Raw genomic sequence first — 46,240 nt, 5'->3', positions numbered from 1 at the left:
GTTGATCGAGCTGATGGGATAAATCCCGCTCCTCGCTTTCGATTACCCAGAAACGCCAACGCCCCGAACCAGTCGGGGCGTTTGCTTGGCCTGCACTCAGGGAGTTTTCACACAGCCTGTTCGGCCTCCCTTTCTCGTTTCCGACGTCGTTACTTGACCGTCACCGTGATCGTTTCCGAAATCACTGGCGGGTCCAGCGGTACGTGGTTCCTGTCGCCTACCAGCAGCCGCAGGCTGTGCTTGCCGGGCGGCAGGGTCAGTTGGGTTTCCGTCTGGCCCTTGCCGAAATGGCGGAGGTTGTCAGTCATGGGCAACGGCATGTCCATCGCCGGCGCGGCGTCCTGATCGATCAGCAGGTGATGGTGGCCGGTGGCGGGCGCATCCACGCCGGCGGGCGCGACGCCCATGCCCTTGAGGCCGAACTTGACGGTAAAGGTCTGGCCGACAGTGGCGCCATTTGCCGGTTCGATGAAGTACACCTGCGCGCCTTCGGGCGAGGGGGTACGTGGAACGGCAGCCTGGGTGGCGGTAGCGGCGCCAAGCAGAAGGGCGCCAACGCTCAGGAAAGACGAAGTCCTCATTACACATCTCCATGTTTTTGTGAACCAGACACCAGACCCTATGCAACCAGATAGGTTCACTTGCTGTCCGAGCATGCGCTGCACCCCGCGCCAGCCGAAGAAATCATAACGAAACGAGGAAGTTCCCCATGCGCCTGCTGCACTGCCTGCCCGCCCTGTTCGCCCTGCTGAGCCCCCTCGCCCAGGCCGAACTGCTCGACGATATCTGGGAACGCGGCAGCCTGCGCATCGCCCTGGAAGACAACAATCCGCCCTACAGCTACCGCGAGGGCGGCAAGCTGGTCGGCTTCGACGTCGAACTGGGTCGCGCCCTGGCAACGGAGCTGAACGTGGAGGCGGACTTCGTGGTGGACGACGGCGGCAAGATGCCGGACGGCCTGCAGAGCGGCCGCTACGACATTGCCCTGGACCAGTTCGAGCCGTCGGAAGAAGGCCAGGACACCCTGGAATTCAGCGAGCCCTACCTCTTCCCCCAGGCCGAAGCTGTAGGCGAAAGCGGCGCCGCGGCCCCCATGACGATTCCCTTCCAGAAGGGCAACCCGGCCTTCCGCGACAGCCTGAACCGCGCCCTGACCAAGCTCCGCAGCGAGCGCAGGCTCGGCGCGCTGTCCGAGCAATGGCTGGGCAAGGACCTCAGCCAGGCACCGGCCGCTGCCTCGCGCTGAGCCTCAGGCGTCGTCCAACTCGGCCAGGCGCGCTGCCGCCTCGGCCAGTTCCTCTTCGCTGAACACCTCGACACCGACGCGGCGCAAGGCCGCAGCGGTGACGCCCTCGCCAGCGACACGAACGCCGCTGAAGCTGCCGTCATAGTTCTCGCGATTGCCGCAGGAGGGGCTGCGCGCCTTGAGCAGCGCGATGCGAATACCGTAGGTGGCCACCAGTTCAAGGGCGATGCGCGCCCCGGCAACGAATTCGGTCGTCACATCCTGGCCGTCGTCGGTAAGCACCGGCAGCTCGCCGTCCAACACCGCAGCACCACGGCCGCCGGCAATCTCTGCCGGTGCCCGCGGTGTCGGCAGTCCACCGGCCACCTCCGGGCAGAGCGGCACGATGCGGCCCTCCACCTGCCAGCGCTCCAGCACACCGAACGGCCCGTGTGTGCCGCCGTCATAACGCACCCGCTGCCCCAACAGGCAACGGCTGACCAGAATCTTCTGCATCCTCTTCTCCAAAGGGGCGACACTTGAGGTCACCCCGGGTAACACCCATTCCGCTGGCGCGAACCGGGCACTGATCGAAGGTAGGGCCTTGAGCGGACAACTGCCAAGCCACTTCTTGGGGAAGCCGACGAGCTTCCCCATCCTTAGACGGGAAGCGCCCTGCGTCACTGGCTGTGGCTCACGCGGCGCTCCAGACTCTGCGCGCAACCTGCACAGGAGCGTGCCATGCGCAGAACAACACACAACCTCCGCCTTGCCCTGGCTTGCGGCACCGCCCTGCTCAGCGGTACCGGCCAGGCCGCCCTGGAATCCCTGGACAACCAGGCCCTCAGCGCGATCAGTGGCCAGGCCGGGATCAACCTGCGCCTGGACGTGATGGCCCGCATCGACAGCATCAGCTGGAACGACGATGGCGGCAGTCTGTCGCTGCGCAACGTGCGCATCGACAACGGCTGCCTGAAACCCGGCGATTGCCCCAACGGAGCTGGTGGCAACTTCCCCCTGGGTCCGGCGCAACTGGGCCTGACCGTCCCTGCGCTGGGCGCCGACCAGCCGACGCTCAAGCTGGACGTGGTCAAGTCCGCTTCAGGTACCCAGCAGATCCGTCTGGAGCTGCCCGACCTGACCACCATCAACGAACAACTGCAGGCCAGCTTCATCCCAGCCCAACGCATCCGCGTGCGGGTCGCCGCCGACATGCACATTGGCGAGAGCCGGCTTGGCAGCCTGGAAATCCGCGACATCACCGACCTGCGCGGCAACTTCCGGGTCTGGGGCCACTAGCCCCCGGCGCTCAGAGCGCTCCGCCGCGCCGCCGGAACCAACCTGCCAGGGACAGCCGCTCACGGTTCGCCGGCAAGACTTCGTGGGGTAACTCGGCGGACAGGAACACCACCAGACTGCCGCCCTCGGGCTGCACGTCATGTTCGCCGTCGGCCAGGTACAGGCGCAGAGCGCCGCCCTGATCCGGCTGCCAATCGGCATTCAGGTACGCCACCACCGACACCGCACGACGGTCGTCGTCGCGGAAGCGGTCCAGGTGCTTCTGGTAGAAGGCGCCGGGAGGATAGAGGGCGAAATGGCACTCGAAATCCTCCAGCCCCAGGTAGAGCTCACGGTTGAGCCGCTGGCGCAGCTCGTCCATCAGCGCCAGGTAAGCGTCGCTGGCGGCCGACTGGCCGGGCTCCAGCCAGTGGATACGGTCGCCACGCACCCCCTCGCGAATCTGCTGTCCCTCGCCACGGCCGACCGAAGCCGGCGCAAGACTCCCGGCAGCGGAGCGGGCGCGGCATTCTTCGGCCAAGGCGGTAGTGAGGTCAGCAGGCAACACGAGGTGCTGGTGGGACCAGCCCTGATTGGCCAGGTCGTCGACGATAAGGGCGGTCAGCGGGGATTCGGCAGGTGCAGTCATGATGGCGGCATTCTACCAGCGCATAGGACATCGCCTACATGACTTGCGGCAGTTTCCGACACCTCGACAATAAAGCCCAAGTCCGCTGAGAATAGCCGCACGCTCAACCCCGCCTCACCTGCCCACCGCCAACGCCTTCCCCCGCCGAACCGATGCCGTACGAGTGGGTCCGATACGAACAGCGGACTGCGTCATCAAGGAGTTTTCATGCGCCTGCTCTTCGCCGTTACCCTCCTCCTCTTCGGCCTGCCTGCCCTGGCCGACGATCACGCCAACCTTTACCAGGCGGCCGGCTGGCCAGAACAGCGTGCGCACTTCAACGACGCCCTTGCAGCGGCTCAGCAGCGCTATCAGAAGACCCTGCCGCCGGCGGTCTACCAGGCCCTTGTGGACAACAGCAACCGCCGCTTCCAGCCCGAGGCCATCGACCAGCGCGCCCAGGCTGCCCTCCGCGGCCAGTTGCACGACCCGCGCCCGGCCCTGGCCTTCTTCCAGTCGCCTCTGGGACGCAAGGTCATCGCCGCCGAAACCCTGGCCACCCGACGCGACCAGTTGGCCCTGCATGTCAACGGCCTGCCGCGCATAGAGGCCGACGCCACGCGACGCCTGCTGATCCGCCACCTGGCCCAGGCACTGCCGGCCCGCGAAGCCGGCGCCGAAGTCAGCCTTGCCCTGGCCGGCGTCGCCGCTGACAGCTTGAGCCAGATGCTCCCCGGCCTGCTGGGGAGCGGCCAGGCCCAGGGCATGATCGACGGCCAGCGCCAGCGGCTGATGGAGCAGATTGGCAATGACCTGGATAACACCCTGCTCTATGTCTACCGCGAACTGTCCGATCCGGAACTGGAAGAGTTCGTCACCTTCGCCGAATCCGCCGATGGCAAGGCCTACTATCAGGCCGCCCTGGCTGCCGTGCGCGCTGGCCTTGCCGTCGGCCAGGACGCCTCCGCACAGCAGGGCCTCTGAGCCGTCGGACAACGACTCCGGGCTAGCCCAGCCGCTCCCGCAAGAACCCGAAGTACCGCTCCCGATAGGCTGCCGCCTCGTTCACCAGATGGTGGCCGGCCCCTTCCAGCATCAGCACCTCCGGCCGATCGAACTTATCCGCCAGCACCCTCAGGTTGTGCCGCCAATCCACTGTCATGTCACCGCTCCCCTGGATCACCAGGGGCCGGCGCGTGCTGCGTTGCGCGTTCTCGATGCACGGCACCCAGCGCGCCAGAGCTCCCACCCAGGCGGTGGGCAGGGTCTGCGGCTGCAGCGGGTCCTTGTGGTGGACGAACTCGATGAACTCGGCGTCGCTGGAGTTGACGCTGAAGCGCCGTGGAATGCCTTCGACGAAATGTCGCATCAGCTGGTAGCTGAACTTCGACCAGCCCCAGGCGCACGGCCGCACCAGCGGGGCGAACAGCAGGGTCTCGCCCAGCTCCGGACGCGGCGCACCGGTCAGCAGGTAGTCCAGCAGGATGGCACCGCCAGTGCTCTGCCCAGCCAGGTGCCAGGGTTGCGGCAGGTTCAGGGCGGCAGCCTCTCCCAGCAGCGCCTGGAGCGTGGCCTGATACTCGGCGAAATCGCCGATGCTGGCTCGCGCGCCGCTGGATAGCCCATGGCCCGGCAGGTCGCAGGCGATCACCGCGAAGCCCATGCCCAGTGCCCAGTCCACCAGATGCCCATAGAGCCCCATGTGGTCGTAGTAGCCGTGCAGCATCACCAGACTGGCGCGGGGCTCGGGCGGCAGCCAGAGCTGGGTGACCAGGGAGTACCCGGCCACCTCGACACAGCCCAGACGGCTCTGTACGCCGGGATGGCGCGTGGCGAAATCCAGCCGGTAGAACGCGCGATAGCTCTGCGCCTGGCGCAAGTCGGCAGCGCCTGCGGCCAAGGGTCGCAACAGAGGACGCAGGAGATCGGGCTGGAACGGGTCTGGCATCGGGTTTTCCCTGAGTGAAGCAACGCTATCCACAGGACCACCTGGGTCCCTGGCCGGCTGCCGATATTCTGCTGCCCGGCGCAACGTGGCAAGCTACGCGCCCCCGCACAGGCCTTTCACCATGCGTGCACCCAAGCCCAAGACACTGATCACCAGCCTCGTCCTCCTCACCTGCGTCTGCGCCATCCTGCTGGCCCTGCGCTGGTACGAGTCGCGCTATGTCCGCCCCTTCAATACCCAGGCCACGGTCTTTTCCGGCGAGCAACTGCGCCTGCCGGCCGAGCTCGCCGGACCGGGACCGATCCGCCTGGTGCATTTCTGGGACCCGGCCTGCCCCTGCAATGCCGGCAACCAGCAACACCTGGCCGAGCTGATCCAGCGCTTCGCCCCCCAGGGCGTGACCTTCCATGCGCTGCAAAAGCCCGGCAGCAAGGGCCAACTGCCGCCTGGCCTGGAAGCCCTGCAACCCCTGGTCGAGGTGCCCGGCGCCGGGCAACTGCCGGCGGTGCCCGCTGTCGGCATCTGGGACCGCGACGGCCGTCTGGCCTACTTCGGCCCCTACAGCGAAGGCGCCGTGTGCAATTCGGCCAACAGCTTCATCGAGCCGATTCTCGAGGCCCTGCTCGACAACCGCCCGGTGAGCGCCAGCAGCACCCTGGCGGCAGGTTGCTTCTGTGCCTGGCGGAGCCCGTCCTAACCCGCTCGCAAACGCTCCCGATAGGCCTCCGGTGGCATCCCGTACCAGCGACGGAAGGCCCGGTAGAACGGCGACAGCTCGGAAAAACCGCAGGCCCGGGCCACCTCACGCATCGCCTTGCCGTCCTGCAGCAGTTCCACCGCGCGGACCTGCTGTACCGACTCCCGCACCCGCCGCAGGTTGCTGCCCTGCTCCGCCAAGGCCCGCTGCAGGGCACCGCCGCTGAAGCCCAGTTCGGCGGCGCAGGCTTCGAGTGAGCAATCCGCCTGGCCGAGGCGTACACCCAGCAGGTAGCGCAGACGGTTGAGCAGGTCGTTGCCCACCAGCGCATCCAGCTGCGTCTCCGCATGTTGCCAGAGCACCTGATGCAGTTCCGGATTGGCGGTGCGCGAGGGGCGTTTCAGCAACGCCGCCGGGAACAGCAACGCATCATGCTCACAACCGAATGCCGGCAGCAGGCCAAACAGTCGCTGGTGCTCGCTCACCCGCGCCGGTCGCCCATGACGGAACTGCACGCCCTCCAGGCGAAATTCGCCGTCGGTGATGAAGCCCAACAGCTTGGTGAACAACAGCGCCAGGCATTCCATCTGCTGGCGCAGGGAAGAGAATCCCAGGTAGTTGAGGTCGATCACCAGGCGCGCCTGCGCCCCCGCTACTTGCAACTGGGCGACGAAGCCACCGGAAAGGATGTGCTGGAAGCGCAGGAAGCTCGCCAGCGCCTCGCCCAGGTCGCGGCTGGCCAGCAGCAGGTAGCCCACCACGTCGAGCAGGCGCGGCTTCATTACCTCGCCCAGGTGCAGGCCGATATCGGGGTCGCCGATCAGCGTGTCCGCGGCCAGCCAGAACTGCGGCGCATCGTCGTGGCGCAGGCGGCCGTCCACCGGCGGCGGCCCGAGGCGACGGTGCTGGTTGACGCCGAGATAGATCTTCCCCGGGTCCAGGCCGAGCTCCGCCAGCGCCTCGTAGAGCAGACGGCGCAAGGTGGCGGAATGGGTCAGCGGAACGAAGCTGGCAACATCGGGCTCAGCGTTGGACATGGCGGCTCCTCGGAATTGACCGAAGACTTTCAGCTTGCAGGTCGCCGGTCAATGCCCGCGAAGGTCGGCTTGGGGAGAATGCCGCGACCATAACAACAAGGAGATTCGTGCATGAAACGCACCCTGACTGCCCTGGCCGTCATCATCGCCGCGACCGCCGCCGGCGCCACCTGGTACAGCGAGAGCAAGAAGCCCGTGCGCGACGGCGAACTTTCCCTGGCCCATCTCCAGGCTCCGGTGACCGTCCACTACGACGAGCGCGGCGTGCCGCACATTCAGGCCGCCAACGAAGCCGACATGTACCGCGCCCTGGGCTTCGTCCATGCCCAGGACCGCCTGTTCCAGATGGAAATGCTGCGCCGCCTGGCCCGTGGCGAACTGGCGGAAATCCTTGGCGCCCGCCTGGTGGACACCGACCGCCTGTTCCGCACCCTGGGCATTCGCGCCCACGCTGACGAGTACGCCCTCAAGATGGACAAGGACAGCCCGGCGACCAAGGCACTGCAGGCCTACCTCGACGGCATCAACCAGTATCAGGACAACCGCCCGGCGCCGCTGGAGTTCGACCTGTTGGGCATCGAGAAGCGCCCCTTCACCGTCGCCGACACCCTCTCCGTGGCCGGCTACATGGCCTACAGCTTCGCCGCCGCCTTCCGCACCGAACCGGTGATGACCTATGTGCGCGACGAGCTGGGTGCCGACTACCTGACCGCCTTCGATGTCGACTGGCACCCCGAAGGCGTGATCAGCCAGCCCCTGGCCAGCGCCGACTGGCAGGACCTCAACCGCCTCGCCCAGCTCAGCCAGCAGGCGCTGGTGGAAGCCAGCCTGCCGCAGTTCGAGGGCAGCAACGCCTGGGCCGTGTCCGGCAGCCACACCGCCAGCGGCAAGCCACTGCTGGCCGGCGACCCGCACATCCGCTTCGCCGTGCCGGCCGTGTGGTACGAGGCGCAACTGGCCTATCCGGGCTTCGAGCTCTACGGCCACCACCAGGCCCTCAATCCGGTCGCCTCTCTCGGCCACAACCGGCAGTTCGCCTGGAGCCTGACCATGTTCCAGAACGACGACCTCGACCTGATCGCCGAGAAGAGCAACCCGGACAACCCCAACCAGGTCTGGTACCAGGGCCAGTGGGTGAACCTGGAAAGTCGCGAGGAAACCATCACGGTCAAGGATGGCGAACCCGTAAAGCTGACCCTGCGTCGCTCGCCCCACGGCCCGATCATCAACGATGCTCTTGGCGCCGCTGCCGGCAAGACGCCAATCGCGATGTGGTGGGCCTTCCTCGAAACCGAGAACCCCATCCTCGACGCCTTCTACGACCTCAACCGCGCCAGCAGCCTGGACCAGGCCCGCGCCGCCTCCGAGAAAATCCACTCGCCCGGCCTCAACATCATCTGGGCCAACGCCAGCGGCGACATCGGCTGGTGGGCCTCGGCCAAGCTGCCCCAGCGGCCGGAGGGCGTGAACCCCACCTTCATCCTCGACGGCAGCACCCACGAGGCGGACAAGCCCGGTTATCTGCCGTTCAGCGCCAACCCGCACGAGGAAAACCCGGAGCGTGGCTACATTGTCTCGGCCAACTACCAGCCTCTGTCGCCCACGGGCGTGGCGATTCCCGGCTACTACAACCTGCCGGACCGCGGTCAGCGCCTGAACGAGCGCCTCGCCAAGCCCGGGGTCAAATGGGATGTGCAGAACAGCCAGGCACTGCAACTGGAAACCGGCACCGGCTACGGCCCGCGCCTGCTGGCGCCATTGCTCGACGAGCTGCGCGCGGCGGCGGCCGACGACCGGGAGAAAGCGCTGGTGGAACAACTGGCAGGCTGGGACGGCGACCACGCGCTGGACTCGGTGGCCGCCACCCTGTTCAACCAGCTCACCTTTGAACTGGCCAATGCGGCCATGCGCGACGAACTGGGTGACGCCTTCTTCGACAGCCTGCTGCAGACCCGCGTGCTCGACACCGCCCTGCCGCGCCTGGCGGCCGACGCCGGCTCGCCCTGGTGGGACAAGCGCGATACGCCGCAGAAGGAAAGCCGCGCGGAGGTGGTCAAGGCCGCTTGGCAGGCCAGCCTCGCGCACCTGAAAAAGACCCTCGGCGAAGACAGCTCGAAATGGCTCTGGGGCACCGGCCACACCCTGACCCACGCGCATCCGCTGGGCCAGCAGAAGCCGCTGAACCTGCTGTTCAATGTCGGCCCCTTCGCCGCACCGGGCGGCCACGAGGTACCCAACAACCTGTCCCACCGCGTCGGCCCGGCGCCCTGGGAGGTGTTCTATGGCCCCTCGACGCGACGCCTGGTGGACCTGGCCGACGCCGAACATGCCCTGGGCATCAACCCGGTGGGCCAGAGCGGCGTGCCCTTCGACCGTCACTACAAAGACCAGGCCGAGGCGTACCTGCGCGGTGAGTACGTGCCGATGCACTTCGCCGAGGATGAGGTGAAGGCCAATAGCCAAGAGACGCTGAAGTTGGTGCCTGGGAACTAAAGCCCTGCCCCTCTCCCTGAACGGGAGGGGGGTGACCCGCACCTGGCTAACAACGCGCACCGCTCTTGCCCCCTCTCCCTGAGGGAGAGGGTTGGGGTGAGGGGGAAAGCCAAAAGCCAGCGCGGGGTCGATCCTGAATGGCAGCCTTCAAACCCTCCCCAACGCCTGCGCCAGGTCCGCGCGCAGGTCATCCACATCCTCCACTCCGACCGACAGCCGCACCAGCGAATCGCCGATGCCCAGCTCGGCGCGGATCTCCGCCGGGATGCTGGCGTGGGTCATGATCGCCGGGTGTTCGATCAGGCTTTCCACGCCGCCCAGGCTCTCTGCCAGGGTGAAGATGCGCACCGCTTCGAGGAAGCGCCGGGTGCCCGCCAGGTCGGCCCGCAGATCGAGTGAAATCATGCCGCCGTAGCCATGCATCTGCCGCCGCGCCAAGGCGTGCTGCGGATGGGACTGCAGGCCGGGGTAGTAGACCCGCGCCACCTGCGGCTGCTGCTCCAGCCAGTAGGCCAGTTCCAGGGCGTTGCTGCAGTGGCGCTCCATGCGCAGCGCCAGGGTCTTCACCCCGCGCAGGGTGAGGAAGGCGTCAAAGGGACCGGCGATGGCGCCTACCGCGTTCTGCAGGAAGCCCAGGCGCTCGCGCAACAGGTCGCAGCGACTGCCGCCGGAGACGATGGCGATGCCACCGATCACGTCGGAGTGGCCATTGAGGTACTTGGTGGTGGAGTGCACGACCACATCGAAGCCCAGTTCCAGCGGGCGCTGCACCCAGGGACTGGCGAATGTGTTGTCCGCCACCAGGATGATGCCCCGCTCCTGGCAAAGCGCCACGATGGCCTCGAGATCGGCCAGCCGCAGCAGGGGGTTGCTCGGGGTTTCCACCCAAAGCATGCGCGTATCGTCGGTCAGCGCCGCACCGATTGCGCCGATGTCACTGAAGTCGACGAAGCTGAAGCGGTGTCCGGCGCTGATCCGGCGTACCCGTTCGAACAGGCGAAAGGTTCCACCGTAGAGGTCATTGCTGGCGACGATGTGGGAGCCACTGTCCAGCAGTTCCAGCACCGTGGCGATGGCAGCCAGCCCGGAGGCGAACGCGAAGGCCTGGGCACCGCCCTCCAGATCCGCGACACAACGTTCAAGGGCCCAGCGCGTGGGATTGTGGGAACGGCCGTAGTCCAGGCCCTTGTGCACGCCGGGGCTTTCCTGGGCGTAGGTGGAGTTGGCATAGATCGGCGGCATGATGGCCCCGGTGGAAGGGTCGGGGGCCTGGCCAGCATGGATCACGCGGGTGGCGAAGGCACGCCGGAGGGTATCGTCCTGCTGGCTCATGCGAGGGTCCTCCGCAGGTGGTTGAGCAGATCGGAACGGGTAATCAGGCCATGGAAACCGGAAGCATCGGCGATGATGGCCACCAGGCCACGGTCCAACTCGGCCTGCAGTTCAGCCAGGCTGGCGTCCGGCGCCAGCGTCTCCAGGCGCGTGGTCATGACGCTCGCCACCGGTTGGCGGAAGTGCGTCGCGTCAGCATGCACACCGAGCAGGATGTCGGACTCGTCGACCACCCCCACCAGGTCGTCGCCCTGGAGCACCGGTAGCTGAGATACATCTGCCAGGCGCATGCGCTGGAACGCCGTGAGCAGGGTGTCGTCCGGCCCCACGCTGATCACCCGTCCGTCCTCGAAGCGCCGCGCGATGATGTCACGCAGGTTCCCGTAGCGCTTGCGCGCCAGCAGGCCCTGGTCAGTCATCCATTGGTCGTTGTAGACCTTCGACAGGTAGCGGGTGCCGGTATCGCAGACGAAGCTGACCACGCGCTTCGGGGTCTGCTGTTCACGGCAGTAGCGCAGCGCCGCCGCCAGCAGGGTGCCAGTGGAGGAACCGCCAGGAATACCCTCGGCACGCAACAGTTCGCGGGCGTGGGCGAAGCTCTCTTCGTCGCTGATGGAATAGGCGTGACGAACACTGGACAGGTCGGCGATGGATGGCACGAAGTCTTCGCCGATTCCCTCCACCGCCCATGAACCGACCGCGCCCAAGGTCCCGCTTCGCACGTACTCGGCCATCACCGAACCTACCGGGTCGGCAAGGATCATTTCCAGGGCGGGCTGCACCCGACGGAAGTAGCGGGTCAGTCCTGTGAGGGTGCCAGCCGAGCCGACGCCGACCACGATGGCATCCACATCCTGTCCGGTCTGTTGCCAGATTTCCGGCCCGGTGGTGCTCTCATGGGCCAGCGGGTTGGCCGGGTTGTTGAACTGGTCGGCGAAGAACGCGTCGGGTATCTCCGCGGCCAGGCGCCCCGCCAGGTCCTGGTAATACTCGGGGTGGCCCTTGCCGACATCGGAGCGGGTGATGTGCACCTCGGCACCCATGGCTTTGAGGTGCAGCACTTTCTCGGTGGACATCTTGTCCGGCACCACCAGCACCACCCGGTAGCCCTTGGCGCGGCCCACCAGGGCCAGTCCCAGGCCGGTGTTGCCGGCGGTCGCCTCGACAATGGTGCCGCCGGGTTTGAGCCGGCCATCGCGCTCGGCGCTGTTGATCATGGCGACACCGATACGGTCCTTGATCGAGCCGCCGGGATTCTGGGATTCGAGCTTGAGGAAGAGCGTACAGAGCCCGGTATCGAAGCGGCTGACCCGCACCAGCGGGGTGTTGCCGATCAGGTCGAGGACTGCGGGACGAACATCTTTGACACTGTTCATGGCGTCACCTCCTTGCGCGACCAGGCAGGGGGGCGAAGCAGGCGCCCCACGCTGGAACATAGGTCGCACGGCGGAGTGCCGCCATGGGTTCCGACGAAGGGGGCGGACCTCCTGACTGGGGCGGATGGGGGAACAAACACCACACCCTTTTCCTTTGCAAGTAAAGGAGCTTTCACACGCGGAGCGTAGCCAGCGCCCCTTTCAACTCTCCATAGACTCATGGGCCCAATGCCCTGAGTACTGAACAAATGGCCGTTTCGGGTGCTCAGGCAGCCAAGGAGAGCTGCCGATGATCAATTTCCTCCCCCACCACCTTGCCGTCTTGCTCCTCGTTGCGAGCAACGCGGCCTCCCAGGCCCGCGCGGCCGACGAGAGTTTCAATGAAGCTGCTGTGGGGTCCTACCAGGAGCCGGGGTATGCGGCCAATCGCGATTACTCGGAAGCTCGGCAGGTCGACAGCGTCGATCCCTTCACAGGTGCGCTAAAGATCAACATCAGGGACCTGCACATACCGGGCAACGGCGGTTTGGATATCGAGGTCGTACGCAACTACCAAAGCGTCACCAATGAGCAGGGCCCCTACAGCAATGGCTATCGCGAACGCACGCCGTTCGGCACCGGTTGGGACCTGCACTTCGGCCGGCTCTGGGTCTCCAAGACCTACGGTTACCTGAACCAGGCGGACAACAACCGCGGCTGTCAGATCAGCAACCAGGTGGCCTCCAACCTCAACCCTATCCTTGAATTGCCGGACGGCTCGCGCCAGGTTCTGGCCAACGGCGATGGCCAGGACCACGCGTTCATTACCAAGGAGCGCTGGATCGGACGCTGCCTTCCACGGTCGATGAACAAGGGCGACGGCGGACTCGTTGTCATCTCCCCGGGTGGGTTGAAGTACATCTTCGACAAGAAGGGCACGGTATCGCCAGACCAGCAGCTGCGTGCCTACTTCGTGACCCGCATCGAAGACCCGGACGGTAACTTCCTCGACTTCACCTACAACGTCGGCCCGCACAATCTCTATGGTCGGCATCATCTGCTCAAGTCAATACAGGCTTCCGACGGACGCTCTGTGCACTTGGCCTACCGGGACGAAACCGGACAGCGGCCTGTGCTGGACAGCATCATCGCCAATGGCGTGACCATCCGATATGCCTACATCGATGCCAATTGGGGCATAGGTGCTAAGCCGCACTACCTGGAGAGCGTGAACTATCCGGACGGCACGCGCTGGTCCTACACCTACAACAACGCCAGCAATCTGACTGGAACCGTACCCGGCCGCTTCGCCATGACAAGCATGACCAGCCCCATGGGCCTGCGCACCAGCTATGCCTACGAGTACCGGCAAATGGGTCCCAACCCGGCAGAAAAGCTCAATGTCATAAGCCGACGGACGCTGTCCGGCATCCAGGGGGCACCCACCGAGCAAGTCTGGGAGTACCAATACGCCAAGGGCCGTGCCCCAAGCAACGACCAGACCCTGGTCAAAGGACCCTTGCAGTGCATCGGCTACGAGCATGTGGGCACCGACACCATAGCCAACGGAGCAACGGGCGTGAACCGTGGACTGTGGAAGGTCGGTGCGCTGGTCCGCAAGTACACGGCAGCGCGTGCTGACTCAGGTTGCGGGCCGGCATTGCGCACCGAAACCTATACGTGGACCAGTCAGGGCATCTCCAGCCAGCACGAGATGCGCCGTTACAACCTGCTGGTGGAGGACCGCACCCGTGCCGCCCTGCTGGCCAGCAAGGTGATAGCGCAGGACGGCGCCAGCTACAGCACGCGATATACCTACGACGCCTACGGGCAGCCCTTGACGGTGGCCGAGCAAGGCCAGTTGGCACGCACCACTACCTACAGCTATGTCAGGCCCGGTGGACACTGGATGCTGGGCAAGATCGCCAGCCAGACAGTTTCGGGAATCCCCAGCTCGATCAGTTACAGCTATACCAGCACCGGACGCCTGATCCAGCAGGCGAAGTATGGGGTCGTCACGCGCTTCGGCCATACCTCGACCGGTGATCTAGCGAGCGTGGTCGATGCCAACGGCCGAGTCACGCTGCATGTGGGCCATGTCCGAGGCATCCCGCTCCAGACCACCCAACCCGATGGTGGCGTGATCCGTCGCACCGTCAACCCCACTGGCACCCTGGCGTCAGTCACCGATCCTCTTGGCCGGGTGACGAGTTACACCTATGACGCGATGAACCGCGTCACCGTCATCCGTCTGCCCAAGAGCGCTCTCACCCGTTACAACATCAGCTACGCCTTCGACGCCGCAGGTGTCACAGAAACCCTCAATCGCACCTCCTACAGCCGGACTCGTCGTTACAACCAGTTGGGCCAATTGACTCGTCAAACCGAAGCTGGCGGCAGCGCACCGATAGTGGTCAGTGCCGCTTACCGCGCGGACGGGCAGAAAAGCACCATGTCCCTACCCGGCTACGGCCAAGCCGGAGCACTTCAATCCTTCGAGTACGACGGCCTGGGCCGCAGAACCCAGGGGCGCCACGCCGACGGCAACATCACTGGCATCCGCTATACCGGCAACTCGGAAATCCACCGCGACGAACGAGGTTACGAGACGACTTACAGCTACGCCTCATTCGGCAACCCCGAGGAGCGCCTGCTCGTGCAGATCGTCCAGCCCGGTAACCTGGCCACCAAGCTGAGCCGTGACAGTCTTGGGCGGCTCATCGCCATCGAACAGGATGGGCTGACCCGTCGCTACGACTACGACTCCCGGGGATTCCTCGTCAGCGAGTACAACCCAGAAACCCTTACTACCGCCTATGGCTACGACGCCGTGGGCAATCGCATCAGCCGCAAGGTCAGCGCGGCAGACACAGACCTCTACAGCTACGACGCGATGGACCGGTTGGTGCGGATCACCTATCCCGCCAACCAGGTCTTCACCTTTGGCTACGACCTGGGGGGGCGCCTGCTGCGGCAAACCTCTTACCAGGGCACCAGTTGGGACTACACCTACAACGCCCATGACCAGGTGATCACCGAGACCCTGACCTTGAGCGCTCCCCAGCGGAGCTTCACCATCCGCTACGGCTACGATCCCCGCGACAACCTTCACGCGATCACCTATCCCAGCGGCCTCGCGATCGACTACGCGCCAGACGCCTATGGCCGCCCTACCAAGGCGGGCCCTTTTGCCCATGACATCCGTCACTACCCCAATGGCGATCTGCAATCTCTGACCTATGCCAATGGCACCAGGCTGTCCGTGGCGCAGGACCCGCTTCGCCTCTGGCCCACTAGCCGCACCGTGGACGGGCTGCCACAGCGATCGTTGGCCTTGCGCTTGCTGTACGACCATGATCCCAGTGGCAACAAAATCAATATCTGGGACCTCTGGGACACCCTGTTCGACCAGCGCCTCGGCTACGACGGAGCCAATCGCCTGATACAGGCCTCCGGGTACTGGGGCAGGGCGAGCTACAGCTACAACTCTCGAGGCGATATCGCCAGCCAGACCATTGCCGGAAACACCCTCAGCTACGGCTATGACAACCAGGGACGACTGGCAACGCTAAGCGGCTCACTGAATACGACGTACCGCTACAACAATCGTGGCAACACCATTCTGGGCCGTGCCCGGTACACCTACGACAACGCTAGCCAGATGCTGCAGTATTGCCGCGAGCCGCAGTTGGTCTGCCCCAGGCCCAACGAGAGTTACATCTACGATCCCCGCGGCTATCGCGCCATCACTACGTTCGCCAACGGCCCCCATGAACTGTCGCTCTATGGCCAGAACGGCCAATTGATTCGTGAGGACTTCCCTGCCGACGGTGGATTTGTCGAGCATATCTACGTAGGCAAAGAGCGGGTCGCCTCCCGCATGCAATGTGAGTTCGTCGACAGCAATGGCGACGGCATCTCCAACTGCCAAGATCGGCGCTACGCGCCATCCCGCTGAGACAGGAACTTATTCCATGCGAAACTGGATCACTGCCTTGTGCGCCTGTCTGCTGCTCCTGAGCGGGCTCGGTCAGGCCACCGAAACCTACGTCACCTACTACCACAACGACCATCTCGGCTCCCCTGCGGCGGCAACCGATGAGTTCGGCAAACTGCTCTGGCGTGCCCAATACCGACCCTTTGGCGGACGCGAGGCTCTCCACGCCAACGCGGCTTTCGGCACGCTCGGCTACACGGGCCATGCACAGAATGACCGCAACGGCCTGGTATACGCGGGTACACGCTACTACGACCCACTGGTGGGTCGCTTCCTCTCCATGGATCCGGCGGGACCGCAGGGAGAGGTGCCTGGTAGCTTCAACCGGTATGCCTATGCACTGAACAACCCGTATCGCTATGTGGACCCGGATGGGCGTAATCCGTTGCTCGTCATATTTGGAGGGGTGACAGTAGGCGCAGGGATGATGACCCACTCCGATTTTGCCAATGCTCCAGCAGAGGGCGAAGCTACCCAGAACCTGGATACTCTGGACCATCTCGGAGCACTACCAGGTTTGCAGGGCTCCAAGGGGGGCAGTTTTCTTCGTATATCCAAGGGCTCTCCCACAGTCGGAAAAGCTAGTTCAAAAGCTGTTAACGAACCGAGCGTGACACAGGTTGACCCGAGAAACTTGATCCCGACACAAACAAAGAGTGAGATGTCTGGCTCACAGATAAAACGCCTGGAAAAAAGCATGATGAAGGACGGATTTGATCAGAGCAAACCGGTAGATGCCTGGAAAAGACCGGACGGACGACTCGAAATACAAGATGGACACCATAGAACCGAGGCAGCAAAGAAAGCTGAGCTAAAAAGCATACCAGTTAGAGTTTGGGAGTAACGGAAACCATGAAGCCGGCCTATAAAGCAGCCTTCCTAATACCATGCAACTCCAAAAAAACACTAGGCGAAGATGGCTGGGTAATTGAATCCCCAAACAGGTTAAGCAAATCTATAGCCGACACCGTCTGCAACAATCTCAAATTAACATTCAAAGAATCTTATGAAAACTGCACCGTCTATGAAGGACACAAAATAAAGGCAACTGTAATTCATGATGAAAAAGGTGAGATCGAGCAAATCTACCTACAGCTTTTCAGAAAAAACACAAAAGAACTAAAAGAGGCACTCTCAAATACAACACGTCAGGAAATAGAGATCTTTATACCCTAACAAAACTGCCGCTTTCATACGGGAAATTGGATAAATTTATTCTTCTGAAACGGGAGCCTTATGGTGCTATACCTCTGGCGAAGCGACTGGAGAGTATTGTGCAACTTGAAGGCACTCCATCAATCGACGTCGGTGACGCGCTCTCACTGGTCATCGCTCGCAGCCATGGCTTTCAAGGAAGGTTCGCAGGTCGGGATCTACTACGACGTGCCCGCCGGAACGACCTGCGCAAATCTTCCAACCTATGCGAATGCGCCTGTACCGGGGCCTCCGCCACTCCTCAGAACGTAAGAAATTTCACACCCGATGGAAGAGTCTCTACTGGTAAGGGCCCTGATAGAGCTGTTACCCCAAGAGATATCCGCGAGCCTTACAAGGCGCAAACTGGTCAAGGTACAAACTCACTACGGACGAGGTCAGGTAGATAGATATGAGCACCACAATTGGCATCGGTTACTCACCCACTCACGACGCTAACCTTTTTCGCAAACTCGAGAGCTTGGCCAATAGATTTGGCTACGGCCTTTAAAATGGAGTTAACCACGCTGAGCAAGATGTATTGGAAGGACTGAAAATTGCCCACAATAACGAGGGATGGAAAAATCTAATTCTCCTGCCCCAATAGCGCAGCAAACCTAGCCTTTGGAACAGATGAAGAGTTAACAAAGCTCGAAGTAGAAGGGACGCGCCCGGCTTTTTAATTTTCTAATCGAGCTTAACGAGTTGAGCTCTGGCAACTGCGAACAGCTCGCCATTTTCTTTGCCCGCGAATGGCACAAGAAAGACAGAGTGCGATTTAGCTACGGCTCTGTACAAGATTTGATTTGCCTACTCTCCATGCCAGGGCACTGGGGAATAAGATACATGAGTCCAGAAACAGGGCGCTTACAAGACCCCGATGAAGTTTCGTTTTTGCTTGATCTAAAACTTCATTAACAGAAAAAATAGGCTCATAGATAAGCAGCAATGTGCATTACAGACAGGGAACTTGAAGAGATAGGCGCAAAGTGCAACTCTGCAACTCCTGGCACATGGGTATCTTTCATTGAAGGCAGGAACCACAGTGCTGGATAAAACTTCATAATGACTGAATCAAAAGAAAATAGCGGAGAAGACATAGAGCCAACTGGAGCAACCAGTTCTGATCAGGATTTTATCGCTCACGCCAGACAGGACATACCCAGGCTCATTGATGAAATTAAAAAACTCAAAACCATGCTGGGAATTATAGAATAAACACACCCAGACTTACCAACCCCACAACAAAGTACAACCTACAACTTTAATCGCAACAATTAGCAGCGCAAGAAGGAAAACCTGAATTAGATCAAGTAAAACAAATATACCCCCTTTCCGTCTCAACGCCAGCAAGTGGTGGTGCTCCCGCCTATCCCAATGGATACATCAAATATGAAAACTCTGCCGCGCCTAAGCCCCCAAGGCATAGATCCCCACACTGGAAAAACTGTGCCAAACTCAATATCACACTACCCAATAGAAAAAGCACCTCAATGAAAGACTCAAAACTCCAAGATATTTGCGGATCAAAGATAATCGACGCCACACTAACCATTGACGACGCGGGAATTAGCTTCGAAAACGGAGCCCGCCTTGCCATCTACAACCATTACGAGCTAATTGGCGACCTTCCAAATCATGCAAAATCACTAATTGGAAAATCCATCAACCGAGTATCCGAAGACAATTACACAATCAGCATCACAATAGAAGGAAACATTACAATAAAGATAAACATGCGGGACGACGGCTATACAGGACCAGAAGCAATACAACTTATAATATCCAAACAAGAAATAATAATATGGAGCTAGAGACAAAAACATAGCTCCATACTGCAAAAATCTACGAGTAACAAAACGAAGAAAACCAACAAAGACGAAAGAACAGACTGCTCAGCGGCCTTACGTCTCGCCCAAGAATCCTGTGGGGTCGCAGGCGACAGTGCCGGAGCCGGCAACGGAAACCGGTGGAATGAACATCCCCCCACCCCACCGATGTGGACCCGGCAAATGCGCTCAGCGGGCGTTGAGCACCGACACCTGGGTATTCAAGGTCCAGAAGTCGTAGAGCACGCCGATCAGGAAGAAACCGCCGGTGAGCAGGTAGAGGATGCCGCTGATCCACTTGCCCTGGTACATGCGGTGTACGCCGAAGATGCCGAGGAAAGTCAGCAGGATCCAGGCGACGTTGTAGTCGTACTGGCCGGCGTTGAAGCGCAGGCTAGCCTCGCGGTCCATGGACGGGATCAGGAACAGGTCGATGATCCAGCCGATGAAGAACAGGCCCAAGGTGAAGAACCAGATAGTCCCGGTCACCGGCTTGCCGTAGTAGAAGCGGTGGGAACCGAGGAATCCAAAAATCCAGAGCAGGTAGCCGATGGCCTTGCTGTGGGTGTCCTGACGGGTGTTCATGCTGCCTCCTGCAGGGTGTGAATGTGTCCGGGCACGAAGAAGCCCGCCGAGGCGGGCTTCTTCTTCGGGCGCGAGCTTAACGGAAGCGGCGACCCGGGTCTTCTTCCGAAACCTGCAGCGACAGGCCGTCGCTCATGTGCTGCAGGTGCTCGCCATCAGTCTCCGAGCCCAGCTTGATCAGCAGGCGCAGGTCGTTCGCCGAATCGGCGTAGAGCAGGGCGTCCTCGTAGGTGATCTCGCCCTGGGAATAAAGGTGGAAAAGCGCCTGGTCGAAGGTCTGCATGCCGTGCTCGGTGGAGCGCTTCATCAGCCCCTTGAGTTCGTGCACCTCGCCCTTGCGGATCAGGTCGGCGGCCAGCGGGGTGTTCAGCAGCACTTCGATCACCGCACGGCGGCCCTTGCCATCCGGGGTCGGCACCAGTTGCTGGGCGACGATGGCCTTGAGGTTCAGCGACAGGTCCATCCACACCTGCTGCTGCCGGTCGGCGGGGAAGAAGTTGATGATGCGGTCCAGCGCCTGGTTGGCGTTGTTGGCGTGCAGGGTGGCCAGGCACAGGTGGCCGGTTTCCGCGAAGGCGATGGCGTGGTCCATGGTCTCGCGGGTCCGCACCTCACCGATCAGGATCACGTCGGGCGCCTGGCGCAGGGTGTTCTTCAGGGCTACCTCGAACGACTCGGTATCAATGCCCACTTCGCGCTGCGTAACGATGCAGCTCTGGTGCTGGTGGATGAACTCGATCGGGTCTTCGATGGAAATGATGTGGCCGCTGCTGTTCTTGTTGCGGTGACCGATCATTGCCGCCAGGGAGGTGGACTTGCCGGTACCGGTGGCGCCGACGAACAGCACCAGGCCGCGCTTGGTCAGCGACAGCTTCTTGAGGATTTCCGGCAGCTTCAGCTCGTCGATGGTGGGAATGGTGGTCTCGATCCGGCGCAGCACCATGCCCACCAGGTTGCGCTGATAGAAGGCACTGACCCGGAAGCGGCCGATGCCCCGCGCGCTGATGGCGAAGTTGCACTCGTGGTTTTCGGCGAACTCACGGCGCTGCTGCTCGTTCATCACGCCGATCACGGTTTCCCGCGTCATTTCCGGCGACATCGGGTTCTTGGTCACCGGCATGATCTTGCCGTTGACCTTCATCGACGGCGGCACGCCTGCCGTGATGAAGAGGTCGGAACCGCCTTTTTCCACCATCAGGCGCAACAGTTTCTCGAATTCCATGACGTTCTCGCTGGCCGCTCAGGCGGATCAGAAATTTTCTGGGCTCTTGGCCTTTTCCCGTGCGCTCTCGCGGCTGACCAGCCCCTTGGCGACCAGCCCTTTGAGGCACATGTCGAGGGTCTGCATGCCGAGCGAGCCACCGGTCTGGATGGCGGAATACATTTGCGCCACCTTGTCTTCGCGAATCAGGTTACGGATGGCCGGGGTGCCGATCATGATCTCGTGAGCCGCCACCCGGCCGCCGCCGATCTTCTTCAGCAGGGTTTGGGAAATCACCGACTGCAGGGATTCGGAAAGCATGGAGCGGACCATGGACTTTTCCTCGGCGGGGAACACGTCGACCACCCGGTCGATGGTCTTGGCCGCGGAGGTGGTGTGCAGGGTGCCGAACACCAGGTGCCCGGTTTCCGCTGCGGTCAGCGCCAGGCGGATGGTTTCCAGGTCACGCATCTCGCCCACCAGGATGATGTCCGGGTCTTCACGCAGGGCCGAGCGCAAGGCTTCGTTGAAGCCGAGCGTATCGCGGTGCACTTCCCGCTGGTTGATCAGGCACTTCTTCGACTCGTGGACGAATTCGATCGGGTCTTCCACGGTGAGGATGTGGTGGTACTTGGTGCTGTTCAGGTAGTCGAGCATCGCCGCCAGGGTGGTGGACTTGCCCGAACCGGTCGGGCCGGTGACCAGCACCAGGCCACGGGGAACGTCGGAGATTTTCTTGAAGATCTCGCCCATCCCCAGGTCTTCCATGCTCAGCACCTTGGAGGGAATGGTCCGGAACACGGCGCCGGCGCCACGGTTCTGGTTGAAGGCGTTGACCCGGAAACGCGCGACGCCAGGAACTTCGAAGGAGAAGTCGGTCTCGAGGAACTCCTCGAAATCCTTGCGCTGCTTGTCGTTCATGATGTCGTAGATCAGCGCGTGGACCTGCTTGTGGTCCAGGGCCGGCAGGTTGATCCGACGCACATCGCCATCGACGCGAATCATCGGTGGCAGGCCGGCCGAGAGATGCAGGTCCGAAGCGCCCTGCTTGGCGCTGAAGGCAAGCAGCTCAGTAATGTCCATTCGGTTCCCCAATTCGAAGCAAACGGTTTGCAGACCGCTGAATGATCACTGCGCCGTGCCCGCGGCTATCGAAGCCGACCAGCCTGGCCGTCGCTCGCTACATTTTTCAGCGGCAGTTAGAATGCCGCAGACCCCACTCAGGCCGGGCTGTAGAGCGCAGGTAATGTCCACGATAGCAGACAATATTGCAAAGGTTCGCGCGCGTATCCGTGAGGCGGCGCAAGCCTCTGGGCGAGAATTTTCGAGCATCGGCCTGCTGGCCGTGAGCAAGACCAAACCCGCTGCAGCCATCCGCGAGGCCTTTGCCGCTGGCGTGGCTGATTTCGGCGAGAACTACCTGCAGGAAGCCCTGACCAAGCAGACCGAGCTCACCGACCTGGCGCTGACCTGGCATTTCATCGGCCCTATCCAGTCGAACAAGACCAAATCCATTGCCGAACATTTCCACTGGGTGCACTCGGTGGATCGTTTGAAGATCGCTGAGCGCCTCTCCGCCCAGCGCCCACCACACCTGGCGCCGCTGAACATCTGCCTGCAGGTGAACGTCAGCGGAGAAGCCAGCAAGTCCGGCTGCGCCCCTGAAGAGCTGCCGGCCCTGGCCGCTGCCGTGGCCGAACTGCCGAACCTGCGCCTGCGCGGCCTGATGGCCATCCCGGAGCCCACTGACGACCTGGCGCAGCAGCACGCCGCCTTCGCCCGCCTGCGTCAGTTGCAGGCCGCACTGAACCCCGCCCTGGACACCCTGTCCATGGGCATGAGCCATGACCTCGAAGCGGCCATCGCCGAAGGCGCCACCTGGGTGCGGATCGGCACCGCGCTGTTCGGCGCCCGCGACTATGGCCAGCCCTCGCATTCATAAGGAAGCATTCATGAGCACTCCCCGCATCGCATTCATCGGCGCCGGCAACATGGCCGCCAGCCTGATCGGCGGCCTGCGCGCCCAGGGCATTGCCGCCGACCACATCCGCGCCAGCGATCCAGGCGCCGAGCAGCGCGCGAAGGTTGCTGCCGAGCACGGCATCAAGGTCGTGGAAAGCAACGCCGAAGCCGTGCAGGACGCCGATGTGGTGGTCCTGGCAACCAAGCCGCAGGTCATGAAGACCGTCTGCCAGGCCCTGGCGCCGAGCCTCAAGGACGGCCAGTTGGTCGTTTCCATAGCCGCCGGCATCACCTGTGCCAGCCTGGCCGCCTGGCTCGGCGCCCGCCCGATCGTACGCTGCATGCCCAACACCCCGGCGCTGCTGCGCCAGGGTGTCAGCGGCCTGTACGCCAACGCCGAGGTCAGCGCCGCCCAGCGCGAGCAGGCCGAGCAACTGCTGTCTGCCGTGGGCATCGCCCTCTGGCTGGAAGAAGAGAAGCTGATCGACGCGGTGACCGCCGTGTCCGGCAGCGGTCCGGCCTACTTCTTCCTGTTGATGGAGGCCATGACTGCCGCCGGCGAGAAACTGGGGCTGCCCCGCGCCACCGCCGAGCAGTTGACCCTGCAGACGGCCTTGGGCGCCGCGCGCATGGCGGTTTCCAGCGACGTGGATGCTGCCGAGCTGCGTCGCCGCGTCACCTCACCCAACGGCACCACCGAAGCGGCGATCAAGACTTTCCAGGCCGGCGGCTTCGAAGCCCTGGTGCAACAGGCCCTGAACGCCGCCGACCGGCGTTCGGCTGAACTGGCCGAACAACTCGGCCAATAAGGAGCTTTCGATGACCGGACTCAACACCGCAGCCATCTACGTGATCCAGACCCTCGGCAGCCTCTACCTGCTGATCGTCCTGCTGCGTTTCATCCTGCAATTGGTGCGCGCCGACTTCTACAACCCCCTGAGCCAGTTCGTGGTACGCGCCACCAAGCCGCTGCTCAACCCGCTGCGCAAGATCATCCCCGGCCTGGGCGGACTGGATCTCGCCTCCCTGGCGCTGGCCATCCTCGTCCAGCTGCTGCTGATGGTCATCACCCTGACCCTGATGGGCTACGGCGTCGGCGGCTACCTGCTGCAGTTGCTGATCTGGTCGATCATCGGCGTCACCTCGCTGTTCCTGAAGGTGTTCTTCTTCGCCCTGATCATCAGCGTGATCCTGTCCTGGGTCGCCCCGGGCAGCTACAACCCCGGCGCCCAGTTGGTGAACCAGATCTGCGAGCCGTTGCTGATGCCGTTCCGCAAGCTGCTGCCGAACCTCGGCGGCCTGGATATTTCGCCGATCTTCGCCTTTATTGCGCTGAAGCTGCTGGACATGCTGGTGATCGGCAACCTGGCCACCATGACCGGCATGCCGCAGATTCTCAGCCCCTTCCTATGACCTGGTTCCGCTGGGCAGGCGAGGACCTGATCCTCGACTGCCATTTGCAGCCCAAGGCGAGCCGTGATGAGTTCGCCGGGCTGCACGGCGAGCGCCTGAAGATCCGCCTTACCGCCCCGCCGGTGGAGGGCAAGGCCAATGCCCAGTTGATGGCGTTCCTGGCGGACGCCTTCGGTGTCGCCAAGAGCCAGGTGAGCCTGGAAAGCGGCGAACTGAACCGCCAGAAGCGCGTGCGCATCCAGCGCCCGCGCACCCTTCCCGGTCTGCCCGGACTGACCGCTCGGCAACCCTGACCGACCTTAAGGCGGGCTTAGCGCGCCCGGCAATTGACGGCCAAAACCCAAGGCGCATAATGCCGAGCAATGACCCGCTGGCACTCTGCCTTTACCGCACGCCGGAGCAAGTCCCCGGACGGCGCCGTATGACCACCAGCATCGTCGACAACCGAATTCGAAGTTCGTCCATTCCCGTACGCAGGATGCGTGATCGCGAGGAGAGTCTGAATGAGCATGGAGCGTCTCAGTCAGCAAGTCGACGCCTACGTTGCCTGGAAACGTGAGCTGCTGCGGGAGATCACCCGTTACCGGAGCTGGCTGGAGCACAACCGGCTGAATTCCGACGCGCTCTCGGCCAAGCTGGAACGGGCACAGCGCCTGCTCCGCACCGATCACATCACCCTGGCCTTCGTCGGCGAGTTCTCCCGCGGCAAGACCGAGCTGATCAATAGCCTGTTCTTCTCCGAGTTCGGCCAGCGCATGCTGCCGTCCCAGGCCGGGCGCACCACCATGTGCCCCACCGAGCTGTTCTACGACCCCCGCTCCGAGCGCTCCTACATCCGCCTGCTGCCCATCGAATCGCGCACCGCCTCCGCCAGCGTGGCCCAGTTCAAGCGCGCACCGCGGCACTGGGTGAACATCCCGCTCGACCCGAGCGACCCGGACAACATGATCCAGGCCTTTGCCCAGGTGGCGCGGACCAAGCCAATGCCGGTCGAGCAGGCCATCCAGCTCGGTTTCCATCCGGACATGCTCGATCCCACCGGCCGCCCGGGCGAAGTGATGGTGCCGGCCTGGCGTCACGCCATGGTCAACTTCGACCACCCGCTGCTGCGCCAAGGCCTGCGCATCCTCGACACCCCCGGCCTGAACGCCCTCGGCAGCGAGCCCGAACTGACCCTGTCGATGCTGCCCAGCGCCCAAGCCATCATCTTCCTGCTCTCGGCCGATACCGGCGTCACCGCCAGCGACATGAGCGTCTGGAAGCAGCACATCCGTCAGCTGGACGAGGACACCCAGTCCCATCTCTTTGCCGTGCTGAACAAGATCGACGTGCTGTGGGATGACCTGGCCGGCGAGACCTTCGTGCAGAACGCCATTCGCCGCATCCAGGAATCGACCGCCCGGCAGCTCGGCATCCGCAGTGACGAAGTGCTGCCACTGTCGGCCAAGCAGGCGCTGCTGGCCAAGGTGCGCAAGGACAGTGAGCTGCTCGCCCGCAGCCAGATCAGCACCCTCGAAGAGCTGCTCTGCGACCGGATCGTCACGCAAAAGGAACGCCTGATCGAAGACCATGTGGCGCATCAGATGCTGACGTTGCTGCAGAACAACCTGCATGTGCTCAACCTGCGCCTGGAGAAGGTCCGCGAGCAGCAGGCGATGCTCGACAACCACCAGCAGGACAACGGCCAGATGCTGTTCGAGCTGACCGCACGCACCAAGGAAGACCATGCCCAGCACCATCGTCGCCTGCTCGGCCTGAAGACCAACCAGCGCCTGCTCAAGCGCCAGGGCGATGTCCTGCGCAACGCCGCACGCACGGAGCGCCTGGACGAGCACCTGGCACGCCTGCGCCGCGAACTCACCGGCAGCTGGACCACCGTTGGCATCAATCAGAGCATCCTGCACTTCTTCCGTTCGCTGGAGCATGACCTGCGCAGCCTGGAGCACGAGGCTGACATGGCCAACAAGATGGTCGCGGCCATCTACCGCCGGCACAACGAAGAGAACCCGCTGAACGGCGTCGATGCACCGCAGTTCAATGTCCAGCGCTACCTGCGCGAGATTGCCCAGCTACGCACCAAGGCCGATCAATTCCGTCTGCACCCGAAGACCCTGCTGACCGAACAACGCCAGCTCGGCAAGCGCTTCTTCGACACCCTGGTGCAGGAAGTCATCGGCATGCACCAGCGCCTGCGCCTGGAGGTCGCACAGTGGGCCAGCGACGCGCTGATGCCGTTGATGCAGCACACCCTGGAACACAAGCAGTTGCTGGAAACCCACATGCTGCGGCTCAAGGCCCTGGCCCAGGAAACCCAGCTCACTCGCCAGCGCGGCCAGCAGTTGGAACGCTATACCGAAGAGCTGGAGCAGCAGATCACCGAGGCCAACGAAATGCTGCGCACCTTCCGCCTCCCCTCACCCATGCGCCGTATGGGCAAGGTGGTCAATCTGCCGGTGGTGCCCCGCAAACAGCGTGGCAACGAGTCCGCCTGAACGCCCGCAGCGCCTGATTATTCAACGCTTTAGCCGCCGCCCCCTGCGCTTGCCGCAGGGGGCGGCGCTCTTTAGACTGGCGCCCTTCCCAGATTGAGAGCAGGGTCGCGATGCCCACCGCCATTCCCGCAGATTCCGTCGGCCTGGTCACCCCCCAGGTGCAACGCTTCAGCGACCCGCTGGCACTCGCCTGCGGCCGAAGCCTGGCCGACTACGAACTGGTCTTTGAAACCTACGGCGAACTGAACGCAGACCGCAGCAATGCGGTGCTGATCTGCCATGCGTTGTCCGGCCATCACCACGCCGCCGGTTACCACAGCATGGAAGACCGCAAGCCGGGGTGGTGGGACAGCTGCATCGGCCCGGGCAAGCCCATCGACACCCTGAAGTTCTTCGTCGTCAGCCTGAACAACCTCGGCGGTTGCAACGGTTCCACCGGGCCATCCAGCATCAACCCGGCGACCGGCACGCCCTTCGGCGCCGACTTCCCGGTGATGACGGTGGAAGACTGGGTCAACAGCCAAGCCCGCCTGGCCGACACCCTCGGCATCCAGCAATGGGCCGCCGTGGTAGGCGGCAGCCTCGGCGGCATGCAGGCCCTGCAGTGGACCATCAGCTACCCGGACCGCGTGCGCCACTGCCTGGCCATTGCCTCGGCCCCCAAGCTCTCGGCTCAGAACATCGCCTTCAACGAAGTGGCGCGCCAGGCCATCCTCACCGATCCGGACTTCCACGGCGGTCACTTCCAGGACCAGGGCGTGATCCCCAAGCGCGGCCTGATGCTGGCACGCATGGTCGGCCACATTACCTACCTGTCGGATGACGCCATGGGCGAGAAATTCGGCCGCGGCCTGAAGAGCGAGAAACTCAACTACGACTTCCACAGCGTGGAATTCCAGGTCGAAAGCTACCTGCGCTATCAGGGCGAAGAGTTCTCCGGACGCTTCGACGCCAACACCTACCTGCTGATGACCAAAGCGCTGGACTACTTCGACCCTGCCGCCGCCCATGACGGCGACCTCGCGCGCACCCTGGCCGGGGCCAAGGCGGACTTCTGCGTGATGTCTTTCACCACCGACTGGCGCTTCTCCCCGGCCCGTTCGCGAGAGATCGTCGACGCCCTGACCGCGGCAAGGAAGAACGTCTGCTACCTGGAAATCGACGCCCCGCAGGGCCACGATGCCTTCCTTATTCCGATTCCGCGTTACCTCCAGGCCTTCAGCAGCTACATGAACAGGATTGTGGTGTAACCCATGCGTGCCGACCTAGAAATCATCCAGGACTGGATTCCCGCCGGCAGCCGGGTGCTCGACCTCGGCTGCGGCCGGGGCGAACTGCTGGCCTGGCTGCGCGACAACAAACAGGTCACCGGCTACGGCCTGGAGATCGACCCGGAGAACATCGCCCACTGCATCGACCATGGCGTGAACGTGATCGAGCAGGACCTGGACAAGGGCCTGGGCAACTTCGCCAGCAACAGCTTCGATGTGGTGGTCATGACCCAGGCCCTGCAGGCCGTGCATTACCCCGACCGCATCCTCCAGGAGATGCTGCGGGTTGGCCGTGAGTGCATCATCACATTCCCCAACTTCGGCCACTGGCGCTGCCGCTGGTACCTGGCACGCTACGGACGCATGCCGGTGTCGGAGTTCCTGCCCTACACCTGGTACAACACGCCGAACATTCATTTCTGCACCTTCAAGGACTTCGAGGCACTGTGTCGCGAAATGCAGGTGAAGGTCCTCGACCGCCTGGCCGTGGACCACGCGCACCGGCACAATCTGCCCAGCCGCGTTTGGCCTAATCTGTTGGGTGAGATCGGTATCTATCGCGTCAGCGGTCCGGGTCTTGCGGACCACCGCGTCGCGGTCTGAATCAAAGGAGTCCTGCCATGCGTCGTCTAGCCCTGTTCCTTTTCGCCCTTTGTCTGGCCCTGCCGGCAGCTGCCGAGCGCAAGCAGACCTTTGGGGACCTGGACGTGCACTACAACGCGTTCAATTCCAGCTTCCTGCAGCCCGACATCGCCGCCGCGGCGGGTCTGACCCGCAGCAAGACCCAGGGCGTGGTCAACGTCGCCGTGCTCAAGTCCGGCAAGGCCAGCACCGCCCAGGTCAGCGGCCAGGTGAAGAACCTGCTTGGCCAGGTCACCGCGCTGAAGTTCAAGCAGGTCACCGAGGGCGAGGCCATCTACTACCTGGCGCAGTTCCCCTTCGACGAGCGTGAGATGCTGAACTTCACCCTCAATGTGCAACGCGGAGATGAGGCCCCCCACAGCTTCAGCTTCGACCAGGAATTTTTCCCCGACGAATGATGCCCTTCAAAGAACTGGTGCTGGCCAGCCACAACGCCGGCAAACTCAAGGAACTCCAGGCCATGCTCGGCGACAGCGTGAAGGTACGCTCGATCGCCGAGTTCAGCGCTGTCGAACCCGAAGAAACCGGCCTGTCCTTCGTCGAGAACGCCATCCTCAAGGCCCGCAACGCGGCGCGGGTGTCCGGCCTGCCCGCGCTGGCCGACGACTCCGGCCTGGCGGTGGACTACCTCGGCGGCGCCCCAGGCATCTACTCGGCCCGCTATGCCGACGGCAAGGGTGACGCGGCAAATAACGCCAAGCTGCTGGACGTCCTGCGTGACGTGCCCGAGGCCGAGCGCGGCGCCCAGTTCATTTGCAGCCTGGCGCTGATGCGCCACGCGGAAGATCCGCTACCGATCCTCTGCGAGGGTATCTGGCGCGGCCGCATCCTGTTCGAGGCCCGCGGCGAACAGGGCTTCGGCTACGACCCGCTGTTCTGGGTCCCTGAAAGCGGGTGCTCCAGCGCCGAACTCTCTCCCATCGACAAAAACCAGCTCAGCCACCGCGCCCGCGCCATGGCCCTGCTCAAGCAACGGCTGGGAATATGAAAGCCAGCGTCGCGCACCCGGGGGCGGGAAGCCAGGCCATCGGCTTCCAGCTGCCTCCCCTGGCGCTCTACGTCCATATTCCCTGGTGCGTGCGCAAGTGTCCCTACTGCGACTTCAACTCCCACGCCGCCGGTTCCGAGCTGCCTGAGGAGGCCTACATCGACGCCTTGCTCGCCGACCTCGAGCAGGACCTCGGCCATGTCCATGGCCGCGAGCTGACCTCGATCTTCTTCGGCGGTGGCACCCCCAGCCTGTTCAGCGCCAACGCCATCGGCCGGCTGCTGGACGGCGTCGAGCAGCGGATACCCTTCGCCCGCGATATCGAGATCACCCTCGAGGCCAACCCCGGCACCTTCGAGCAGGCCAAGTTCGCCGCCTACCGCCAGCTCGGCATCAACCGCCTGTCCATCGGCGTGCAGAGCTTCCAGGAGGCCAAGCTCAAGGCCCTGGGACGCATCCACGATGGCGAGGAAGCCGTGCGCGCTGCCGACATGGCACGCAAGGCCGGCTTCGACAACTTCAACCTGGACCTGATGCACGGCCTGCCGGACCAGTCCCTGGAGGACGCCCTGGAAGACCTGCGCACGGCCATCGCCCAGGGGCCGACGCACCTGTCCTGGTACCAGCTGACCATGGAGCCGAACACGGTGTTCTGGAGCCAGCCGCCGGAACTGCCCGAGGACGACATCCTGTGGGACATCCAGGAAGCCGGTCAGGCGCTCCTGGCCGACCACGGCTACGCGCAGTACGAGGTATCCGCCTACGCCCGGGACGGCCTGCGCGCACGCCACAACCTCAACTATTGGTCCTTCGGCGACTTCCTCGGCATCGGCGCCGGTGCGCACGCCAAGCTGAGCAGCCCGGAAGGCCGCATCATTCGCAGCTGGAAGACCCGCCTGCCGAAGGACTACCTGGACCCGGCCAAGCACTACCAGGCTGGTGAGCGCCACCTCGACCACAACGAACTGCCCTTCGAATTCCTCATGAACGTGCTGCGCCTCACGGACGGCGTGCCCGCGGAGTTGTTCACTCAACGCACCGGCATGCCACTGACCAGCCTGGCGGCGGCCCGTACCGAAGCCGAGGCACGCGGCCTGCTGCTGAAGGACCCGCAACGGCTGGTCGCCACTCACGAAGGCCAGCTGTTCCTGAACGATCTGCTGCAGCACTTTCTGCCTTGACGGGCAGCGTGCGGATTTGGAATCGTCTGCCCCCGAACCACTTCGCCAAGGACCCCCTGGATGGACGTCGTACTGGACCTGATCGCTACCTTGTCGCGCTGGAGCCGCGGCCACCTGCATGACATCGCGCTGGCCATCATGGCCACCGTTCTGGTGCTGTTCGGACCCTCGCTGAATGCCTGGGTGCAGCAACGCATCGGTAGCCTCAACTTCCTCTTCCGTACCCTGCTATTCGTGCTGCTCTGCGCGGTCGGCTACGGGCTGGCCATGATCTACCTCACACCCTGGCTGGCCCAAGGGTTGGGCTACTTCAACAACTACACCCTGGCGCCCGTCCTGCTACTAGTCTTCTTCGTGATTGGCGTGATCGCCGATCGCAACTGAGAACCCGTTTTACGACCTAGCGAGCTAGAGCCAGGCAAGGCGAAAACAGGCGAGGACGCGGAGTTTACGCGCTGTAAATGAGCATCCGAGCCTGTTTTTAACGCAGCAGGGCCGACGCACAGCAGGTCGTAAATGGGTTCTGAGGCCGGCGGCTCTCCCGGCGGCCCAACAAGGGAGCACCCCGATGAAGCCGATCAAGCACCTCTACCTGCACTTTCAGGACGGCCAGCGCCTGGCCCTGCGCTTTCCCCAGCAATCTGCCGACCCGGTGGAAGTCGCCCGCGGCCTGCGCCGCCAGCTGGAATCCCCTTTCCTCAGCATCGAAGTGGATGGCGACCTGCTGCTGATTCCCCGGGAGAGCATCAAGTACATGCAGATCAGCCCTGCGCCCCCTTCGCTGCCGGAAGCGACCCTGACAGGGGCCGAGCTGATCAACTGAGCTGGCATGGCGCCGCTCCGTAGGGCGGGCCACGATCTATCGGTCCACCACTCGCGCTCCACCGCGGCTCCGATGGTGGATGCAAAAGCGCCATCCACCCTACGAGTGCAGCGACCTTGCGGGAGCGAATTCATTCGCGATTGGACTCGCTCCCACCGCCGCGGCAAAACACCCGCCCATTAAAAAGCCGCCCCGTGGGGCGGCTGGGATGGCCAGGCAGGCCGGAATCAGTTGCCTTCGCGTCGCAGCGCCTGGGGCGTGAAGTCCCTCGGGCTGAGCGCGGCCTTGAAATCATACATGGGTTCGTTGTTGTCGAGACCATCGACGAAGTAACGATTGCCGACGAAATCGTAGATGGTTTCCAGCGTACTGCCGAACATGGGTACATCGTAGTAGCTGATCGGATGACTTTCCTGCAGGCCGCTGAGGCGACCGTCCTTGTCGTAGAGATCGACAGCGAGGATCTGCCAGCTGTCCTCATCCAGATAGAAGCGGCGCTTGGCATAGGGATGGCTGAAGCCCTTGCGCAAGGTCGCCTCCACCACCCAGACGCGGTGCTGCTCGTAGCGCAGCAGGTCGGGGTTCACGTAGCTGGCGCTGAGGATCTGCTCGTAGGCTATGCCCTTCTGGTGCACCGCGTAGCTGTTGTAGGGCACCAGCATTTCCTGCTTGCCCAGCAACTGCCACTCGTAACGGTCCGGCGCGCCGTTGTAGGCGTCCACCACATCCGCAGTGGCCAGGCCGTTGGTATCCGGCTGCAGGGTATCGTAGGCCAGCATCGGCAGGCGTCGCACCCGACGCTCGCCACGGTTGAAGCGCCAGGCCTTGCGGATCGACAACACCTGATCGAGGGTTTCCTGCACCACCAGGGCCGACCCGGACAGCTTGGCCGGTGCCACGACGCGGTACTTGTAGAAGAACAGGGTGTTCTCCAGGTTGCCCGGCGTCATGCCCTCGCGACCGTAGACGAAGTAGATATCCCGCTCCAGCTTCAGCAGGTTGTAGCTACCGTTGGCGAGGACCGCCGCCTGGTTGGTGGTGAAGTGAATCTGCTCGCCGCGATAGCGCAGGATGTGGTTCCAGATGGCCTCCAGGCCGTTGGCCGGGAGCGGGAAGGGAACACCTGCAGCCACGCCTTCCACGCCGTTGCCTCCGGCAATCAGCGTGCCGTTCTCGGCATTGAAGCGGGTCGCGTCGTAGATGCGCTGTGGAGCGGCGGCGCTGCGGTGGGTCGGAAAAACCCGTAGCCGGTAGTCCGGATGCGCCTGCAGCAGGGTCTTGTGGCCCGGTGTCAGGAGTTGTTCGTATTGGCCAAGGTTCTTGCCGTCGATGACAAAGCGCGGGGCTTCGCCGGCGTAGGGGTCGGGGTGGTGCATACCCGGCTGGTAGCCGGCCGGCGGGGTGGCGAGACCGCCGTCCCAGGCCGGGATGGTGCCGGCGGCATTGCCGGCGCGCTCGCCGCCCATGGGGGTGAGGTCCTGCCCGAGACGGGCGGCCTGGGTAACGTCGACCTTGGCCTGGGCCTGCAGGGCGCAGCCGGCCAGAAGCAGATATCCGAAAGTTTTCAACAACACAGCCTTCTCCTAACGACGTACTTGGCGCTACGTCGCTCTTATTCTTATGTCGCCCGCTCAGTGGCAGGCGTTGCTATCGTCGGATCAGGTGAGGTGCCGGGTCGACCCGGTCTAGTCAGGTGTACCGGTGCGCCGCTGGGCGGCGCCCGGTCAATCGATGCGCTGGAACTTGAGGTCCCAGACGCCGTGGCCGAGGCGTTCGCCGCGACGCTCGAACTTGGTCACCGGGCGCTCGTCCGGACGCGGGACGTAGCGACCGTCCGCAGCCAGGTTGCGAAAGCCCGGCGCGACGTTCATCACTTCCAGCATGTGTTCGGCGTAGTGCTCCCAATCAGTGGCCATGTGCAGCACACCGCCGACCTTGAGCTTCTGCCGCACCAGCTCGGCGAAGGCCGGCTGGACGATGCGTCGCTTGTGGTGGCGGGACTTGTGCCAGGGATCAGGGAAAAACAGCAGGACGCGGTCCAGGCTGGCGTCAGCGACGCAGTCGCGCAGCACTTCCAGGGCATCGCAGCTGTATACGCGGATATTGGTCAGGCCCTGGGTCATGGCACCGTTCAACAGCGCGCCGACACCCGGACGGTGTACCTCAACGCCAATGAAGTCCTGCTCCGGCGCTGCAGCGGCCATCTCCAAGGTGGCGTGGCCCATGCCGAAACCGATCTCGAAGGTGCGCGGAGCCTTGCGGCCGAACAGGGCGTCGAAGTCCTGCGGGCCATCGGCCAGCTCCAGGCCAAACTTCGGCCAGCCCTGGTCGAGGCCACGTTGCTGGCCTTCGGTCATGCGCCCGGCACGCATCACGAAACTCTTGATGGTGCGGTGGTGGCGCGTTTCGTCGGCGGCGGCCGGCGAGCCCTGTTCTTCAATCATCGCGAAAACCTGTTAGCAAAACTTACAGAACCTGATCGATCTTGCGAGCTAGAGCCATGCAAGGCAAAAACAGGCGAGGAAGCGGAGTTTACAGCTGTAAATGAGCATTCCGAGCCTGTTTTTAACGCTGCAGGGCCGACGCGCAGCTGATCGCGGATTCTCAGCGGATCAGACCATCCAGCGGCGACGAGGCGCTGGCGTATAGCTTGCGGGGCATGCGTCCGGCCAGATAGGCGAGACGACCTGCGACGATGGCATGCTTCATGGCCTCGGCCATCATCACCGGGTTCTGTGCGTGCGCGATGGCGGTGTTCATCAACACGGCCTCGCAGCCCAGCTCCATGGCGATGGTGGCGTCGGAGGCAGTGCCCACACCGGCATCCACCAGCACCGGAACCCTGGCCTCTTCGAGGATGATGCGCAGGTTCCAGGGGTTGCAGATGCCCATGCCCGAGCCAATCAGGCCAGCCAGGGGCATCACGGCGATGCAACCCATCTCGGCCAGTTGGCGAGCGATGATGGGGTCATCGCTGGTGTAGACCATGACGTCGAACCCGTCCTTGACCAGCTCCTCGGCGGCCTTGAGGGTTTCGACGACATTGGGGAAGAGCGTTTTCTGGTCAGCCAGGACTTCCAACTTGACCAGGTTGTGGCCATCCAGCAGCTCGCGAGCCAGACGGCAGGTGCGTACGGCCTCTTCGGCGTTATAGCAACCGGCGGTGTTCGGCAGGATGGTGTACTTGTCCGGGGAAATCACGTCCAGCAGGTTCGGCTCGCCCGGGTTCTGGCCGATGTTGGTGCGGCGCACGGCGACCGTGACGATCTCGGCACCGGAAGCCTCGATGGCAACGCGAGTTTCCTCGAGGTCCTTGTACTTGCCCGTACCCACCAGGAGACGCGACTGATAGGTGCGGCCCGCGAGGGTAAAGGGCTTGTCGATCGGCGTTTGGCTCATGCTGGACTCCTGGCGGGCAGAGGAAAGTGCGCGAAGCGCGGAACGGATGCTGCAAATGGGGCGACCGGGCAGGCACATGGCCCGCGCGACTAGCCGCCGCCTATGGCGTGTACCACCTCGACGCGGTCGCCCTCACGCAGGGCGGTGCTGGCATGCTGGCTGCGCGGCACGATGTCGAGGTTAAGCTCGACCGCGACGCGGCGGCCGGCCAGATCCAGGCGGGCAATGAGGTCCGCGACGGTCTGGCCATCGGGCAGCTCGAAGGAATCGCCGTTCAACTGAATGCGCATGACGGATCAGTCACAACTGGAAAGGGGACGGCATTCTAGCCCGATCGCCGCGCTGGACCAAGGCAAATGGACGCCATTCGTCCCGAAATTTGACGCCACGGTCAAGTTACCGATTGGCGAGGTTCCAGGCGGCCAACCCCAAGCACAGCCAGCCGGCGAGGAAGGCCAGCCCGCCAAAGGGGGTAATGATGCCGAGCTTGCCGACGCCGGATAGGGTCAGCAGGTAGAGGCTGCCGGAGAACAACAGGATGCCGAGGGCGAAGAAGCCACCCGCCAGGCTCACCAGCCGACCGGGCGCATGCATCGCCAGCAGGGCGACACCGAACAGGGCCAGGGCGTGGATCAGTTGGTAATGCGTGCCGGTCTGGAACACCGCCAGGTACTCCGGAGTCAGCCTGTTTTTCAATCCGTGGGCGGCGAAGGCGCCCAAGGCCACTCCGGTGAAACCGGCGAATGCGGACAGCAGCAGGAACAGGCGCGTCATGGAGACTCCAGACCAGGGACAGACGGCCGCTATAATGGCGCGCAACTTTCCCCGGGCCAAGTTAGATGTTCCACACCATTCGCCGCCGCCTTTTCAAATTGCTGCTCTGGTTCGCGGCGGCTTCCGTGCTGCTGGTGATCCTGTTCCGCTGGTTGCCTCCGCCAGGCTCGATGCTGATGGTAGAACGCAAGATCGAGTCGTGGATCGACGGCAAACCCATCGACATCAAACGCGACTGGGTGTCCTGGGACGAGTTGCCGAATGACCTGAAAATCGCCGTGATCGCCGCTGAAGACCAGAAATTCGCCGAGCACTGGGGATTCGATATTCCGGCTATCCGCAAGGCCCTGGCGCACAACGAGCGCGGCGGGTCCGTCCGCGGCGCCAGCACCCTCAGCCAGCAGGTGGCGAAGAACCTGTTCCTCTGGTCCGGCCGCAATTGGGTCCGCAAGGGGCTGGAAGTCTGGTTCACCGGACTGATCGAACTGTTCTGGCCGAAGCACCGCATCCTTGAGGTCTATCTGAATAGCGTCGAATGGGGCAACGGCGTTTTCGGCGTAGAGGCTGCGGCACACCAGCACTTCGGGGTGCCCGCCAAGCGTCTGTCACGCCAGCAGGCGGCCCTGCTTGCAGCGGTGCTGCCCAACCCGCGCAAATGGAGCCCTTCGCGGCCAAGCGGGTATGTCGCCACTCGCGCCGGCTGGATTCGCCGACAGATGAACCAGTTGGGCGGCAGTAGCTACCTGGAGCAGCTCTGAGACCCGGGGAAACTCAGTTCTTCATTGCCTCACGCGGCACCAGGTGCAGCAGCTGCAGCTTGCCTTCGAGCAAGTGCACGCTCAGCCCCTGCTGGGGATAGACCCAGACTTCACCTTCGCCGGTGCGCAGGCGCAGCCGCGGCGGGCCGATACTGGCGGCCAGGCGCGCCGCCGAAACATCGGACATGGGTACCATATTCAGCACCGCCACGCGGTGCCCACTCAGTTGCCCCAGCATCTCGCCGCTCAGGGGCTGCTCTTCGGTTCCCTTGCCCAAGGCCTTGGCCAGGCTGGCGTGCTCACTGTCACTGAGTTCCAGCTCTGCTTCCAGACGCCAGATCCCTTCCTCCCTTTCCTGCTCGGAGCGGTAGACCAGACGCGGTCCTTCTGCGCGTGGCTGCAACCAGAGCTCTCCCGACGCCAGCTCAGTCAGCCTTTCCAGGGTCAAGTCATCGTCGGCCAGGGGGACGATGACCGACTCCTGCCAGTCCACCAACCAGGGCAGCGGATCGGCCCGGTCGGACTGCTTGCTCATCCACAGCGCCAGGGAAAAGAACAGCACGGCGACCGCGGCGAGCAGCAGCCAGTGACTGGAACGCAGGGACGGCAGGGGCATGGCGATTTTCTCCAGACAGAAAAAAGCCGCACCAAGGTGCGGCTTTTTCGGGTTTCAACGTCACGCCTGAATGAAGCCCTTGAGCTTGTTCATGGCGTTCTTCTCCAACTGGCGAATACGCTCGGCGGATACGTTGTACTTGGCCGCCAGGTCGTGCAGCGTCGCCTTTTCCTCGGCCAGCCAGCGCTGGTAGAGAATGTCGCGACTGCGATCGTCCAGGCCATCCAGCGCCTCGTGCAGGTTGGCGGTGGAGCTGTCGCTCCAGTCGGCTTCCTCCAACTGGCGCGCCGGGTCGTAGCGGTGGTCTTCCAGGTAGTGCGCCGGCGAATGGAAGGCAGTGTCGTCGTCGGCATCCGCCGCCGGGTCGAACGCCATGTCCTGGCCGGTGAGACGGCTCTCCATCTCGCGCACTTCGTGTGGCTCGACACCAAGGGTGTTGGCCACCGCGTGGACTTCATCGTTGTTCAGCCAGGTCAGACGCTTCTTCTGGCTGCGCAGGTTGAAGAACAGCTTGCGCTGCGCCTTGGTGGTGGCGACCTTGACGATCCGCCAGTTGCGCAGGATGAACTCATGGATCTCGGCCTTGATCCAATGGACCGCGAACGACACCAGGCGCACACCCATTTCGGGGTTGAAGCGCTTGACGGCCTTCATCAGGCCTACGTTGCCTTCCTGGATCAGGTCGGCCTGAGCCAGGCCATAGCCGGAATAACTCTTGGCGATATGCACGACGAAGCGCAGGTGCGCCAACACCATTTGCCGTGCCGCTTCCAGATCTTGTTCGTAGAAGAGGCGTTCGGCCAGTTCGCGCTCCTGCTCGACAGACAACAGCGGGATGCCGTTGACCGCATGCACGTATGCCTCCAGGTTCGCGCCGGGGGCCAGGGCATAGACAGGTTGCAGGGAAGTGGTCATGCGAATCCTCCGATTCACTAAAGCTCGCGCAGTGTAGCACTGGCCTATATGACTGCAAGGGGGTGTAAAAGTTTCCTTACACCCCTCGCAAAAGCTGCTAAACGCGGCGCCTTCTAGCGCGGCGCGAGTTCGCTGAGATGACGGGCGACAGCCAGCCAGGCACCAATGTAACCCAGCAGCACGGCGCCCAGAAGCAGGGATAGACCATCGGCCAATGGCACGCCTGCCAGGGCGAAGTCGCTGCCGTACAGCCCGGCAAGACGCACCACGGCATCGTTCAACCAGTCCAGGCCGTAGGCCAGCACCAGCCAGGCCAGCAGGCCGGCGCCGGTGCCATAGAGCGCGCCCATATAGAGGAAGGGACGGCGCACATAGCTGTCGGTCCCGCCCACCAGCTTGATCACCTCGATCTCGGTACGGCGGTTCTCGATATGCAGACGAATGGTGTTACCGATCACCAGCAGCAGCGCCAGGATCAGCAGCACCGCCAGGCCGAAGACGAAACGCTCGCCCAGTTTGAGGATGGCCGACAGGCGCTCGACCCAAACCAGGTCCAGCTGCGCCTGCTCGATGCCGGGCAGTTCGGACAGGCGCTGGCGCAGGGCTTCCAGGCCGGCCTTGTCGACTTCCTTGGGCGTCACCAGGACCACGCCCGGCAGCGGGTTCTCCGGTAGTTCCTTGAGGGCTTCCCCCAGACCGGACTGCTGCTGCAGTTCCGCCAGGGCCTGCTCGCGGCTGATCCACTCGGCCTCGGCCACGTCAGGCATGCCGGCGATCTCATCGCGCAACTTCTGACCCTGGGACTCGCTGGCGTCGATCTTCATGAACAGGGAAATCTGCGCCGCTCGCTGCCAAGAGCCACCCAGGCGCTCGACGTTGCTAAGCAGCAGGGACAAGCCCATGGGCAGGCTAAGGGCGATGGCCATCACCAGGCAGGTGAAGAAGCTGCCGATGGGCTGACGCCCCAGACGACGCAGGCTGTCTACCAGGCTGGCCCGATGGCTTTCCAGCCAGGCGTGCAACAGGGTGCGGAAATCCGGACCTTCGTCACCCGTCTCCGGCGACTCGACATGCCGGGGCGAAGCCCCTACACGTTCGGCAGGCTTTGGCGGCGGCATCTGCTTGGCACTCATCAGACAGCCTCCCCGTCGCCGATCAGGCGGCCGCGTTGCAAGGTGAGCAGACGGTGGCGCATGCGCGCGATGAGCGCCAGGTCGTGACTGGCGATCAGCACTGTGGTGCCCAAACGATTGATGTCCTCGAACACGCCCATGATCTCGGCGGCCAGGCGCGGGTCCAGGTTGCCGGTGGGTTCGTCGGCCAGCAGCAGGGCCGGCCGGTGCACCACGGCGCGGGCGATACCGACGCGTTGCTGCTGACCGGTGGACAGGTCGGCCGGATAGAGCTCGGCCTTGTCCGCCAATGACACGCGCTCCAGCGCCACGCTGACCCGCTTGGCGATCTCCACCTTGGACAAACCGTGGATCTGCAGCGGCAGGGCGACGTTGTCGAACACGCTACGGTCGAAGAGCAATTGGTGGTTCTGAAAGACGACGCCGATCTGACGACGCAGGAAGGGAATCTGCGAGTTGGTGATGCTCGACAGGTCCTGGCCGGCCAGCAGCAGCTTGCCACTGGTGGGGCGCTCCATCGCCAGCAGCAGGCGCAGCAAGGTGCTCTTGCCGGCGCCGGAGTGGCCGGTAACGAAGAGGAACTCGCCGCGGCGGACGCGGAAGCTCAGTTCGTGCAGGCCAACATGGCCATTGGGGTAGCGTTTACCGACCTGCTCGAATCGAATCATGCGGACTCCCGCTCAGCGAAGAGGGCCTTCACGAAGGCGTCGGCTTCGAAGGTGCGCAGGTCGTCGATGCCTTCACCCACACCGATGTAGCGGATCGGCAGGCCGAATTGCTTGGCCAGGGCGAAGATCACCCCGCCCTTGGCGGTGCCGTCCAGTTTGGTCAGCGCCAGGCCGGACAGGTTGACCGCCTGGTGGAATTGCTTGGCCTGGTTGATGGCGTTCTGCCCAGTGCCGGCGTCCAGAACCAGCAGCACTTCGTGGGGAGCCGACTCGTCCAGCTTGCCGATCACGCGGCGCACCTTCTTCAGCTCTTCCATCAAGTTGTCCTTGGTGTGCAGGCGGCCAGCGGTGTCGGCAAGCAGCACATCGACGCCCCGGGCCTTGGCGGCCTGCACGGCGTCGAAGATCACGGAAGCGGAATCGGCGCCGGTGTGCTGGGCGATCACGGCGATGTTGTTGCGCTCCCCCCACACTTGCAGCTGCTCCACTGCAGCGGCGCGGAAGGTGTCGCCGGCAGCCAGCATGACCTTCTTGCCTTCCAGCTGCAGTTTCTTGGCCAGCTTGCCGATGGTGGTGGTCTTGCCGACACCGTTCACGCCAACCACCAGGATCACGTAAGGCGTACGACCGCCTTCGATCTTCAGCGGCTGTTCGACCGGACGCAGCAGGGCAGCCAGTTCGTCCTGCAGCGCCTTGTAGAGGGCATCGGCATCGGCAAGCTGCTTGCGTGCGACCTTCTGGGTCAGGCTCTGGACGATGACACTGGTCGCTTCCACACCAACGTCGGCGGTCAGCAGGCGAGTTTCGATTTCATCCAGCAGATCGTCGTCGATGACCTTGCGCCCGAGGAACAGGCTGGCCATGCCTTCGCCGATGCTGGCGCTGGTCTTCGACAGGCCCTGCTTGAGGCGGGTGAAGAACCCGGCTTTGGCGGGCTCGGCCGGGACGGCAGGGGCAATTTCGGCAACCGGGACAGGTTCGCTGAGCGAAACCGGCTGGGCGGCTGCAGGTGCAGGTGCAGGTGCAGGTGCAGGTGCAGGTGCAGGTGCAGGTGCAGCAGGCTCGGCGACGACCGGGGATTCAACAACCACAGGCGCGGCGACAGGTGCGGGGGCGAAAGGCGGGGCCTCGGCCGCCACGGGCGTGGCTTCGGGCACAGGCACTTCGGCAATCACCGGATCGGCCGCAGGCGCGGCAGCCGGGGTCGCCTCGGCCAGCGTGTCAGTGACCGGTCCGGGAGCTGAAACTGCTTCGGGCGCAGTCGTGGATGCGGCCGGCACCTCGGCCTCGACAGGAACCACCGGCTCCGCCGGAGTGGCGGGGACGGTTTCCTGGGGCTTCTTGCGCAGCCAGCCGAACAAGGATTTCTTTTCCCCGGCCTGGGCCGGAGCTTTCTTGTCGTCGTTGGAACCAAACATGAGTCGATTGCATCTCAAGGGAGCGACCGCGCTGGCTCTATGCCGGCCAGCTTCGCCGCCCCGGGAAAGGATGGGGTATCCTAGCACCTCTTCGCCCGCAGGCGGTACGACCGCCGGGGCCGTCCGACAGGTCAAGAACATCAATGAAAGCCATTGCCCGACAAGCCGCCGGCTTGCTGTATTGCGCCCTCTGCCTGCCTGCTCTGGCCCTCGCTGCAGACAACCAGCCCACCCACGAGTTCACCCTGGACAACGGCCTGAAAGTCGTCGTCCGTGAGGACCATCGTGCCCCTGTGGTGGTGTCCCAGCTCTGGTACAAAGTTGGCTCGAGTTACGAAACGCCCGGCCAGACCGGTCTCTCCCACGCCCTCGAGCACATGATGTTCAAGGGCAGCCGCAATCTCGGCCCCGGCGAAGCCTCACGCATACTCCGGGAGCTCGGCGCCGAGGAAAACGCCTTCACCAGCGACGACTACACCGCCTATTACCAGGTGCTCGCCCGTGACCGCCTGGGCGTCGCCTTCGAGCTGGAAGCCGATCGCCTCGCCAGCCTCAAGCTGCCGCCCGAGGAATTCACTCGGGAGATCGAGGTAATCAAGGAAGAACGCCGCCTGCGCACCGATGACAAGCCCACGGCCAAGGCCTTCGAGCGCTTCAAGGCGATGGCCTATCCGGCCAGCGGCTACCACATCCCCACCATCGGCTGGATGGCTGACCTCAACCGCATGAAGGTAGAGGAGCTGCGCCACTGGTACGAATCCTGGTACGCCCCGAACAACGCCACCCTGGTAGTGGTGGGCGACGTTACCCCAGACGAGGTCAAGGGCCTTGCCGAGCGCTATTTCGCCGGCATTCCCAAGCGCAAAGTGCCGCCCGCGAAGAAACCCCTGGAGCTGGCCGCCCCCGGCGAACGCCGCCTGACGTTGCACGTGCGCACGCAGCTGCCGAGCCTGCTGATGGGCTTCAACGTGCCCGGCCTGGCGACCGCCAAGGACGCTCGCCAGGTCCACGCCCTGCGTCTGATATCCACCCTGCTCGACGGCGGCTACAGCGCACGCCTGCCGAGCCGCCTGGAGCGCGGCGAAGAATTGGTCAGCGGCGCCTCCGCCTGGTACGACGGCTTCCCCCGCGGCGACAGCCTGTTCGTCATCAGTGCCACCCCCAACATGCAGAAGGGCAAGACCCTGGAGCAGACCGAGGCCGGCATCTGGCGCCAGCTGGAAGACCTGAAAAACACCCCGCCCAGCGCCGAGGAGCTCAAGCGCGTGCGCGCCCAGGCCATCGCCGGCCTGGTCTACCAGCGCGACTCCATCACCAGCCAGGCCACCACCATCGGCCAACTGGAAACCGTCGGCCTGTCCTGGACGTTGATGGACCAGGACCTCGCCGCCCTGGAAGCCGTGACCCCCGCCGATATCCAGGCCGCTGCCAAGACTTACTTCACCCGCGACCGCCTGAGCGTCGCCCACATCCTGCCCGAGGAGGCCCACCATGAGTGAGCGCAACGGCCTGCGTTACGGCCTGCTCGGTCTGGCCCTGATCGTCCTGCTCGGCGTGCTCGGCGTCATCGCCAACCGCCCGGCCAGTACCGCCACCGCTGAAACCACCACCCCGGCACCGGCTGAAGGCCTGCAATCACTGGCTGAGCTGGGTAACAAGGCGCCCGGCCGCCGCACGCTGGACATCCAGAGCTGGACGACTGCCGAAGGCGCCAAGGTGCTGTTCGTCGCCGCTCCCGAGTTGCCGATGTTCGACCTGCGCCTGACCTTTGCGGCCGGCAGCAGCCAGGACGGCGGCACTCCCGGATTGGCGACCCTGACTAATGCCATGCTCAACGAGGGCGTGGCCGGCAAGGATGTCACCGCCATCGCCGAGGGCTTCGAGAGCCTGGGCGCGGAGTTCGGCAACGGCGCCTACCGTGACATGGCCATTGCCAGCCTGCGCAGCCTCACCGCCGCCGAGCAACGCGCGCCTGCCCTGGCGCTGTTTACCCAGGTGATCGGTGCCCCGACCTTCCCTGAAGACTCCCTCGCGCGGATCAAGAATCAGATGCTCGCTGGCTTCGAATACCAGAAGCAGAACCCGGGCAAGCTCGCTGGCCTGGAACTCTTCAAGAAGCTCTACGGCCAACATCCCTACGCCCACTCCAGCGAAGGCAACGAGAAGTCCATCCCCGGCATCACGGTCGCCCAGATGCGCGACTTCCACCAAAAGGCCTACGCCGCCGGCAACGTGGTGATCGCCCTGGTCGGCGACCTGTCCCGCACTGACGCCGAAGCCATCGCCAACCAGGTATCCCAGGCCCTGCCCAAAGGCCCGGCCCTGGCCAGGCTGCCGGAGCCCGAAGCACCCAAGCCCGGTCTCAACCATATCGAGTTCCCCTCCAACCAGACCCACCTGATGCTGGCGCAGCTCGGCATCGACCGGAACGACCCGGACTACGCGGCGCTCTACCTGGGCAACCAGATCCTCGGCGGCGGCGGCTTCGGCACCCGGCTGATGGAAGAGATTCGCGAGAAGCGCGGCCTGACCTACGGCGTCAGCTCCGGCTTCACCGCCATGCAGGTGCGAGGCCCCTTCATGATCGGCCTGCAGACCCGCGCCGAAATGAGCCAGGGCACTCTCAAGCTGATCCAGGACATCGTCCGCCAGTACCTGGCCGACGGTCCCACCCAGAAGGAACTGGACGACGCCAAGCGCGAACTGGCCGGCAGCTTCCCGCTCTCCACCGCGAGCAACGCCGCCATCGTCGGCCAGTTGGGCGCCATCGGCTTCTACGACCTGCCGCTGACTTACCTGGAAGACTTCATGACGAAGGTCCAGACGCTGGACGTCGCCCAGGTCAAGGCCGCCATGGCCAAACACCTGAATCCCGACCAGTTCGTCATCGTCACCGCCGGTCCGACCGTCACCCAGAAGGACCTGCCGCCGCCCACCGACAAACCCGCCGAAATGCCCAGCGGCGTACCGGAGCACTAATGCGCAAGCCAAACGCCAAACCCGCCAGACCGTCCCACGGAGGCCAGGGCCAGCTCCGCATCATCGGCGGCGAATGGCGCTCGCGGCGCTTCGCCTTCCCCGACGGCCCCAGCCTGCGGCCCACTCCCGACCGGGTGCGCGAGACGCTGTTCAACTGGCTTGCGCCCCACGTGGAAGGCGCGCGCGTACTGGACCCCTTCGCCGGCAGCGGCGCGCTTTACCTGGAAGCCTTGTCGCGCGGCGCGGCAGAAGGGCTTGCGCTGGACCTCAACCCCGATTCCGTGGCTGCCCTGCGCGGTCACCTGAACGTACTGCGCTGCGACAGGGGCCAACTGCTGCAGAGCGATGCCCTGCGTTACCTGGACAACCAGGCACCCAGCGCCTTCGACCTGGTGTTCCTCGACCCCCCCTTCAACCAGGGCCTGCTTCAGCCGGTCTGCAACTTGCTGGAAAACCGTGGCTGGCTGACTCCCCGCGCCTGGGTCTATACCGAAAGTGAGAATCCACCCTCCACACTTGGCCTTCCAGGCAACTGGCGCCTGCACCGCGAAAAGAAAACCGGCCAGGTGTACTACGCCCTTTGGCAACGCGCAGACAGGGAAATCCCGCCCTCTGAGTAACGGCCGCGCCGATGAACTCGTTCCACACCCCAGTCACCAACCGCACCAGCTTCCAGCCCGCCTGGTGGTTGCCGGGTCCGCACCTGCAGACCCTCTGGTCGCCGTTCTGTCGCACGCCGCCCCACCTGGAGCGGCAACGCGAGCGCCTGTGGCTGGAGGACGGCGACTTCCTCGATCTGGACTGGTATGGCCCCCATGAAGCCGATGCACCCCTGGTGCTGGTCCTGCACGGGCTGACCGGCTCGTCCAACTCGCTCTACGTGCTCGGCCTGCAGCAGGAACTGGCCACCCGTGGCTGGGCCAGCGTAGCCATCAACTGGCGCGGCTGCTCGGGCGAGCCCAACCTGCTGCCCCGCGGTTACCACTCGGGTGTCAGCGAGGACCTGGCGACCACCGTCCGGCACCTGCGCGCCAGCCGACCGCTGGCACCGCTCTACGCCGTGGGCTACTCGCTGGGGGGCAACGTACTGCTCAAACACCTGGGGGAAACCGGCGGCGACTGTGGCCTGCAAGGAGCGGTAGCAGTATCGGTGCCGTACCGCCTGGACCAGTGCGCCGACCGTATCGCCCTGGGTTTTTCGCGTGTCTACCAGGCGCATTTCATGCGCGAGATGGTGGCCTACGTGAAGAACAAGCAGCGATTGTTCGCCCACCAGGGTCAGGCCGAGCATCTGTCCACCCTGGAACGCCTCGGCTCACTGGAGGGCATGCGCACCTTCTGGGACTTCGACGGTCGCATCACCGCGCCGCTGCACGGCTACAACGACGCCCACGACTACTACCGCCGCGCCTCCAGCCGCTTTTATCTGGGTGGTATCCGCATCCCCACGCTACTGATCCAATCCTCCGACGACCCCTTCGTCTTTCACCACAGCCTGCCGGACGCCCACGAACTTTCGGCCACTACCCGCATGGAACTGCATGCGCGCGGCGGGCATGTGGGCTTCGTCGAAGGATCGCCGCAGAAACCCGCCTACTATCTGGAGCGACGGATTCCGGATTGGCTGGGGAGCTGCCGCTAGTTTGGAACAATCTGCTCCAGCGGCACGTACAGCTTCTCGTAGAGCGCCTTGACCGCTGGCTGCGCTTCAGGCGCGAGGTAGCCACCTTCCAACGCCAGCACCTGGTAGATGCCGCGGCGCAGCAGTTCCTGGCTGAGATCTGCGGAATCGCCCCGCGTCGTACAGAGGAAACGCACCCACGAGGTGACGATGATCCAGCTATTGAGAGTCAGGGCTTCGACCTGCGCGGGGTTCATCAACAGGATGCCGGCAGCGACGAACCCCCGGTAGATGGCCTGGGCGTGGTCCAGGCAGCGCTGGGCGAACAGGCGGTAGCGCGCGGCGAGCTCCGCATCCGACTCCAGCAAGTGTTCCAGGTCGCGGTGCA

Annotated in this window: 47 protein-coding genes (1 of these 47 only partly in view); 26 read left to right on the top strand and 21 right to left on the bottom strand. The window is 63.8% G+C overall.

What is annotated here, in order from left to right:
* Positions 1 to 149: 149 nt before the first annotated feature.
* A complete protein-coding gene (locus FFS60_RS14540; protein WP_137822352.1) occupies positions 150 to 581 on the bottom strand; it encodes a DUF4399 domain-containing protein in 432 nt (143 codons plus the stop codon).
* 128 nt (positions 582 to 709) lie between these two features.
* Between FFS60_RS14540 and FFS60_RS14535 the strand changes: the two genes are divergently transcribed.
* Entirely contained in the window at positions 710 to 1,246 is a 537-nt protein-coding gene (locus tag FFS60_RS14535; RefSeq protein ID WP_137822351.1) for a transporter substrate-binding domain-containing protein, read from the top strand.
* Positions 1,247 to 1,249: 3 nt separating this feature from the next.
* On the opposite strand, the gene FFS60_RS14530 is transcribed toward FFS60_RS14535, so the two are convergent.
* Positions 1,250 to 1,741, bottom strand: coding sequence for a DUF523 domain-containing protein (locus FFS60_RS14530; protein WP_028629520.1), 492 nt, complete (start codon positions 1,739 to 1,741; stop codon positions 1,250 to 1,252).
* A 225-nt stretch (positions 1,742 to 1,966) separates the two neighbouring features.
* On the opposite strand from FFS60_RS14530, the gene FFS60_RS14525 reads away from it, so the two are divergent.
* The gene (locus FFS60_RS14525) at positions 1,967 to 2,524 is read left to right on the top strand and encodes a DUF6160 family protein (protein ID WP_137822350.1); all 558 of its coding nucleotides are present in this window, start codon (positions 1,967 to 1,969) and stop codon (positions 2,522 to 2,524) included.
* 10 nt (positions 2,525 to 2,534) lie between these two features.
* Here the strand turns inward: FFS60_RS14525 and FFS60_RS14520 are convergent, their stop codons facing one another.
* Positions 2,535 to 3,152, bottom strand: a complete 618-nt coding sequence (locus FFS60_RS14520; RefSeq protein ID WP_028629518.1) for a 2OG-Fe(II) oxygenase — start codon at positions 3,150 to 3,152, stop codon at positions 2,535 to 2,537.
* Between the two features lie 207 nt (positions 3,153 to 3,359).
* Here FFS60_RS14520 and FFS60_RS14515 point away from each other — a divergent pair, with 207 nt between their 5' ends.
* Positions 3,360 to 4,115 (top strand): DUF2059 domain-containing protein, encoded by a 756-nt coding sequence (locus FFS60_RS14515; RefSeq protein WP_028629517.1) that lies wholly within the window; start codon positions 3,360 to 3,362, stop codon positions 4,113 to 4,115.
* Positions 4,116 to 4,137: 22 nt separating this feature from the next.
* On the opposite strand, the gene FFS60_RS14510 is transcribed toward FFS60_RS14515, so the two are convergent.
* Entirely contained in the window at positions 4,138 to 5,079 is a 942-nt protein-coding gene (locus FFS60_RS14510; protein WP_137822349.1) for an alpha/beta hydrolase, read from the bottom strand.
* A 121-nt stretch (positions 5,080 to 5,200) separates the two neighbouring features.
* On the opposite strand from FFS60_RS14510, the gene FFS60_RS14505 reads away from it, so the two are divergent.
* Complete coding sequence (locus FFS60_RS14505) at positions 5,201 to 5,776, top strand: DUF6436 domain-containing protein (RefSeq protein ID WP_137822348.1); 576 nt, start codon at positions 5,201 to 5,203, stop codon at positions 5,774 to 5,776.
* Here FFS60_RS14505 and FFS60_RS14500 read toward each other — a convergent pair.
* On the bottom strand, positions 5,773 to 6,813 hold the full coding sequence (locus FFS60_RS14500) for an AraC family transcriptional regulator (RefSeq protein ID WP_051246745.1): 1,041 nt from the start codon (positions 6,811 to 6,813) through the stop codon (positions 5,773 to 5,775). The genes FFS60_RS14505 and FFS60_RS14500 overlap by 4 nt on opposite strands.
* Before the next feature lie 111 nt (positions 6,814 to 6,924).
* Between FFS60_RS14500 and FFS60_RS14495 the strand changes: the two genes are divergently transcribed.
* A complete protein-coding gene (locus FFS60_RS14495) occupies positions 6,925 to 9,306 on the top strand; it encodes a penicillin acylase family protein (protein WP_137822347.1) in 2,382 nt (793 codons plus the stop codon).
* A gap of 147 nt (positions 9,307 to 9,453) precedes the next feature.
* Here the strand turns inward: FFS60_RS14495 and FFS60_RS14490 are convergent, their stop codons facing one another.
* Positions 9,454 to 10,638 (bottom strand): PLP-dependent aspartate aminotransferase family protein, encoded by a 1,185-nt coding sequence (locus FFS60_RS14490; RefSeq protein ID WP_137822346.1) that lies wholly within the window; start codon positions 10,636 to 10,638, stop codon positions 9,454 to 9,456.
* Positions 10,635 to 12,014, bottom strand: a complete 1,380-nt coding sequence (locus FFS60_RS14485) for a pyridoxal-phosphate dependent enzyme (RefSeq protein ID WP_137822345.1) — start codon at positions 12,012 to 12,014, stop codon at positions 10,635 to 10,637. The genes FFS60_RS14490 and FFS60_RS14485 overlap by 4 nt, the downstream gene beginning before the upstream one ends.
* 289 nt (positions 12,015 to 12,303) lie before the next feature.
* Here FFS60_RS14485 and FFS60_RS14480 point away from each other — a divergent pair, with 289 nt between their 5' ends.
* The 4 genes from FFS60_RS14480 (at position 12,304) to FFS60_RS29060 (ending at position 18,402) form a co-directional block, all read left to right on the top strand.
* Complete coding sequence (locus tag FFS60_RS14480; RefSeq protein WP_137822344.1) at positions 12,304 to 15,951, top strand: RHS repeat protein; 3,648 nt, start codon at positions 12,304 to 12,306, stop codon at positions 15,949 to 15,951.
* A gap of 16 nt (positions 15,952 to 15,967) precedes the next feature.
* Positions 15,968 to 16,834 (top strand): RHS repeat-associated core domain-containing protein, encoded by an 867-nt coding sequence (locus FFS60_RS14475; protein ID WP_256658085.1) that lies wholly within the window; start codon positions 15,968 to 15,970, stop codon positions 16,832 to 16,834.
* An 8-nt stretch (positions 16,835 to 16,842) separates the two neighbouring features.
* Entirely contained in the window at positions 16,843 to 17,166 is a 324-nt protein-coding gene (locus FFS60_RS14470; RefSeq protein WP_137822343.1) for a hypothetical protein, read from the top strand.
* A 1,083-nt stretch (positions 17,167 to 18,249) separates the two neighbouring features.
* On the top strand, positions 18,250 to 18,402 hold the full coding sequence (locus tag FFS60_RS29060; protein WP_256658084.1) for a hypothetical protein: 153 nt from the start codon (positions 18,250 to 18,252) through the stop codon (positions 18,400 to 18,402).
* 800 nt (positions 18,403 to 19,202) lie between these two features.
* Here FFS60_RS29060 and FFS60_RS14460 read toward each other — a convergent pair.
* The 3 genes from FFS60_RS14460 to pilT all read right to left on the bottom strand — a co-directional run bounded on the left by FFS60_RS14460 (position 19,203) and on the right by pilT (position 21,882).
* The gene (locus FFS60_RS14460; RefSeq protein ID WP_028629026.1) at positions 19,203 to 19,598 is read right to left on the bottom strand and encodes a TM2 domain-containing protein; all 396 of its coding nucleotides are present in this window, start codon (positions 19,596 to 19,598) and stop codon (positions 19,203 to 19,205) included.
* A gap of 76 nt (positions 19,599 to 19,674) precedes the next feature.
* Positions 19,675 to 20,820, bottom strand: coding sequence for a PilT/PilU family type 4a pilus ATPase (locus FFS60_RS14455; RefSeq protein WP_028629027.1), 1,146 nt, complete (start codon positions 20,818 to 20,820; stop codon positions 19,675 to 19,677).
* 27 nt (positions 20,821 to 20,847) lie between these two features.
* A complete protein-coding gene (gene pilT, locus FFS60_RS14450; protein WP_028629028.1) occupies positions 20,848 to 21,882 on the bottom strand; it encodes a type IV pilus twitching motility protein PilT in 1,035 nt (344 codons plus the stop codon).
* Positions 21,883 to 22,045: 163 nt separating this feature from the next.
* Between pilT and FFS60_RS14445 the strand changes: the two genes are divergently transcribed.
* The 12 genes from FFS60_RS14445 (at position 22,046) to FFS60_RS14390 (ending at position 31,571) form a co-directional block, all read left to right on the top strand.
* Positions 22,046 to 22,741: a YggS family pyridoxal phosphate-dependent enzyme gene (locus FFS60_RS14445; protein ID WP_028629029.1), complete on the top strand. Its 696-nt coding sequence runs from the start codon at positions 22,046 to 22,048 to the stop codon at positions 22,739 to 22,741.
* Positions 22,742 to 22,751: 10 nt separating this feature from the next.
* Positions 22,752 to 23,570: a pyrroline-5-carboxylate reductase gene (gene proC, locus FFS60_RS14440; protein WP_137822342.1), complete on the top strand. Its 819-nt coding sequence runs from the start codon at positions 22,752 to 22,754 to the stop codon at positions 23,568 to 23,570.
* Between the two features lie 10 nt (positions 23,571 to 23,580).
* Positions 23,581 to 24,174 (top strand): YggT family protein, encoded by a 594-nt coding sequence (locus FFS60_RS14435; RefSeq protein ID WP_028629031.1) that lies wholly within the window; start codon positions 23,581 to 23,583, stop codon positions 24,172 to 24,174.
* A complete protein-coding gene (locus FFS60_RS14430) occupies positions 24,171 to 24,467 on the top strand; it encodes a DUF167 domain-containing protein (RefSeq protein WP_028629032.1) in 297 nt (98 codons plus the stop codon). Before FFS60_RS14435 ends, FFS60_RS14430 begins: the two co-directional genes overlap by 4 nt.
* 210 nt (positions 24,468 to 24,677) lie before the next feature.
* Positions 24,678 to 26,666, top strand: a complete 1,989-nt coding sequence (locus FFS60_RS14425; RefSeq protein ID WP_028629033.1) for a dynamin-like GTPase family protein — start codon at positions 24,678 to 24,680, stop codon at positions 26,664 to 26,666.
* Between the two features lie 110 nt (positions 26,667 to 26,776).
* A complete protein-coding gene (locus FFS60_RS14420; RefSeq protein WP_028629034.1) occupies positions 26,777 to 27,916 on the top strand; it encodes a homoserine O-acetyltransferase in 1,140 nt (379 codons plus the stop codon).
* 3 nt (positions 27,917 to 27,919) lie between these two features.
* Positions 27,920 to 28,540, top strand: a complete 621-nt coding sequence (metW, locus tag FFS60_RS14415; protein ID WP_028629035.1) for a methionine biosynthesis protein MetW — start codon at positions 27,920 to 27,922, stop codon at positions 28,538 to 28,540.
* 17 nt (positions 28,541 to 28,557) lie between these two features.
* Entirely contained in the window at positions 28,558 to 28,977 is a 420-nt protein-coding gene (locus FFS60_RS14410) for a DUF4426 domain-containing protein (RefSeq protein ID WP_028629036.1), read from the top strand.
* A complete protein-coding gene (gene rdgB, locus FFS60_RS14405) occupies positions 28,974 to 29,567 on the top strand; it encodes an RdgB/HAM1 family non-canonical purine NTP pyrophosphatase (protein ID WP_028629037.1) in 594 nt (197 codons plus the stop codon). The genes FFS60_RS14410 and rdgB overlap by 4 nt, the downstream gene beginning before the upstream one ends.
* On the top strand, positions 29,564 to 30,748 hold the full coding sequence (gene hemW, locus FFS60_RS14400) for a radical SAM family heme chaperone HemW (protein ID WP_028629038.1): 1,185 nt from the start codon (positions 29,564 to 29,566) through the stop codon (positions 30,746 to 30,748). Before rdgB ends, hemW begins: the two co-directional genes overlap by 4 nt.
* A 60-nt stretch (positions 30,749 to 30,808) precedes the next feature.
* On the top strand, positions 30,809 to 31,132 hold the full coding sequence (locus tag FFS60_RS14395; RefSeq protein WP_028629039.1) for a DUF3392 domain-containing protein: 324 nt from the start codon (positions 30,809 to 30,811) through the stop codon (positions 31,130 to 31,132).
* A 184-nt stretch (positions 31,133 to 31,316) separates the two neighbouring features.
* On the top strand, positions 31,317 to 31,571 hold the full coding sequence (locus FFS60_RS14390) for a hypothetical protein (RefSeq protein ID WP_028629040.1): 255 nt from the start codon (positions 31,317 to 31,319) through the stop codon (positions 31,569 to 31,571).
* 227 nt (positions 31,572 to 31,798) lie between these two features.
* On the opposite strand, the gene FFS60_RS14385 is transcribed toward FFS60_RS14390, so the two are convergent.
* The 5 genes from FFS60_RS14385 to FFS60_RS14365 form a co-directional block, all read right to left on the bottom strand.
* The gene (locus tag FFS60_RS14385) at positions 31,799 to 33,142 is read right to left on the bottom strand and encodes a DUF1329 domain-containing protein (RefSeq protein ID WP_028629041.1); all 1,344 of its coding nucleotides are present in this window, start codon (positions 33,140 to 33,142) and stop codon (positions 31,799 to 31,801) included.
* A 153-nt stretch (positions 33,143 to 33,295) separates the two neighbouring features.
* Positions 33,296 to 34,015 carry a tRNA (guanosine(46)-N7)-methyltransferase TrmB gene (gene trmB, locus FFS60_RS14380; protein WP_036997464.1) on the bottom strand — a complete coding sequence of 240 codons (720 nt, stop codon included), beginning with the start codon at positions 34,013 to 34,015 and terminating at the stop codon, positions 33,296 to 33,298.
* Between the two features lie 160 nt (positions 34,016 to 34,175).
* The gene (locus FFS60_RS14375) at positions 34,176 to 34,970 is read right to left on the bottom strand and encodes a thiazole synthase (protein ID WP_137822341.1); all 795 of its coding nucleotides are present in this window, start codon (positions 34,968 to 34,970) and stop codon (positions 34,176 to 34,178) included.
* Positions 34,971 to 35,059: 89 nt separating this feature from the next.
* Complete coding sequence (thiS, locus tag FFS60_RS14370; RefSeq protein ID WP_028629044.1) at positions 35,060 to 35,260, bottom strand: sulfur carrier protein ThiS; 201 nt, start codon at positions 35,258 to 35,260, stop codon at positions 35,060 to 35,062.
* A 106-nt stretch (positions 35,261 to 35,366) separates the two neighbouring features.
* Positions 35,367 to 35,744, bottom strand: coding sequence for a DUF423 domain-containing protein (locus FFS60_RS14365; protein WP_028629045.1), 378 nt, complete (start codon positions 35,742 to 35,744; stop codon positions 35,367 to 35,369).
* A gap of 65 nt (positions 35,745 to 35,809) precedes the next feature.
* Between FFS60_RS14365 and mtgA the strand changes: the two genes are divergently transcribed.
* Positions 35,810 to 36,502, top strand: a complete 693-nt coding sequence (gene mtgA, locus FFS60_RS14360) for a monofunctional biosynthetic peptidoglycan transglycosylase (protein ID WP_137822340.1) — start codon at positions 35,810 to 35,812, stop codon at positions 36,500 to 36,502.
* A 13-nt stretch (positions 36,503 to 36,515) separates the two neighbouring features.
* Here mtgA and FFS60_RS14355 read toward each other — a convergent pair whose 3' ends face one another.
* The 5 genes from FFS60_RS14355 to ftsY form a co-directional block, all read right to left on the bottom strand.
* Positions 36,516 to 37,118 carry a hypothetical protein gene (locus FFS60_RS14355; RefSeq protein WP_028629047.1) on the bottom strand — a complete coding sequence of 201 codons (603 nt, stop codon included), beginning with the start codon at positions 37,116 to 37,118 and terminating at the stop codon, positions 36,516 to 36,518.
* Positions 37,119 to 37,178: 60 nt separating this feature from the next.
* On the bottom strand, positions 37,179 to 38,033 hold the full coding sequence (rpoH, locus tag FFS60_RS14350; RefSeq protein ID WP_028629048.1) for an RNA polymerase sigma factor RpoH: 855 nt from the start codon (positions 38,031 to 38,033) through the stop codon (positions 37,179 to 37,181).
* 113 nt (positions 38,034 to 38,146) lie between these two features.
* Positions 38,147 to 39,166, bottom strand: coding sequence for a permease-like cell division protein FtsX (gene ftsX / locus FFS60_RS14345; RefSeq protein ID WP_028629049.1), 1,020 nt, complete (start codon positions 39,164 to 39,166; stop codon positions 38,147 to 38,149).
* Entirely contained in the window at positions 39,166 to 39,834 is a 669-nt protein-coding gene (gene ftsE / locus FFS60_RS14340; RefSeq protein WP_028629050.1) for a cell division ATP-binding protein FtsE, read from the bottom strand. Before ftsE ends, ftsX begins: the two co-directional genes overlap by 1 nt.
* On the bottom strand, positions 39,831 to 41,252 hold the full coding sequence (gene ftsY, locus FFS60_RS14335; RefSeq protein ID WP_137822339.1) for a signal recognition particle-docking protein FtsY: 1,422 nt from the start codon (positions 41,250 to 41,252) through the stop codon (positions 39,831 to 39,833). The genes ftsE and ftsY overlap by 4 nt, the downstream gene beginning before the upstream one ends.
* Before the next feature lie 143 nt (positions 41,253 to 41,395).
* Here ftsY and FFS60_RS14330 point away from each other — a divergent pair, with 143 nt between their 5' ends.
* From FFS60_RS14330 to FFS60_RS14315, 4 genes are read left to right on the top strand one after another with little or no spacing between them, the layout of a single operon-like run.
* Positions 41,396 to 42,751, top strand: a complete 1,356-nt coding sequence (locus FFS60_RS14330) for a pitrilysin family protein (RefSeq protein WP_028629052.1) — start codon at positions 41,396 to 41,398, stop codon at positions 42,749 to 42,751.
* Complete coding sequence (locus FFS60_RS14325; RefSeq protein ID WP_137822338.1) at positions 42,744 to 44,231, top strand: pitrilysin family protein; 1,488 nt, start codon at positions 42,744 to 42,746, stop codon at positions 44,229 to 44,231. The genes FFS60_RS14330 and FFS60_RS14325 overlap by 8 nt, the downstream gene beginning before the upstream one ends.
* A complete protein-coding gene (rsmD, locus tag FFS60_RS14320) occupies positions 44,231 to 44,851 on the top strand; it encodes a 16S rRNA (guanine(966)-N(2))-methyltransferase RsmD (protein WP_028629054.1) in 621 nt (206 codons plus the stop codon). The genes FFS60_RS14325 and rsmD overlap by 1 nt, the downstream gene beginning before the upstream one ends.
* Positions 44,852 to 44,862: 11 nt before the next feature.
* Positions 44,863 to 45,873, top strand: coding sequence for a hydrolase (locus FFS60_RS14315; RefSeq protein ID WP_137822337.1), 1,011 nt, complete (start codon positions 44,863 to 44,865; stop codon positions 45,871 to 45,873).
* On the opposite strand, the gene FFS60_RS14310 is transcribed toward FFS60_RS14315, so the two are convergent.
* Positions 45,870 to 46,240, bottom strand: the 3' portion of a protein-coding gene (locus FFS60_RS14310) for a TetR/AcrR family transcriptional regulator (protein ID WP_028629056.1). It continues 295 nt past the right edge of the window; 371 of the gene's 666 nt are visible here — the last part of the coding sequence; its start codon lies off the right edge, out of view; the stop codon is at positions 45,870 to 45,872. The genes FFS60_RS14315 and FFS60_RS14310 overlap by 4 nt on opposite strands.

The sequence above is a fragment of the Pseudomonas sp. D(2018) genome (genome assembly GCF_005502555.1).
Classification (GTDB): domain Bacteria; phylum Pseudomonadota; class Gammaproteobacteria; order Pseudomonadales; family Pseudomonadaceae; genus Metapseudomonas; species Metapseudomonas resinovorans.
Note: the sequence above shows the minus strand (reverse complement) of the source record. Positions and strands in the feature narration are given on the sequence as shown.

Excerpts from the sequence above, each read along its gene's own strand:
- FFS60_RS14540 (WP_137822352.1), bottom strand. The coding sequence starts at position 581 with ATGAGGACTTCGTCTTTCCTGAGCGTTGGCGCCCTTCTGCTTGGCGCC.
- FFS60_RS14535 (WP_137822351.1), top strand. The coding sequence starts at position 710 with ATGCGCCTGCTGCACTGCCTGCCCGCCCTGTTCGCCCTGCTGAGCCCC.
- FFS60_RS14530 (WP_028629520.1), bottom strand. The coding sequence starts at position 1,741 with ATGCAGAAGATTCTGGTCAGCCGTTGCCTGTTGGGGCAGCGGGTGCGT.
- FFS60_RS14525 (WP_137822350.1), top strand. The coding sequence starts at position 1,967 with ATGCGCAGAACAACACACAACCTCCGCCTTGCCCTGGCTTGCGGCACC.
- FFS60_RS14520 (WP_028629518.1), bottom strand. The coding sequence starts at position 3,152 with ATGACTGCACCTGCCGAATCCCCGCTGACCGCCCTTATCGTCGACGAC.
- FFS60_RS14515 (WP_028629517.1), top strand. The coding sequence starts at position 3,360 with ATGCGCCTGCTCTTCGCCGTTACCCTCCTCCTCTTCGGCCTGCCTGCC.
- FFS60_RS14510 (WP_137822349.1), bottom strand. The coding sequence starts at position 5,079 with ATGCCAGACCCGTTCCAGCCCGATCTCCTGCGTCCTCTGTTGCGACCC.
- FFS60_RS14505 (WP_137822348.1), top strand. The coding sequence starts at position 5,201 with ATGCGTGCACCCAAGCCCAAGACACTGATCACCAGCCTCGTCCTCCTC.
- FFS60_RS14500 (WP_051246745.1), bottom strand. The coding sequence starts at position 6,813 with ATGTCCAACGCTGAGCCCGATGTTGCCAGCTTCGTTCCGCTGACCCAT.
- FFS60_RS14495 (WP_137822347.1), top strand. The coding sequence starts at position 6,925 with ATGAAACGCACCCTGACTGCCCTGGCCGTCATCATCGCCGCGACCGCC.
- FFS60_RS14490 (WP_137822346.1), bottom strand. The coding sequence starts at position 10,638 with ATGAGCCAGCAGGACGATACCCTCCGGCGTGCCTTCGCCACCCGCGTG.
- FFS60_RS14485 (WP_137822345.1), bottom strand. The coding sequence starts at position 12,014 with ATGAACAGTGTCAAAGATGTTCGTCCCGCAGTCCTCGACCTGATCGGC.
- FFS60_RS14480 (WP_137822344.1), top strand. The coding sequence starts at position 12,304 with ATGATCAATTTCCTCCCCCACCACCTTGCCGTCTTGCTCCTCGTTGCG.
- FFS60_RS14475 (WP_256658085.1), top strand. The coding sequence starts at position 15,968 with ATGCGAAACTGGATCACTGCCTTGTGCGCCTGTCTGCTGCTCCTGAGC.
- FFS60_RS14470 (WP_137822343.1), top strand. The coding sequence starts at position 16,843 with ATGAAGCCGGCCTATAAAGCAGCCTTCCTAATACCATGCAACTCCAAA.
- FFS60_RS29060 (WP_256658084.1), top strand. The coding sequence starts at position 18,250 with ATGACTGAATCAAAAGAAAATAGCGGAGAAGACATAGAGCCAACTGGA.
- FFS60_RS14460 (WP_028629026.1), bottom strand. The coding sequence starts at position 19,598 with ATGAACACCCGTCAGGACACCCACAGCAAGGCCATCGGCTACCTGCTC.
- FFS60_RS14455 (WP_028629027.1), bottom strand. The coding sequence starts at position 20,820 with ATGGAATTCGAGAAACTGTTGCGCCTGATGGTGGAAAAAGGCGGTTCC.
- pilT (WP_028629028.1), bottom strand. The coding sequence starts at position 21,882 with ATGGACATTACTGAGCTGCTTGCCTTCAGCGCCAAGCAGGGCGCTTCG.
- FFS60_RS14445 (WP_028629029.1), top strand. The coding sequence starts at position 22,046 with ATGTCCACGATAGCAGACAATATTGCAAAGGTTCGCGCGCGTATCCGT.
- proC (WP_137822342.1), top strand. The coding sequence starts at position 22,752 with ATGAGCACTCCCCGCATCGCATTCATCGGCGCCGGCAACATGGCCGCC.
- FFS60_RS14435 (WP_028629031.1), top strand. The coding sequence starts at position 23,581 with ATGACCGGACTCAACACCGCAGCCATCTACGTGATCCAGACCCTCGGC.
- FFS60_RS14430 (WP_028629032.1), top strand. The coding sequence starts at position 24,171 with ATGACCTGGTTCCGCTGGGCAGGCGAGGACCTGATCCTCGACTGCCAT.
- FFS60_RS14425 (WP_028629033.1), top strand. The coding sequence starts at position 24,678 with ATGAGCATGGAGCGTCTCAGTCAGCAAGTCGACGCCTACGTTGCCTGG.
- FFS60_RS14420 (WP_028629034.1), top strand. The coding sequence starts at position 26,777 with ATGCCCACCGCCATTCCCGCAGATTCCGTCGGCCTGGTCACCCCCCAG.
- metW (WP_028629035.1), top strand. The coding sequence starts at position 27,920 with ATGCGTGCCGACCTAGAAATCATCCAGGACTGGATTCCCGCCGGCAGC.
- FFS60_RS14410 (WP_028629036.1), top strand. The coding sequence starts at position 28,558 with ATGCGTCGTCTAGCCCTGTTCCTTTTCGCCCTTTGTCTGGCCCTGCCG.
- rdgB (WP_028629037.1), top strand. The coding sequence starts at position 28,974 with ATGATGCCCTTCAAAGAACTGGTGCTGGCCAGCCACAACGCCGGCAAA.
- hemW (WP_028629038.1), top strand. The coding sequence starts at position 29,564 with ATGAAAGCCAGCGTCGCGCACCCGGGGGCGGGAAGCCAGGCCATCGGC.
- FFS60_RS14395 (WP_028629039.1), top strand. The coding sequence starts at position 30,809 with ATGGACGTCGTACTGGACCTGATCGCTACCTTGTCGCGCTGGAGCCGC.
- FFS60_RS14390 (WP_028629040.1), top strand. The coding sequence starts at position 31,317 with ATGAAGCCGATCAAGCACCTCTACCTGCACTTTCAGGACGGCCAGCGC.
- trmB (WP_036997464.1), bottom strand. The coding sequence starts at position 34,015 with ATGATTGAAGAACAGGGCTCGCCGGCCGCCGCCGACGAAACGCGCCAC.
- FFS60_RS14375 (WP_137822341.1), bottom strand. The coding sequence starts at position 34,970 with ATGAGCCAAACGCCGATCGACAAGCCCTTTACCCTCGCGGGCCGCACC.
- thiS (WP_028629044.1), bottom strand. The coding sequence starts at position 35,260 with ATGCGCATTCAGTTGAACGGCGATTCCTTCGAGCTGCCCGATGGCCAG.
- FFS60_RS14365 (WP_028629045.1), bottom strand. The coding sequence starts at position 35,744 with ATGACGCGCCTGTTCCTGCTGCTGTCCGCATTCGCCGGTTTCACCGGA.
- mtgA (WP_137822340.1), top strand. The coding sequence starts at position 35,810 with ATGTTCCACACCATTCGCCGCCGCCTTTTCAAATTGCTGCTCTGGTTC.
- FFS60_RS14355 (WP_028629047.1), bottom strand. The coding sequence starts at position 37,118 with ATGCCCCTGCCGTCCCTGCGTTCCAGTCACTGGCTGCTGCTCGCCGCG.
- rpoH (WP_028629048.1), bottom strand. The coding sequence starts at position 38,033 with ATGACCACTTCCCTGCAACCTGTCTATGCCCTGGCCCCCGGCGCGAAC.
- ftsX (WP_028629049.1), bottom strand. The coding sequence starts at position 39,166 with ATGAGTGCCAAGCAGATGCCGCCGCCAAAGCCTGCCGAACGTGTAGGG.
- ftsE (WP_028629050.1), bottom strand. The coding sequence starts at position 39,834 with ATGATTCGATTCGAGCAGGTCGGTAAACGCTACCCCAATGGCCATGTT.
- ftsY (WP_137822339.1), bottom strand. The coding sequence starts at position 41,252 with ATGTTTGGTTCCAACGACGACAAGAAAGCTCCGGCCCAGGCCGGGGAA.
- FFS60_RS14330 (WP_028629052.1), top strand. The coding sequence starts at position 41,396 with ATGAAAGCCATTGCCCGACAAGCCGCCGGCTTGCTGTATTGCGCCCTC.
- FFS60_RS14325 (WP_137822338.1), top strand. The coding sequence starts at position 42,744 with ATGAGTGAGCGCAACGGCCTGCGTTACGGCCTGCTCGGTCTGGCCCTG.
- rsmD (WP_028629054.1), top strand. The coding sequence starts at position 44,231 with ATGCGCAAGCCAAACGCCAAACCCGCCAGACCGTCCCACGGAGGCCAG.
- FFS60_RS14315 (WP_137822337.1), top strand. The coding sequence starts at position 44,863 with ATGAACTCGTTCCACACCCCAGTCACCAACCGCACCAGCTTCCAGCCC.